Here is a 56131-nt window from a genome sequence, read left to right as displayed (position 1 = left end):
CTGCGCTTTGGCGACAATTTACAGGAGTGGCTAGAGCAGGCCCTCTCAAAACCCGGGGAACAACCATGAAAATCATCAGCGGGCCCTTGCTGGTCGCCGTATTGGGCACTTCTTTGCTGAGCGGCTGCGTGCCGCGTATTGAGGTCGCGACGCCCAAAGACCCGATTACCATCAATATGAACGTGAAGATCGAACATGAAATACACATCAAGGTGGATAAGGACGTCGATAATCTGCTGAAAACCCAAAGCGGTCTGTTCTAGGAGCCAAACCAAAAATGAAAAAACGTTATTTAGGCTTGGTGGGGGTCGCTTGGTTATTCAGCAGTATGGCGATGGCGCTGACGCTGGATGAAGCCAAACAGCAGGGCCGGGTGGGCGAGACGCTCAGCGGCTATATTGCCCCGGTCAAGCAGGACGCCGAAACCCTGGAGCTGGTGAAAAATATTAACGCCGGACGTACCGAAAAATATCAGGAAGTGGCGGACGGCAACCATATTGCCATCGATGAAGTGGCGCGCATGGCCGGGCAGAAGCTGGTGACGCGTGCGCCCGCGGGAGAGTACGTGCGTGGCATTAACGGTCAGTGGTTGAAGAAATAAAAAAGCGCGCCGTTTGGCGCGCAGCGGCAATACAAATCTGGAATTTTTATGAGGGCACTGCAGGTCTGAAAGGTATTAACGCAGATCGGTAGGGTTCGGCAGGGGCACATTGCCCCTGCGAGAAGCATCAGGCGGCGACAACTTGCGCCAGCACGGCTTTGGCATCGGCCTGCGCTTTGGTGGCAACGTCCGGGCCATAGGCGATGCCTTCGGCGAAGACGAACTCAACGTCGGTAATGCCGATGAAGCCCAGGAACAGACGCAGGTAAGGTTCAACCAGATCGGTTGGCGTGCCTTTATGAATGCCGCCGCGGCTGGTCAGGATGATGGCGCGTTTGCCTTTCACCAGACCTTCCGGGCCGTTTTCGGTGTAACGGAAGGTCACGCCGGCACGGGCAATCAGGTCGAAATAGTTTTTCAGCTGAGTCGGGATGTTGAAGTTGTACATCGGCGCCGCCATAACGATGGTGTCATTGGCCTGCAGCTCGGCAATCAGTTCGTCTGACAGCGCCAGCGCTTCTTGCTGACGTGGGGTCAGTGGCGTATCGGAAGGACGCAGTGCGCCAACCAGCTCGCCGTCGAGCACCGGGATGGGCTGTGCGGCCAGATCGCGGACGGTAATGGTGTCGTTGCCGTGGGTGTTGGCCCACTGTTCCACGAAGAAATCGGCCAGTTGGTTGGACTGAGAATAACCCGCCAGGATGCTTGATTTGAGAACCAATACTTTGCTCATCGGTAATTCCTTACGTTATGACAGTGACATCAGGACAACGCGTCCCTTGCATGCAGTACACTCTATTCACATTCTTCCAACAGTGATAGCGCAATATTTCGAGATCTTTGTTCGATTTTATTGAATGACCCAATGCCGCTTAAGCAGATGGATTATGGGGAAAAAGCGGCTTGTGATATTCTGAGCGGCTAAAGCTGAAAACGTGCTTACACATCATTAAACCGTTGCTAAACCTTGATACGGCAGCGATGAGACAAGGAATACCGAACGTGAAATCTCCGCTCGCGGCATCCTCTGCCCAACTGGGCGAACTGATGCTCCGTGATCAACAACGCCTGCAACGTCGGTTGCAGGGCGCACGAAAAATCAAAAATCCCGATGCTCAGCAGGCGGTCGTCGCTGAAGTAGAAAGTGACATTGCGGCTGCGTTGCAGAAAGTGCAGGCGCGCGCCGCCTCTTGCCCGAAAATCACCTATCCGGAAAACCTGCCGGTCAGCCAGAAAAAGCAGGATATCCTGAACGCGATCCGTGACCATCAGGTAGTGATTGTCGCCGGGGAAACCGGTTCGGGGAAAACCACCCAGTTGCCGAAGATCTGCCTGGAGCTGGGGCGTGGGGTGAAGGGGCTGATCGGCCATACCCAGCCACGGCGCCTGGCGGCGCGCACCGTAGCAAACCGCATTGCCGATGAGCTGGAAACGCCGCTCGGCGGCAGCGTCGGTTATAAGGTGCGTTTTAACGATCAGGTCGGGGAAAATACGCTGGTCAAGCTGATGACCGACGGTATTTTGCTGGCGGAAATCCAGCAGGACCGGCTGCTGATGCAGTACGACACGCTGATTATCGATGAAGCGCACGAACGCAGCCTGAATATCGACTTTATCCTCGGTTATCTGCGCGAACTGTTGCCGAAACGCCCGGATCTGAAAGTCATCATTACCTCGGCAACCATCGATCCGCAGCGGTTTTCGCGCCATTTCAATCACGCGCCGATTATCGAAGTTTCCGGCCGCACTTATCCGGTCGAGGTGCGTTATCGCCCGGTGGTGGACGACGCCGAGGATACCGATCGCGATCAACTGCAGGCGATTTTCGACGCGGTGAATGAACTCGGCCGCGAAGGGCCTGGGGATATCCTGATCTTTATGAGCGGCGAGCGTGAAATTCGCGATACCGCCGACGCGTTGAACCGTCTTGATTTACCGCATACCGAAGTATTGCCGCTGTATGCGCGGCTATCGAACAGCGAACAAAACCGGGTGTTCCAGTCGCATCACGGCCGCCGCATCGTGCTGGCGACCAACGTGGCGGAAACCTCTCTGACGGTGCCGGGTATCAAGTACGTCATCGATCCGGGCACCGCACGCATCAGCCGCTACAGTTTCCGCACCAAGGTCCAGCGCCTGCCGATCGAGCCGGTGTCGCAGGCTTCCGCCAACCAGCGTAAAGGCCGCTGCGGCCGCGTGTCGGATGGTATCTGTATCCGCCTGTACTCCGAACAGGATTTCCTGTCGCGGCCGGAGTTTACCGATCCGGAGATCCTGCGCACCAACCTGGCGTCGGTTATCTTGCAGATGACGTCGCTCGGGCTGGGGGATATCGCCGCATTCCCGTTTGTCGAAGCGCCGGACAAGCGCAATATTCTGGACGGCGTGCGCCTTTTGGAGGAGTTGGGCGCGATTAAAACGGCTGAAAACGGCCATTATCAGCTCACCCCGCAGGGCCGCCAACTGGCGCAATTGCCTATCGACCCGCGTCTGGCGCGGATGGTGCTGGAAGCGCAAAAGAGCGGCAGCGTGCGTGAGGTGATGATCATCACTGCCGCGCTGTCGATCCAGGATCCGCGAGAGCGGCCGATGGACAAGCAGCAAGCGTCGGACGAGAAACACCGTCGTTTCGCCGATAAAGACTCGGACTTCCTGGCTTACGTTAACCTGTGGGACTACCTGAAAGAGCAGCAAAAAGAGCACTCCTCCGGCCAGTTCCGCCGGCTGTGCCGCAATGATTTCCTTAACTACCTGCGGGTGCGTGAATGGCAGGATATCTACACCCAACTGCGCCAGGTGGTGAAAGAACTGGGGCTGCCGGTTAACAGCGAGCCTTCCGATTACCGCAGCGTGCATACCGCGTTGCTCACCGGGTTGCTGTCGCACATTGGCCAGAAGGATGCCGACAAGCAAGAGTTCACCGGTGCCCGCAACGCCCGTTTCTCGATCTTCCCAGGCTCCGGCCTGTTCAAGAAGCCGCCGAAGTGGACGATGGTGGCAGAACTGGTGGAAACCAGCCGCCTGTGGGGCCGCATTGCCGCGCGCATCGAGCCTGAGTGGATTGAACCGCTGGCCCAGCATCTGGTGAAGCACAGTTACAGCGAACCGCATTGGTCCAAATCCCAGGGCGCGGTGATGGCCAGCGAAAAAGTGACGCTGTTTGGGTTGCCGATTGTCGCCGCGCGGCCAGTCAATTACAGCACTATTGATCCGCTGCTGTGCCGTGAGCTGTTTATCCGTCATGCACTGGTGGAAGGCGACTGGCAGACGCGGCATGCATTCTTCAGCGCCAACCTGAAGCTGCGCGCCGAGGTGGAAGAGCTGGAACATAAATCGCGCCGCCGTGACATTCTGGTGGATGACGAGACTTTGTTCAGTTTCTACGACCAGCACATTCCGAGCGATGTGGTGTCCGGGCGTCATTTTGACAACTGGTGGAAAACCGCCGGTAAACAAAAGCCGGACCTGCTCAGTTTTGAAAAAGAGATGCTGATCAAGGACGGCGCCAACAAGGTCAGCGCGCTGGACTACCCGAACGCCTGGCACCAGGGCAATCTCAAGCTACGCCTGACTTACCAGTTTGAACCTGGCACCGATGCCGATGGTGTCACGGTCCACATTCCTCTGCCTATTCTCAACCAGATTGAAGATCAGAGTTTCGAATGGCAGATCCCGGGGATTCGCCGTGAGTTGGTGATTGCGTTGATCAAGTCGCTACCGAAACCGGTTCGCCGTAACTTTGTGCCGGCGCCGAACTACGCCGAGGCTTTCCTCGGGCGGGTGACCGCGTTGGAGCTGCCGCTGCTGGATGCGCTGGAACGTGAATTGCGGCGCATGACTGGCGTGACGGTGTCACGAGACGACTGGCACTGGGATCAGGTACCCGATCATCTTAAAATGACGTTCCGGGTGGTGGGTGAAAATCACAAAACCTTGCTCGAAGGCAAAGATCTGACGGCGCTGAAGCTGCAATTGAAGGATAAAGTGCAGGAGACGCTGTCGGCGGTGGCGGATGATGGGCTGGAACAGAGCAATTTGCATATCTGGAGCTTCGGCAAACTGCCCGAGTTTTATGAGCAGAAACGCGGCGGCTACTCGATGAAAGCCTACCCGGCGCTGGTGGATGAAAAAGACAGCGTGGCGATCCGCCTGTTCGACAGCGAGCAAGAGCAGCAACAGGCGATGTGGCAGGGTACGCGCCGCCTGTTGTTGCTGAATATCCCATCGCCAATCAAGTATCTGCATGAAAAACTGCCGAACAAAGCCAAGCTGGGGCTGTATTTTAACCCTTATGGCAAGGTGTTGGATCTGATCGACGATTGCATCTCGTGCGGTATCGACAAGCTGATTGCCGAACATGGCGGGCCGGTATGGCAGGAAGATAACTTCGCACGCTTGCAAGAGTTGGTGCGCGGCGAGCTGAATGAAACTGTGGTGGGGGTAGCCAGGCAGGTCGAGCAGATCCTGACCACGGTATTCAACATCAACAAGCGGCTGAAGGGCCGGGTGGACATGTCGTTGGCGCTGGCGCTGTCGGATATCAAAACCCAGCTTGGTGGCCTGATTTATCGCGGGTTCGTCACCAACAACGGCTGGAAGCGCCTGCCGGATACGCTGCGTTATTTGCAGGCGATTGAACGCCGGCTGGAGAAGCTGGCGATCGATCCGCACCGCGATCGCGCGCAGATGCTGCGGGTGGATCAGGTGCAGCAGGCGTGGCAACAGTGGCTGAACAAGCTGCCGCCGAAACGTCGGCAGGATGACGAGGTGAAAGAAGTGCGCTGGATGATCGAAGAGCTGCGCGTCAGTCTGTTCGCCCAGCAACTCGGCACGCCTTATCCGATTTCGGACAAACGTATCTTGCAGACTATCGAACAGCTCTCGGCCTAGACAAAGAGGGGGGTCAGTATGCTGACCCCCCATCGTTATTTTCCTGCAGCCAGCGCGTCCAGCGCATCGCGTATGCCGGTCACTGCCAACGCGCGGTTATCGGCGCGGTAACGGTCTTTGGCTGCCGGCGCGGAGCTTTGAATGGCGATCAACGACCAACCGTCGTTGGTTTTCAGCAGCAAGGGCGAACCGCTGTCACCAGGCAGGGTATCGCACTGGTGCGACAGCACCCCCTGTTGCGCCCAACCCGTCACTTTACAGTTCTGGTGGCTGTAGAGATCGTCCAGATGATCTCCCGGGTAACCCGCTTGGGTAATCAGCCGTTTTGACTGTTTCATCGCCAGAGTGAGCGCTTTGCTGTCGCCTTGCCACAGAGGCAGAGGTTTAATCGGCAGCGGTTTTTTATCCTTCAGGCGGATCAGCGCAAAGTCATAGGCTGCGGCAGCCGGCGGCACAATCCATCCCTCGCCGTCAGGCTTGAGTTTTTTCCCTAACTTGCGGTCGACCAGCGTTTCGATATTGTCGGTCTGGTATTTCCAGCTCTTATTGCCGGCAACAAAACGCAGGGCGATGGCCTTATCCAATTGGCCTGGCGGCGCCAGTACGCAATGGCCGGCGGTAAGCGCCAGATGGGGGGAAATCAGTGTGGCGGTGCACAAGTTGCCGCTGGCGGTTTCCACCTGGCCAATTGCCTGCCAGGGCCACCCCTCGGTTTCTGTGACTTTTATCCGATCATCCTTACCAAAAAATAAGCGGGTTTGCTCAGCCGTCGACGCGTCGGATGGGCTGTCGGCCCGGGCTGAGAGGGAGAATGCGAGCGGGAATGAGCACAGCAACAGCAAAACGGTTATGCGCATAGATCTCTTGCCTGGCAAATACGAATCATCCATAAACACACGGAATGCTAACTATAGACTGATTTAGCTGTTGTGTGGATGGGCAGTGATTGATTTTTCGATAATTTATAACCGGCGGAAATCTGTGGCTACAAATAAAAGAAGGTGGCGACCAACCCGCACAGGATCAGGGCGACCAGAATGATTTCAAATAAGTAGCGGCGCAGCATTGATGAGAACCCCCGATGAAAAAACACCCGGCGAACCGGGTGTTGGACAAATCAATTCTGGACTGGTGAGGGGAGCCTCACATCAGATTGCTGTTACGCAGCTTTTTTATGGCTGGTTTTTTTGTGGTGTTTTTTTGCTGCCTGAGCTTTCTGAGCCGGGGCTTTTTTAGCGGTGGCTTTGTGATGCTTTTTAGCCGACTGCGCTTTTTGAACTGCTGCTTTTTTTGCGTGATGTTTTTTCACGTGAGTGGTTTTAGCCGGTGCAGCAGTAGTGGTGGTCGCCGTCGCCGCAGGTGCGGTAGTGGTGGTTGCAGCGTCAGCAGCGAAGGCAACAGAAGACAGACCCATTGCAGCGGCAACAACCAGAGCTAATACTTTTTTCATAAAAGAATCCTCAAATTACTCGTCATGTATCAAGCCCACTGCGGGGCCGGTGTTAAGATAGTAGGCAAATGGCGGAATGCTTTCCGTGAGTGATTGGTTTCGGCGTGTAACCTAATGTACAAGCCGCGGGAGGTAGCTTGCAGCGGCGCGCCATAACGCAAAAAGGAACGGCAAATGAACGATATCGCGATCCGTCGCGGGCTCACAGAGCAGGGCGAAGTACCGATAGCCTACGAGGACTGGGGCAATATCGCTCATCCACCGTTGCTGTTGATTATGGGCATTGGCGCGCAGATGCTGCTGTGGCCGGACGATTTCTGCCGCGCGTTGGTGGATAAAGGCTTTCGGGTGATCCGCTTCGATAACCGCGATGTCGGCCTGTCCGGCAAGACGCAGGGCAAGAGGTTGCAGCCCTTGTGGCTATTGATATTGCGCGCTCAACTGGGCTGGCAAACCCAGGTGCCGTATTCGTTAGAAGATATGGCGAAAGACGCGGTGCATTTGCTGGATCACTTGCAAATAGCGCAGGCTCACGTGCTGGGTGCCTCAATGGGCGGCATGATTGCTCAGGTGCTGGCGGCGGAATACCCGCAGCGGGTAAAGTCGCTGACCATCTTGTTTTCCAGTACCAACCAACCGTTATTGCCGCCGCCGGCGCCTTCATTGCTGAAACTGTTGCTGCGGCGCCCGCCGGCAAATGCGACGCCGCAACAGCAATGCCAGTCTTTGAAAGAGGGGTTGCGCGCACTGGGAAGCCCGGCCTATCCGGTCGAGGAGGCGGAGCTTGATATACTGGTTAGGCGCTTATTAAAGCGGGGGATGGATGCCGAAGGCCTGCAACGGCAGTTGTCGGCGCTGCTCGGCAGTGGTGACTTGCGACGTTACAGCCGCCGGATCACGGCACCGACGCTGGTGATCCACGGCAATGCCGATCGCCTGGTGCGCAAAGCCGGTGGCGTTGCCGTCGCTCGAGCGATCGCCCATTCGCAACTGCAGGTCATCCCGAAGATGGGCCATGATCTGCCGCCTCAGTTGCGTTCGCAGTTGATAGAGATGATCAGCGCACACGCCGCGCGGTAGCCTGGCCGGCAGAAATGCGCCGGCCTGCAGGGTTATTTTAGTTACAACATACATATGTGATGCCGCCAACCGCCACTCTGTAGCTAAGGCGTCGTAAGTGAAGACAGTGCTCTATGGAGGGGCGTAGGCAAAGCAGGAGGGAAAAGGCACGGTTTTACCCGTGCCTGGGGCATTACAGATAGCGGTTTTCCAGGTGTTGACGGAAATAGCGTGGGTTGAGCGTTTCACCGGTAGCCTTGGTGATCAGCTCATCAGTAGAGAAACGGCTACCGTGACACCAGATATTCTGTTTCAGCCAATGGAATAACGGCGTCAGGTTACCTTCGGCGATGTCGCTGCTTAGCGAAGGCAGCGCTTCACGAACACTGTGGAACAGTTGCGCAGCGTACATCGCGCCCAACGTATAAGTCGGGAAGTAACCGAAAGCGCCGTCGGTCCAATGAATATCCTGCATGCAGCCATTGCGGTAGTTACCGACCGTATCCAGGCCAAGGTAATCGCGCATTTTTTCGTTCCACAGCGCCGGGATGTCTTCCACTTCAATAGCGCCTTCGACCAGGGCTTTCTCGATTTCATAACGCAGGATCACATGCGCCGGGTAACTCACTTCGTCCGCATCCACGCGGATCAGGCCAGGTTTAACGCGTTGATTCAGGCGGATGAAGTTGCTTTCTTCCAGCGCCGGCTGCTCACCGAACTGCTTGATAATCAACGGGCGCAGAATTTTCAGGAAATCGCCGCCACGCGCCAACTGCATTTCAAACAGCAGGCTTTGCGATTCGTGGATCGCGGTAGAACGCGCCTGCGCCACCGGTTGACCCAGCCAATCACGTGGCAGGTTCTGCTCGTAACGCGCATGGCCGGTTTCGTGGATAATGCCGAGCAATGCGGTATGAAATTCTTTCTCATTGTAGCGGGTGGTGATACGAACATCTTCCGGCACACCGCCGCAGAAGGGGTGTGCGCTGACGTCCACGCGGCCGCCGTCGAAGTTGAAACCGAGCAGTTTCATCACGCTCAGACCCAGTTGACGCTGGGTATCGACCTTGAACGGCCCCTCGGGAATGAGGCAAGGCTCTTGGGCCTGCCTGGTCACCACTTTTTGCAGGAGGTCGGGCAGCCAGGTTTTGAGATCGCCAAAAATACGGTCAATATCGCTGCTGCGCATGCCTGGCTCATACAGGTTGAGCAGGGCGTCATAGCGGCTTGAACCTGCCGCTTCAGCACGGATCTGCGCTTCCTGACGGGTCAGTTTGACCACTTCACGCAGGTTCTCCGAAAACCCTTCCCAGTCGTTGGCGGGGCGCTGGGAGCGCCAGGCGTGTTCACAACGTGCACCAGCCAGCGATTTAGCCTCAACCAGCGACTCCGGCACCAGTACGGCGTTGTCATATTGGCGGCGCATTTCCAGCAAATTGGCCTGGTCAAAACCATCCAGTGTTTCCTGCTGCGCGCGTTCAAAAAGGCGGCCGGTATTTTCCGCCGTCAAAATCTGGTGTTGCAGCACGCTCAGTTCGGCCAGTGCTTCCGAGCGCGCTTTGTTTCCGCCCGGCGGCATCATGGTCTGCATATCCCAGCCGGCAATGGCGGACAGGTGGCCGAATCTTGATAGTCGGGTGAAAATGGCGCGCAGTTCGCGGTAGGCGGATGAAGGCGAATGTGCAGATGTCATTGTTTGGCTCCCTATATTGTGAGCCGGATAACCTGATCGTTCAGACTGTTGTGCTGACGGGGTTACACCGGGTCTGCTTTTAAATTGAAAGTGGGCTTCACTGGCCAGCAGAAGCGGAAGCTGGCGCCGCCGAGTGAGCTGGCGTCTACGTAAACCTGGCCCTGATAGGCGACGGCGATAGAGTGAACAATCGCCAGGCCCAGCCCGCAACCGCCGGTGGCGCGATCGCGGCTGGGATCGAGGCGCACGAAGGGTTCGAACACGCGTTCGCGTTCTTCAGGTGGAATGCCTGGCCCGTCGTCTTCTACCTGCAGGCAGGCTGCGTCGCCGTCAAACCACAGGCCGATGCGCAGGCGTTGTTCGCTGTAGCGCAAGGCATTGTTCACCAGATTATCCAGTACCCGCTCCATCAGCCGTAAATCGACGCCGCCAAAATCGCCGGCATGCGGAATATCCAGCTGGATCTCGCGCTCCGGGTGAATCAGGCGCATATCCTCTACTTTGTCTTCCAGCCAGTTGGGCAGGTCGAGCGGTTCTATATTCAGCGCCACCTGTGGACGATCCAGCCGCGCGTAGGTCAGCAGCTCGTCTATCAGCGATTCCAACTGACCGATATCGCGGTTGAGCGCCTGTTGTTCGCCATCGGAAAGGTTATCGCTCATCGCTAACCGGTAGCGCAGCCGTACCAGAGGGGTGCGCAATTCATGGGCGATACCGTCAATCAACTGTTTTTTACTGGCAATCAGCGTATTGACGTTGTCCGCCATCTGGTTGAATGCCACCCCGAGCCGGTTCAGGCTCGAGGTCGGGTCAAAATGGGTGCGCTCATCCAGATGGCCTGCGCCGAGTCGTTGGGCGGCGTTCTCCAACTTGAGCAAATCTTGCCAGTGCGGACGCATCCATAAAAATACCGGCAACGCCAGCGACATGCCGATAAACACCAGCAGCGCCAGATCCAGCAGCCGCATTTGATGCAGGTAGAACAGGTACGGAATGGGGCCGACCACCAACACGTAATGGCTGCGCGGGATGCGTTGCATAAAGGTGTATTGATCGTCGAGAGCGATAATTTCGCCGAGGCGTAGACGTTTTTTCAGATCTTCACTCAGATCCTGTTTGCCGAGCGGTTCGATATGCAGCTTAAACGACAGATTCAAGTCCAGCGTCGCGATGGTTTTATTCCAGTCTTTCAATGGAATTTCCCGCAGTTCACTGCGCATCAGGTACAGCGAGCTTTTCATCAGGTCGTCCATTGACTGGCGACCGGCGCGTTCGGCTGTGACCTTGTACACCAGGCCCACCAACATCGCCATCACCAGAAAGCAGACGAACAGCAGCAGGAAGAACTGCACGAAAAGCTTTCTCATTGCTGTACGAACTCCCAGGCATTGGGTGCGAACAGGTAACCTTTATTGCGCACGGTTTTGACGCGGAAGGGCTCCAGCGCATTGTCGTACAGCTTGCGGCGCAGACGGGAAATCGCCACGTCGATGCTTCGATCAAGGCCGTCGTAGCTCACGCCGCGCAAATTCTGCAACAGTGCCTCGCGGTCCATGATCTGCCCGGCGTGGGTGGCCAGCTCCCACAACAGATCGAAATCCGAGGTGGAAAGGGTGATCACTTCTTCACCCAGCGTTACCTGGCGGTTAACCGGATCGATGCACAACAACCCGAAGTGCAGCGCATTGTGCTGGGTGATCGGTTGCGTTGACTCTTCCTTGGGGTGATTGCCATGCTGGCGCAGGTGTAAACGCAGCCGTGCCAGCAAAACCGCCGGCGGCGTGGTTTTCAGAATGTAATCGTTGGCACCCATTTCCAATGAAAGGATATGGTTCATATCGCTGTCGAGCGAAGTGAGCAGCACGATCGGCCCGGGGAAGGTCGGGCGCAAATCGCGGCACAGCGTCATGCCGTCTTTCCCGGGCAGCATAATGTCGAGCAGCACCAGGTCCGGCAGTTCTTGCTCTATGCGCGCTTGCGCACTGTCGCCACGTGGCTCAATCAACACTTCTATATCGTGCTTGCCCAAATAGGCGGCAATCAACTTGCCGACCTCAGGATCGTCTTCCACAAAAACAATTTTATGCATATTCAGCGGTTTTATAAGAATAACGGAGTTCAGCATAACGCGGGGGTCAGCGATACGCCATGCACATCTTTGCCTAGCGCAGAGGTCGTCCTCCGTCCACACCATGGGTGCGGCCGGTGACATAACGGCTGTCCAGCAAATAATTGACCAGGTTGACCACTTCGCTTTCGCCCGGGGCGATTTTCATCAGCGATTTTGCCAGAGCCTGCTGACGATAAGGCTCATCATCGCCCGGATTGAAAATAATCAACGCCGGTGCGATGGCGTTGACCTTGACCTCCGGCGCCAGTTTACGGGCGAAAGAGCGTGTCATGTTATCCAGCGCGGCTTTACTGGCAGCATAAGCGATATGCTTGTCGCTGCCTTTCTCCACCACATAATCGGTCAGGTGGATAATATCTGCGCCTGCCTGCCCTTGGCCAAGCAGACAGGGTTCCAGCAACTGATTGAGCAGGTAAGGGGTATAAACGTGGATTTGCAGCATCGCTGCCATAATCTGCTCCGGCGGCACCTCCGCAGATTCGGCCAACCAAGCGCTGGCATTGTGGATCACTGCGCGCAATTTCGGTGCGGCCTGGCGCACCCGATCGGCAAAGCGGTAAATACCGTCGTGAGTCGAAAAGTCGCCCTGAATGCACGTTGCTCCCAGACTTTTCAGCTCGTTCAGTGCCGGGTAATCGCTACGATAGGCAATGATCACGGGGATGTCACGCTGCAAGAATGACCTGGCCAACGCCAGCCCAATCCGGCGTGCGCCGCCGGTGATCAGCACCGGTGCGGAGTTGTGATGTTCCATTGATTAAAGCTCCTGGACAGACTGGCAAACAATAGGGGAATTATGCCATTATACGTCGGAAATTCGTTAAAGCTTCGCATCGATTATCCATTTCAGGATGTAATACACTGGCAATGAGAGGGAGGAAGGGATGAACAGCAGTCACCTTGCATCCGTCGCGCGCAGTGAGAAAATCTGTTTTGATTACATGGATTTTCTGTCCGCATCGTGCAAGAAGCACTGGCGCTTTGTTGATGCAATCTATGGTGTGATGCCATTTTTTGGCATGGTATTGAAATCTCAGGCTTGCGCCTCGCAAACGCGAAAAGAGCAGTTGAAGGAACTGGCGCTGCAGGTGGTATCCACCCAGGTCAGCGACGAAACCAATATCGTGCGCCTGATCGATCTGGCGCAGCAGCAGGGGCTGGCAGTGTTCGACATTAAACTGCCGTATGCGTTGGACCAACAGCAGTTGGCGGCCATTCAGCAAGAGTGCGTTGAGGGGATAATCATCTCTCAGGTAGGGGAACGCATGACCATTACCTTGCGCGCATCCTAAGGTATTGACCGGGTGATTCCACCCGGCCGTCCTTCACTACTGCAGCATAAACCAACCCGCCGGCACCGTAGCCACCAGCAACAGCAAGATGCTGCTTTTCTCCAGCTGATTCAGCAATTTGACATTCTCGTGCCCGCGTCGAGCATAGATAAACACCAGCAACCCCGGCGCATACAGCAACACCGACATCAACAGATGCATCAACCCTGATGCGTACAGCAGCCAAATACCGTACAGGCAGGCACCGGTGGCGGCGAACATCAGCCGTTTGTCCTGACGGCGCAGTGCGACCTTGAACAGGAAGGCGCCGACCAGGAAGTAAGGCACCAGAATCATTTCCGAGGCGATAGTCAGCAACGAGTTATAGTTGCTGCCGGTCAGCCAGATCACCACCAGCGCGAATTGCACCGCAATATTGGTCAGCCACAGCGAAGCCGAAGGCGCGTGATTCTTGTTCTGCTTGCGGAATATTTTAGGAAAAGCGCCGTGCTGGGCGGCCAGCAGCGGCACTTCAGCGGCCATAATCGTCCAGCTCAAATAAGCGCCGCATACGGACACGATCAGGCCGGCGGCGATAATCACATCCCCCCAGGGGCCAATCAGATCGACCATCAACACCGCCATCGAGGGGTTACGCATCCCGGCCACTTCACTGCGCGGCACCACCCCCAGCGACAGCAGCGTCACCATCAGGTAAACCGCCAGCGCGGAGAGCACCGCCAACATGGTTGCACGGCCTACATCTTTTTTATTGCGTGCTCGCGCGGAAACCACCACCGCGCCTTCCACGCCGATAAACACCCACAGAGTAATCAGCATGGTGTTTTTTACCTGTTCCCACACCGGTTTGCCGAGCGCGACGCCGTGGAAATCCAGGGTAAATACGTCCATTTTGAACGCGATAGCCGCCAAGACGGCAAACAGGCCAAGCGGCAAAAGCTTGGCCAATGTTGCCGCCAGGTTGATACTGGCCGCGGTTTGCACCCCACGCAGCACCAGCGCATGGACGATCCACAGCAGCAATGATTCCGCCAATAGCGCCTGCCAGGTATTGCCGTCACCCAAAATGACATCGCCGCCGCGATCGGTAAACAAGCTCAGTGCGGCAAACACGATTACCAGATAGGAGACGTTGGCGATCACCGCACATAGCCAATATCCCCATGCGGAGCAGAAGCCCACCAGCTCGCCAAAGCCTTCTTTCGCATAGGTGAAAATCCCGCCGTCCAGATCGGGCCGCAGGCGGGTGAGCAACAGCATGGCAAAAGCCAGAAACAGGATGCCGACGCCGGTGATCGCCCAACCCAGCAACAGTGCGGCCGGGCTGGCGACTTGCGCCATGTTTTGCGGCAGGCTGAAAACCCCGGCGCCCAGCATGGAACTGAGCACCAATGCGGTTAACGCGGTAAGACCTAGTTTTTTTTCCAATGACGGATCCTGAGCGCAGAATAAACAACTGTTAGGTAACTGATTGGCAGTAACAACGTAATGACAATTACTGAACAAATAGATAATAGCCCTAAAAACAGGCGCAAATTCTACGGATGGATCGTTGCCGATGCAATGATTGAATATGCGGAATTTACAAAAAATTATTCAACCGGCGCGGGTGGCTAATCGGCAAAAAAACGGGCAGCCCAATGGCTGCCCGAGAGTAAACCGCGAAGTGAAACTTATTTGAACAGATCGGCACTTACGGTCAGGTTGCCGCCACTCTTGTTCTGCCACTGACGAGTCACGTGGTAGAACTTGGCACCTTTCGCAGCGGCACGCTTCGCCACTTCGGTGGAAATGTCCGTCATGCTGTTGAAGTGGCCGGTGAAGGTCACGGAATCAAACGGTACCATCTGCGCGGCGGTGACGTTGTTCACTTCCTGGATTTTGGTGCCGTTCGGCAGCGTGACGGTATAGCGTTGGCCGGTAGAAGACTGGGTTTCGAAGAAACGGCCTACGTCACGGCTTGGCGAACCTGAAGAGGCCACGCCTGGGATTTCAACCTGGGCGGCGGCAGCGCCACCGGCGGCTAATGCAGCTTTGCCGGCTTCAGAGTCGGCAGGAATGGCATCCGGGCTCTGGACCACGCGCTTAGGCGCATCGGCTTTATAGATGTAGGCGGTGATGAACTGGTTACCACCCTGGTTAGCATCAACCTGACGGACAATAAAGAATGAGGCAGCGCCTTTCTTTTTCGCTTCTTTGGTGATGGCGTCGTTGATGTCCGGCTGGCTGCGGTAGAAACCGCTGACGGTTACCGTATCGTAAGGCTCAAGCAGGTACGCCTGTTCTTTCGGTAATTCGGTCACGCCGTTAATGACGCGGTACTTCGGCTCTTTGCTCACTTCTGCCGCGTCTTTATGATAAAGATCTGCGGTGACGCGCCAGTTGCCGCCATTGTTGCTGTTATTGCTGTCCTGGATGTAGAAGGAATCTGCGCCCAGTTTGTCTGCACGGCGGGATACGGCCTCAACGGCTTCATTGATGGCATTAAAGCGGCCGGTAATAGTGATGCGATCAAACGGCTTCAGCGCCGCTGCTTTTTCAGGAGTTAACTCAAGTGCCGCATGAGCAGACAGCGCAGTGAGTGATAACAAGGCTGATGCGATGATCGTGTTCTTCAGCTTCATAAAAAATCCTTTCGCCAAGCGCATTAACGTTTATAACGTGCTGAACTGTTTATGGGTAATTCAGCCGCCGATTATTACATGTAATCTCGACAAGTGTCTCAGCATTTTATGTCATCGCATGAGACAAATCCCATGAAGGATTGTTTACGCCATTTGCTGCGTAATCGCCATAAGTTTCAATAATAAAGCCTTTGATGACATAAGTGTTAATTATTCACAATTTTATAACTTTCATTCATTCTGGCCGCGTGGGGCGGATATCTTCAGATAAGCGTTCGTCACAAATCTGCAGCAAAAACGGCGGTGCGCACGGCTTTTTAACTTAAAATTGCGATTTGTCATGTCATTGCCTGAATTTTTATGTAAAAACAGGCATGAATGCGTAAGCAATTATGGATCATCGATCATATTTTCAGTAGGTTATAGATGGTGCCTTAATTCGATGCCGACAAGTCACCCTGTGGCTTTCAAATTGCAGCCAACAATGCACAGTCTTGAAAGACGACGGGGCGAGATGTCAGCCGGCGCTACTGCTATGGGTAGGAAGATAATAAACATCATCAAAGACAGGTGAGAAGGGAACATTATGCGTATTGGTGTACCAAGAGAACGGTTGGCCAATGAAGCCCGGGTTGCAGCAACGCCGAAAACGGTGGAACAACTGCTGAAGCTGGGCTTTACCGTCGCTGTCGAAAGCGACGCGGGTAAACTGGCAAGCTTTGACAATGCGGCTTATGAAACCGCAGGGGCGACGATTACCGATACTGCCGACGTTTGGCAATCGGATCTGATTTTGAAAGTTAACGCGCCACAAGAGGACGAGATCGCGTTAATGCGTGAGGGCAGTACGTTGGTCAGTTTTATCTGGCCGGCGCAAAACCCGGAGCTTATCGAAAAACTGGCTGCGCGCAACGTCACCGCGATAGCGATGGATTCGGTGCCGCGTATTTCCCGCGCGCAGTCGATGGATGCGCTCAGCTCGATGGCCAATATCGCCGGTTACCGCGCGATTGTTGAAGCGGCACACGAGTTTGGCCGTTTCTTCACCGGCCAGATCACCGCAGCCGGTAAGGTTCCACCGGCGAAAGTGATGATCATCGGTGCCGGCGTCGCGGGTTTGGCGGCGATTGGCGCGGCAGGTAGCTTGGGGGCGATCGTACGTGCCTTCGACACCCGCCCGGAAGTAAAAGAGCAAGTGCAAAGCATGGGCGCAGAGTTCCTCGAGTTGGACTTTGAGGAAGAGGCGGGCAGCGGCGACGGTTATGCCAAAGTGATGTCGGAAGCCTTTATCAAGGCTGAGATGGCATTGTTTGCCGCCCAGGCGGCAGAGGTCGACATTATTGTCACCACCGCGCTGATCCCGGGTAAACCTGCGCCAAAGCTTATCACTAAAGAGATGGTGGCTTCGATGAAGCCGGGCAGCGTGATCGTCGATCTGGCGGCGCAAAACGGCGGCAACTGCGAGTTGACCGTGGCCGACCGCGTGACCGTCACTGACAATGGCGTAAAAATCATTGGCTATACCGATCTGCCAAGCCGCTTGCCGACCCAGTCTTCACAGCTTTACGGCACTAACCTGGTTAATTTGCTGAAATTGCTGACGAAAGAGAAAAACGGCGAAATCGATATCGATTTCGAGGACACCGTGATCCGCGGCGTCACCGTAGTGCGCAGCGGCGAGGTGACCTGGCCTGCTCCGCCAATCCAGGTTTCCGCACAGCCGAAGCAGGCGCAAGCGGCGGCGCCGATAGCTAAACCGGCGGCGAAACCGGTTTCACCTTGGCTGAAATACGGGCTGATCGCGCTGGCGATTATTCTGTTCGGCTGGCTGGCTAACGCCGCGCCAAAAGAGTTCCTGTCTCACTTTACCGTGTTTGCGCTGGCCTGCGTGGTGGGTTACTACGTGGTTTGGAACGTCAGCCATGCATTGCATACCCCGTTGATGTCGGTCACCAATGCGATCTCAGGGATTATCGTGGTCGGTGCGTTATTGCAAATTGGTCACGGCGGCTGGGTGAGTTTCCTCTCCTTCATCGCCGTGCTGATTGCCAGCATCAATATTTTTGGTGGATTCACCGTCACTCAGCGCATGCTGAAGATGTTCCGCAAGAACTAAGGGGTAGCACATGTCTGGAGGATTAGTTACAGCTGCATACATTGTTGCCGCTATTTTGTTTATTTGCAGCCTGGCCGGTCTGTCGCGCCATGAAACGTCGAAGCAGGGCAACCTGTTTGGCATCGCCGGGATGGCAATTGCGTTGATTGCCACCATCCTCGGGCCGGATTCCGGCAACGTGGGTTGGATCATCATTGCGATGATTATCGGTGGTTCCATCGGCGTCTATCTGGCGAAAAAAGTCGAAATGACCGAAATGCCGGAGTTGGTGGCGGTGTTGCACAGTTTCGTTGGCCTGGCTGCGGTGTTGGTGGGCCTGAACAGCTACCTGGATCACGGCGCGCCGATGGAGCCGGTGATGGAGAATATCCATCTGACCGAAGTGTTCCTCGGTATCTTTATCGGGGCGGTCACCTTCACCGGTTCGATTGTCGCTTTCGGTAAACTGCGTGGCATCATCTCATCCAAACCGCTGGCATTGCCGAATCGCCACAAGATGAACCTGGCTGCGCTGGTGATCTCCCTCCTGCTGCTGGTCGTTTTCGTTCGTGCCGACAGCGTGGGCTGGCAGGCAGTAGCGTTGGTGTTGATGACCGCGATCGCACTGGCTTTCGGTTGGCATCTGGTGGCCTCTATCGGCGGTGCCGACATGCCGGTAGTCGTGTCGATGCTCAACTCCTATTCGGGCTGGGCGGCCGCTGCTGCGGGCTTTATGTTGAGCAACGATCTGCTGATCGTTACCGGCGCGTTGGTGGGTTCCTCGGGTGCCATCCTGTCTTACATTATGTGTAAGGCGATGAACCGTTCGTTTATCAGCGTGATCGCCGGCGGTTTCGGTACCGATGGTTCCTCGACCGGCAATGCGGAAGAAATGGGCGAATATCGTGAAACCACGGCGGAAGAGGTGGCCGAGCAACTGAAGAATTCCACTTCGGTGATCATCACCCCAGGCTATGGCATGGCGGTCGCGCAGGCACAATATCCGGTGGCGGAAATCACCGAAAAACTGCGCGCGCGCGGCATCAAAGTGCGTTTCGGCATTCACCCGGTTGCCGGGCGTTTACCGGGCCACATGAACGTGCTGCTAGCGGAAGCCAGGGTGCCGTACGACGTGGTGCTGGAGATGGACGAAATCAACGAAGATTTCCCGGATACCGATACCGTGCTGGTGATCGGCGCCAACGACACGGTGAACCCGGCCGCGCTGGAGGATCCGCGCAGCCCGATCGCCGGCATGCCGGTGCTGGAAGTGTGGAAAGCGCAAAACGTGATTGCTTTTAAACGTTCGATGAACACCGGTTACGCCGGCGTGCAGAACCCGCTGTTCTTCAAAGAGAACACCCAGATGCTGTTTGGCGATGCCAAAGAGAGTGTGGAAGCGATACTGAGAGCGTTGCAGAATTAACCGCAACCAATAAAAACACGGGCCTTAATTGGCCCGTGTTTTTTTATGCCTGAAAATCAGTCCTCGTCGTCGTGTTCATCATCTTCATCGATTTCGATCGGGCAGTTGAAGTTATCCGGCTTAATCACCAGCAGATCACATTTCAGATGGTCGATCACATGTTCTGCCGTGTTGCCGATAAACGCCGCCGAAATACCGGTGCGGCCTAATGTCCCCAACACCACCACGCCCGCCTGCAAGTGTTCGGCCAAATCCGGGATCACCTCTTCCGGCAGGCCTTTTTCAACGTGGGTGAACTCTTCGTTAATACAGAACTTCTGCCTTAATGCCTTCATGGCGATCAGATGCTGCCCGCGAATGGCGTCGTTATAGACGCTGGGATCAAAATCAGGCAGTTCAATGGCGATATTGATAGGGGTAACAGGGTAGGCTCCGACCAGATGCACTTCCGTCTGGTTGACGTTTTGCGCCAGTTCGACGGTTTCCTGCACCAGCTTGATGTTCAGCGGATCGTGATAGGGTTCTTCGCTGGCCAGATTGACGGCGACCACCGCCTTGCCGCCTTCCGGCCAGGGTTGATCTTTGACCATCCACACCGGGCACGGACATTTGCGTAACAGATGCCAGTCGGTCGGAGTGAAAATGACCGATTCCAGCCGGTCGTGCTGATGTGCCATTTTCAGCAGCAAATCATGCTTGGCGGTGATCACTTCCTGAATGATCGCCTCAAAAGGGCGGTTATGCCAGACAACTTTGATTTCAATAGGAACGCCTTCGTCGAGGTAAAAACGGCATTGCTCGTTAATCCACGCGGCGCGTTGGCTGATAACGCCTTGCCGCATCGCCGTCCGTTCATTGGGGGAGAGCAGGGTCGTCATCTCGTAAGAGAAGTCATAGATAGGAAGAAAGGCTTTAATACGCCCGCCGTTCCGTTTAACCAGGTAAACCGCCCGACGCAGCGCCGGTTGATCGTCCTGATTGGGGTCAATAGCCACCAGAAGATTCTGATACTTCGCCATAGGGCCTCCTTACAGCTGAAAATCAACAGTCTGTTAATTTACAGAGTAACCCAACATTGAAAATCAGAACAGCGGCAGAGATGAGCCGGGTCAATAATTCTGCGGAATTATTGACCCGGCATGGGATCAGGCGTTTACGGTCACGTTGATGCGAGGCGTGCCGGCCAACACCGACAGGGCGTCGACGTTTTCGATGGTGATGTATTTGCCTTTGACGCTGAGGATTTCGCTTTTCTGGAAGCGGCCCAGCAGGCGGCTGATGGTCTCAACGGTCAGACCAAGATAGTTGCCGATGTCGCCACGGGTCATGGTCAGGCGGAACTCACGCGGTGAGAAGCCCCGTTCCGCAAAGCGGCGCGACAGGTTGTAGACGAACGCCGCCAGGCGCTCTTCGGCATTTTTCTTCGACAGCAGCAGGATCATATCCTGGTCGCCTTTAATCTCGCCGCTCATCAAACGCATAATTTGCTGGCGCAGGTTAGGCATTTTACCGGAAAGGTCGTCCAGGGTTTCAAACGGGATCTCGCAGACCATGGCGGTTTCCAGAGCCTGAGCGAAGCTTGGATGCTTCAGGCCGCCAATGGCGTCAAAACCGACCAGATCGCCTGCCAGATGGAAGCCGGTGATTTGTTCGTCACCTTGTTCGGTAATGGTGTAGCTCTTGATGGTCCCGGAGCGGATAGCGTACAAGGATTTCAGTTCATCGCCGGCCTTAAACAGGGTCTGCCCCTTCTGGATAGGCTTTTTCCTTTCGATAATGTTGTCGAGCTGGTCCAGCTCATGAGCATTAAGAGTAAAAGGAATGCACAGCTGGCTGATGCTGCAGTCCTGACAATGGATCGCACAACCACCAGACTGGATACGACGAATCACGCGTTTTTCCGGGATCATAGATTACGCTCATTCAATAATTGATATGCGTCAATTTTAACATCTTTTGTTGCAGGTGATAAGGGTAGCGTTAACATGAAGAGGGGTGTTGTGTGCGAATTTTGTTCGCTTATGCCGATGATTATCCTGTAGCTGACTGAAATTTTTTGATTTGTTTATAACTTACGTGAATGGCTTGCAGGCGCAGCCGCCCTTTATGCCCCGTCAGAAACCGCAAATTACGCAGGGTTTTCTTGCATAAGGAATCTTTTACTCTCGGCATTTCCAGCCATTGGGTTACGCAGTAGCAGCCGGAACTTGCAATATTGCCTGCTTCGCTCCGGCCGATCTACTTTCCCCAACCACGCCAGAGCGCGCTGGCGCATTAAAGTAAGTCTTTCTGCAAATAGCCTTCGTGCTTCAGCAGCCACTGTTTGCGCTGTACACCGCCGGCGTAACCGGTCAATGCACCCTGCGAACCAATCACCCGGTGGCAAGGCACCACAATGCTGATCGGATTGGAGCCATTGGCCATACCGACCGCACGGGAGGCGGTTGGGCGCCCGATGCGTTTCGCCAGTTCGCCATAGGTAATGATCTCGCCGCAGGGTATCTGGCGCAGTTGCTGCCAGACGGTGCGCTGGAACTCAGTGCCTGCGGTCATCACCGGCAGGTCGTCTATCACCGTCAGCTCACCGGCAAAATACCGTTGCATGACGTCGGTCAGGCCGCCGGGGTTATGCTTTTCCTGCAGTTGGAAACGGTCGGCGCGGTAATGGGTATTCATCAGTTTCATCAGGCGCACTTCGTGCTCGGTCCAGTCGATAGCGCGCAAACGGTCCTGTTCGTCGGCAATCAGCACCAGTTCGCCAACCGGCGTCGCCATACGATCAATAAAAAAGGTCTGCATTTTGATCACTCCTCACGTTTGATGGGGAGATTATTGCACGAAATGCGACGGTGCGATGGCGGATTTCGGACATGAAGATGGATGGGCAATGATGTCTTGCCCATCGCGGGGATGAGAGTAGAGGACCGGGTGAAAGTATCAATGATGCGTTCTAATTTATAACGTTAACTTACAATTTGTACGCGGTTTTTTATTGTTTTCCCTTGGTGGCTATTGATGCTTTTCCAGGGTCAGTTATAACTCAGTGTTACTCTCTGCATGTCAGGATTATTGTTTATTTTTTCGATGGTGGCGTCGGAAATTAATTCCGATGACATTGCGCTTAGCGGCATGGTGATATAACCGAAGCGGCTGTCAGCGGTATTTCGGTAGCAGGATGAAACGAACTGGCCGTCATCCCGTCTAATTTCACAAGTGGGCGCAGCTATTTTACCCGCAAAATAGAGGGTGCCGGATGGGCTGACTTTGCTGGCTTCCTGGGCTGCGTGCAAGGTTACCGGTAACAAGGCGAACAGTACCAGTGCGATTAGAGAATGAGACATGATTAATTCCTCGACTAGAATAAATTATGCCAACCATAAAAAAGTTAAAAAATATAATGGCTGCTATCAAAGAATAAATACTCAGCATCTCAGGCTGGGAAATGGCTTAGGTAGTATTCTTATACTCCATGCCAATTAACTTGATAATAGTGAGAGGGGTGAGGTAATGCCATGATGTAGATCATAGTGAAGCCGGGTTAATGATTTTGTGGTTGGCCGTGCGGGAATAAGGTGAAATATGTCGCATAATAACCCCTCCAGGCTGTCGGAATGTTGCGCATGGAATAGCTTTCCCCCCCGTGGCTCTGCGCTACCGGTTAACCCCGTCTTTGCCGGGGCGTCGTTCCAGTGGCCGATGTTCGGCGCATCCAGGTGCGGGTTTCAGGCGCATAAAATGCTACGCCGGCAGTGATGGAAAAACCGTCGCCGCCATCTCTTCAATAATTTGCTATACCTGATAGGCGAGGGATTTCATTTTTCTGTCATGTAACTGACATGTTAGGGTCATAGCGCTGGCTTAAGTTTGCAGCGACTAAGCCAGGAGATAACGCGATGTTTAGCTTGGATTCTCTGTTGCAAGATGCATTTCCACACCGCAATACCCCTGCCTGGCAGCGTAGCCTGCTCAGAACTTTACTCTTCGAAAAAGAATTCAAACAGTTTGCTGCCGATTATCCGCACCTTAAGGGCCTGGATTTGATCGAGCAAGTGGTCGATTACTTCAACCTCAGCTGTGAGCTGGTGGATGGCGATCTGGAAAATATTCCAAGCCAGGGACCGGTGGTACTGGTCGCGAATCATCCCATCGGCTCGCTGGACGGTTTGGTGTTGCTGCGTGCGGTCGCGGCGGTGCGTCCGGATGTGAAGGTGGTCGCCAGCCAACTGCTGACCTATATTGAACCGCTGCGCAGCCTGTTCGTGCCGGTGGACAACGTGGGTTATAAAACCAGCCGCAAGCAAATTGAAGGCATGCAGGCGCAGCTAGACAAACAGGGTGCGCTGATCTTGTTCCCCGCCGGCGAAGTGTCGCGCATGAGTCCGAAAGGCATTCGCGACGGCCACTGGCATACCGGATTCTTACGCCTGGCGGCCAAGGCGCGGGCGCCTATTGTGCCGATCCACATCAGCGCGCGTAACAGCAACCTGTTTTACTTCACCTCGCTGGTCTACCGCCCGTTATCCACCTTGTTGCTGGTACGTGAAATGTTCCAGCAGCAGGGCGGCCGTATCAAAATCCGCGTTGGTGGCCGCATTCCGTTCGCCAACTGGCACGATGGTCACACCAGCGCCAAAGATTTGGCCGAACGCTTCCGTCGTCACGTTTATCGTTTGGGCCAGGGCAAGGAAGGGCTGTTCGCCAGCGAATCGGCCATCGCCCTGCCTGAAGATCGGCTTGAGCTGAAGAAGGCGTTGGCAAATTGCGAACAACTTGGCGTAACGCCGGACGGCAAAATCATTTACCTGTATCGCCGCCAGGATGAGGCTCGTACGCCTATCCTGCGTGAACTAGGTCGCCTGCGCGAGATCGCTTTCCGCGCGGTGGGCGAAGGTTCTGGCCGCCGGCGCGATCTGGACAGTTATGACGACGATTATTATCACCTGGTGTTATGGGATGCGGACGAACTGGAAATTGTCGGCGCCTACCGTTTTATCCCCACCGCCGAGCAGTTGGAGCGCAAGGGCCTGGAAAGCATATACAGCAACAGCCTATTCCATTATGACCGCGATATGGCACCGATCCTGGCGCAGGGCATCGAACTGGGCCGCAGCTTTATCCAACCGGCCTACTGGGGCAAACGTGGGCTGGATTACCTGTGGTTGGGTATTGGCGCCTACCTGGCAAAATACCCGCAGTATCGCTATCTGTTTGGTCCGGTCTCCATATCCGGCGGTATGCCGGTGGCGGCGCGTGACCTGTTGATCGCCTTCTACCGGTTGTATTTCTCACCGGGAAGCGCGTTGGCGCAGTCTCGGCAGCCTTATCCGGCTTCGCTGCCGCAGGTCTTGGCGCAATTTGCCGGCGATAATTATCAAGAAGATCTGGTGCGGCTGAAAAGCCTGCTGAGCAACATTGGCTGCTCGATCCCGACCTTGTATAAACAATATACCGAGCTGTGTGAGCCGGGCGGGGTGCAGTTTATTGATTTTGGCACCGATCCGGCGTTCAACAACTGTATCGACGGATTGGTGTTGGTTGATCTCACCCGGCTAAAACCGTCGCGCTTCCAGCGTTATATTGCGGTTCATCAGCCGCAGGAAGCCTGCATAGAGTGATCGGCCACGCAATCATGCGTTTTTGATCTAAGCCCCGGCTTGGGGCCAGCGGTGGGATAGCGCTAGGATGAGGCTTTATCCCACCCCGGAGTTTTGCATGCCACAGTCCTTTGTTCCGCAATTGTTATCCGCCGATGAGCCTCACGCCGTTGCGGTTGAAACGCCCAAGGGCACCGCGCCCTTTTTATTGCTGTGCGATCACGCCGGCCAGGCGATACCGCAACGCTTGGGCGATCTGGGGCTGCCGCCCGGTGAAATCGACCGTCATATCGGTTGGGATATTGGCGCGTTGGAGGTTTCACGTCACCTTAGCCGCCATCTGGATGCCACGCTGATTCATCAGCGTTACTCACGTTTGGTGATCGACTGCAACCGGGCTCCGGGCATCGCCAGCTCGATCCCGCATCTGTCGGAGCTGACGCCTATTCCCGGCAATATCGGCATTGATGCCGAGCACGCGCTGGCCCGCGAGCGGGAAATTTTCCTGCCGTATCACCACCGCATCGACGATACGCTGGGCGAGCGGCAGCTGCGCGAAAAACCCACCGCCATTATCGCGATGCACAGTTTTACGCCGGTGTTCAAAGGCCATTCCCGCCCCTGGCAGGTTGGGCTGTTGTTTAATCGCCAACCGGCGTTTGCCCACCTGCTGGCAGAGCTGCTGCGGGAGGAGGGGGATTTGCTGGTGGGGGTCAACGAACCTTATGCGATGACCGACGCGACGGATTACACCCTACCGGTGCATGCGGAACGACGCGGGTTACCTTACGTTGGCATCGAGATCCGCCAGGATCTGATCGCCGATGAACGTGGCCAGCGGGCCTGGGCAAAACGCTTCGCAAGACTGCTCCCACAGGCCTGGCATCGCTGGCAAATTTGACTTTAGGAATATTCCCAGTGATGATAACTGTAAGGAATGTGTAATCGCCATTGGGAAGAGTCAGGAGAGACGTGTGGAGCACAATGATAACGGATTGTTTATCAAACGGGAGCGTTTTGAGGTTCTGGCGATATTGCGTGACATTTGTAAACAACGCACCCCGCTGCGGGTCGTTAACCAGCAGCAGCAGTTTCAGAGCTTATTATTGAGCGTTGGTCCGGACAATATCGTTTTCAGCGGCGACGATGCGGATACGCGGGCGGGTGGCGAATTTACCATCGTGATTGAAAGCAATGATGCGAAGATCGAATTTGCCGTTGGCCAACCAGAATTTACCGACCATCTGGGCGTTCAAGCCTGTTCAACCCGCCTGCCAAAGGAGCTGGTTTACATCCAGCGCCGCCGTCAATTCCGTGTCACCACGCCACACTGGCGTCAGTTTCTCTGCAGCGGAGAATATGCCGACGGTACCGCGTACCAATTAAGGATCCACGATCTCTCTGCCGGCGGTGTGGGCTTGCGCTTCGACGGCCCGCTGCCGGCCAAACTTCAACCGGGCCTCCAGTTCAAAAAGGCGCTGTTGGATCTTGGCAGTTACGGCAGTTTCAAGGTCAATATGGAACTGATGGTGATCAACGAAGATCAGGAGTTGGATGACAATGACAAACCGGTGCATTTCTCGCGTTTGTCGTGCCGCTTTATCAATCTCGGCCTGGCAATGGAAAGAAAAATCCAGAGCGCGGTGTTTGCGTTTGAATTAGATTTCAATAAAAAGAAGAAACGCTGAATCAGACGAACAGGGGCAGCGAGCTGCCCCGCGATGACTCTGTCCTATCTCAAGGCGCGCAGGCTGCCAATCTCCTCCCAACCGAAATGCTCCGCTTCCGCCAACACGTCACACACCTCGCCGCCGGCGGTAACTATGGCGTCGTTGAGGCTTCTGCCGTGCAGCAAATGGCTGACCAGCAGCGCGGTAAACATGTCACCGGTGCCTTTCACCTTCGATTTGATTTTAGGGTGGGTGTAGCTTTGCACCTGATTGTGGCTGACCAGCAATAACCCTAACTCGTCGTCGTTTTCCGCTATGCCCGGTGCGCTGGTCACCAACACCCACTCGGTCGTGTCATTTAACAGCGCCTGCGCAGCGCGCAGCGTCTGTTCCCGCGTAGCCAGGCTGTGCCCGCAAAGCTGCTCCAGTTCAAACCCATTGGGCGTCAGGCCGTTGGCAAGGCTCAGGAACGGCGAGCGATAACAACTGACGATACGCGGGTCCACGTACACGCCTTCACCGTAATCGCCCATCACCGGATCGATATAGATTTTTATCTGCGGATTGATAGCGCGAACCCGTTGCAACCAAGCGTCCAGAATATGACACTGGGCGACATCACCCAGATAGCCGACGATCACCGCCCGCGTGCGTTTCATCACACCGCGAGCGATCAAATCCTCCAGAAAACCGCTAAACCATTCGACGGAAATCACGCCGCCGCTGGGGGCGCCGTAATAGGGCGGACAGCCGAACAGCACGCTGGGCACCTGCAGCGCTTCCAACCCCTTTTTCAGCAGGGTGCGATAGGCGATACCGTTGCCGACGCTGCCATACACTACCTGCGATTGAATGCTGACCACATCAATCAGCGGCGATTGCAATTGAGAAGCTTGTTGCATCTAACGCGTCCTTTGTTCGTTTTTATCCAGCCACCGCGCAAACACCTGGCGGGCGCGTCGTTCCAATTCTGCGCCGTAGCGTGCGGCCTGGTCGCGCAATTGCTGCGGGTCGATACCGGCCAACTCCAGCTCACAGGCGTGGCCAACCAACCAGCGTTCAATATCGCGATGATCGGCTTCCAGGTGGAACTGCAACCCAAGCGCGAAATCCTGATATTCAAACGCCTGATAACGGCAAGCCTCGGTGCTGGCCAGGCAGGTTGCCCCCTCCGGGACGGTAAACATATCCCCGTGCCAGTGCAGCACCGGCGTTGCCGCCAGCGGCGCCAGTACGGAGTCTTCATTTTCCGCCAGCGTCAGCGGCGCGTAACCAATCTCTTTCACGCCCAGCGACACTACACCGGCGCCCAAAGCTTGAGCCATCACCTGCGCGCCCAGGCAAATGCCGATCGTGGGCTGACGTTGCTGTAACCGTTGGGTGACCAGCGCCAGCTCGTCGTTAAGAAACGGATAGTGCTGCTGTCCGGCAAAATGCTGCGCGGCGCTGATCGGCCCGCCGAGCACTACCAGCAAATCGGTATCTTCATTGTTGATGGCGCGGATATCGTCACGGCCTGCATCGTAATAATCAATCTGATAGCCACGCAGTGAAAGCAGTGATCCCAGAATACCGAGGTTTTCAAAATTTACATGCCTGATAGCGACAACTTTTTTCATTGCTCTATCTCCCTCGGGTGGTGATAAGGCACCAGTTCCAACGCATCGCCTAGCACGGTAATACCGCTTGCGCCGCTCTGATAAAGGATCCGCCGCTCTTTGACCTGACTGATGTGCAATTGGTAGCCCTGCTCGGCGGGAAACAGGGCCAGGGCCTGTTGCAGTTGATCGGCAGCCCAGGGCGTGAACATCTGCATGCGGGCGAAGGCTTTGCCGGCGTGCTGAATGTCGAGTACGTAATGTTTTTCCATGTTGACCCCTTAACTTTTGCGTTCGAAACGGGTAAGCTTATTTGAACTAATACAAAAAGGTTTTATGTATGGGTTCATTGTATGCAAAAGGCGGCAGCGCTGTCCAGATTGCTGAACAGATCGGCGCGCAGATAAAACGGGGCGATTTGCAACCGGGTGACCTGTTGCCGCCGGTGCGCCAGTTGGCCGGGGAACTGGGGGTGAACCCCAATACGGTCGCCAGTGCGTACGGCAAGCTGCGGGATGCCGGTTTGGTGGCCACCCGCGGCCGCGCCGGTACCCAGGTGCTTGACCAGCCGTTAAGGGCGGTGCGCAGCGTACGCCAGGTGCCTGAAGGCATGCGCGATTTAGCCAGTGGCAATCTGGATGCGGCGCTGCTACCGGCACTGTCGCTGGGTAAGGATGACGTCTTCCCGCAGCAAAATGGCTATGACGTCAGCGGCGATTTACCGGCATTGTGCACGCTGGGGCGCGAGTGGCTCAGCGAACAAGGTGCCGCGTTGGGCGAACCGGCGGTGTTTTCCGGCGCGCTGGACGCCATTGAAAAGGCGCTGCGCTGCCATGCGGCACCGGGGGCTGCGGTATGGGTGGAAGATCCTTGTTGGCCGCCGCTGCTGACGTTGCTGCGGCACCTTCGCCTGAAACCGCTGCCGCTGGCGGTCGATGATCAAGGGTGCCAACTGCCGGAGAAGGATGCCGCAACCTTGGGTTGCGCGGTGATCCTCACGCCGCGCGCGCAGAACCCGACCGGGATGTCGCTCAGCGCTGCCCGCGCCAAGTGTTGGCGCGAGTTCCTGGCGCAACGGCCCGATTGCCTGGCGATCGTCGATGATTTCTGGGGGCCGCTGTCGCAACAACCACTGCATTTACCCTGCAGTGCCGACAACGGCCTGTATGTGCTGTCGTTGAGCAAGTTCCTCAGCCCGGACCTGCGCATTGCGTTGGCCTGCGGCAAACCGTCGCTATTGCAGGCGATGCGTGCCGATCAATACATCCGCGAGCGTTGGGTCAGCCATATCTTGCAGCAGATTGCCGTCAAATTATGGACGCAGGTGCAGGGCGATGGCTTGCTGTTACGGGCACAGGAAACTTATCAGGCGCGGCGCGATGCGCTGGCAGCGCGAATGGGCGCACTGGCCGGCACGCCATTGCCGTCGGGGGAAGGGGTGCATATCTGGTTGCCGGTGCGCTCAGAAGCCGCCGCCAGCCAAATCATGGCGCAGCGCGGCTGGTTGGTGCAAAGCGGTGAGCCGTTCCGACTGAAAAGTGGCCCGGCTGTCCGTATCAGCCTGGCCAACCTGCTGGAGGAAGAACGGGAGAGGCTGGCGCAGGATTTGGCGGTGGCGATGGTCGCCGGCACCTCGGTTAACTGAATGTGAGGCATCAAATCGGTATGGCCAATGGTCAATGCCGATTTAACGCTTATGGCCCCGTTCCCCGATCAAGCCAACGCCAGACTCTCCTGCGCCAGCAGTTGTAAAGAGGCCAGGCGGGCGGTGGGTTGGCTAACCGGCGTATCAATGACAAACTCCTCCACGCCATATTGCTGGTGCAGTTGGTCCAACTGCCGGCGTACCTGCTGCGCAGTGCCGAGCAGAATATGGCTTTCGCGCGGCTCGATGCGGTAATCGGTCGCGCCGGCCTGCTGAACAAAACTCTCCGCCTGCTCCAGGCTACCAACGGTCACGCTCTGCCCGCCGGCCACGTGCACGCGGTATTGCTGGATCCCGGCCGCCAACTCTTTGGCCTGCGCAGCCGTGTCTGCGACGATCGCCGCTACCGCCAGCAGGGCTTTGCGGCCACCGCTTTGCGCGGAGTAGTGCGTCAGCGCCCGCTGAATATCGTCTGGGTTGCCATTGAGCTGCGCGGCATAAACAAACGCCCAGCCGTGTTCGGCGGCCAGTTGAGCGCTTTCGCTACTGGCACCCAGCAGAAAGCGTTGAGCGGATTGCTCAGGCTGCGGCGTGGCGCTCAGACCAGGTTGTGCATCGTCATTAAGATAAGCATTGAGCTGGGCCAACTGCTGAGGGAAATCCGGTTTATGCTGCTGGTCGTGCGCGGCCTGCAACGCCTGGGTAGAGAGCGGCAGCCCGCCGGGGGCTTTCCCCACGCCCAGATCGACCCGGCCCGGTGCAAGCGTCGCCAGCAGGTTGAAGTTTTCCGCAACTTTATAAGCGCTGTAGTGTTGCAGCATTACGCCACCGGAACCGATGCGAATACGTGAGGTTTGCCCAAGTAAATAGGCGATCAACACCTCGGGTGAAGGGCAGGCGAGCTGCGGGGTATTGTGATGCTCCGCCAACCAGAAACGGCGGTAGCCCCAGATTTCCGCCTGCTGCGCCAGATGCAGCGTACGCGCCAGCGCCTGGGCGGCGCTTTCTCCTTCGGCAATCGGACTTTTATCCAACACGCTCAAGGCATAAGCCATTTTCCTGCTCCTTTATCATCAATTATTTATGACAAATACCATGCAGGGCGCCAAGGGCGTAATACTGATTGTGGATAGGATATTCCATTGATAAAAAACGGATTTAGTTATGCGCAGGACGGTTAAAGGCGCACTGCGCAAGCGCTCAGGACTCCAGCCAGGTTTTCAGGCGCAGCGCATCGTCATAATGGCCGTAGCGCTGTTGCGAACCCAGCAGGATGATCACTACCGGCTGCCCTTTTATCAGGGTTCTCATCACCAGACAGTGGCCGGCCTCGTTGGTATAGCCGGTTTTTTGCAGCTGAATGTTCCAGTTGCGGTTATTGATCAGGCCGTTGGAACTGCGGTACACCAGTTGGCCACGGCCGGGGTAAACAACGTGCTGCTTATCGGTACTGAAACGGCGAATGGTTTGATAGCGATAAGCGTGATTGACCATTTTAAGCAGATCGTTGGCGCTGGCGACATTGCGCGGCGTCAGCCCGGTAGGGTCATAGAAACGGGTGTGTTTCATGCCGATGCTGCGCGCCTTCCTGTTCATTTTCGCCACAAACGCCTTGCGGTCGCCGGGGTAATGACGGCTTAGGGCGGCTGCCGCGCGGTTCTCGGATGACATCAGCGCAATGTGCAACATATCGCGGCGGCTGAGTGACGACCCCAGGGTCAGCCGCGAGTGGGTTTTCTTCAATAAATCGCGATCGGCGGCGGTCACCCTCATTTTATTGCCCAGAGGACGGCGGCTGTCCAGCGCCACCATAGCGGTCATCAGCTTGGTCAGCGAAGCAATGGGTAACGCGCGATTGGCCTGTTTCTGGAACAGCGTTTTGCCGGTACGCTGATTGACGATCAGCACGGCTTTTGAATGCAATACCAGCGGCGCGGTGGCCTGTGCAGGTGCGATAACAAACAGCAGGCTGAGCGTGATAACGGCGTGAAAACGCCGAAGGGAAAAAGGGATAACACAATTCAAGAATGACATGACAAGCGAGGCTCTTACTCTAAGCGACTAAAAAATATCGGTAAGAGTCTGCACAGCAAATGTGGAGAAAATAGGGTGAAAGCGATGAATATGCAGGCAAAAGGCCAGAGTATTCATCATGGTGTCAGGCAGGGGGATGGCAACCCATCCCCCGATTGAAAATCAATACACTTCGGGGACTACCATGTCGTCAGGCACCGGATGGCGGTTATAGTCCGGGCTGCGCTTGCGCGGCGGCAGAGTGATCACGTTGCCTTCGGTCTCTTCGTAAGGCAGTTGCTGGAGCAGGTGGCTGATGCAGTTCAGCCGCGCCTTTTTCTTGTCGACGCCCTGAACTACCCACCAGGGGGCTTCCGGAATGTTAGTGCGCGCTAACATGACTTCTTTGGCTTCGGTATAGTCTTCCCAGCGGCGGCGGCTCTCCAAATCCATCGGGCTGAGCTTCCACTGCTTCAGCGGATCGTGGATGCGGCTGAGGAAGCGCAGTTCCTGCTCGTCATCGGTGATCGAGAACCAGTATTTGATGATTTTGATGCCGCTGCGCGTCAGCATTTTCTCAAATTCCGGCACGCTGCGGAAAAACTCTTCGTATTCCTCGTCGTTGCAAAACCCCATCACTTTTTCCACCCCGGCGCGGTTATACCAGCTACGGTCGAACAGCACGATTTCACCCGCCGCCGGCAGGTGGGCAATGTAGCGCTGGAAATACCACTGGGTGCGCTCGCGGTCGTTCGGTGCAGGCAACGCCGCCACGCGGCAGGTGCGTGGGTTCAGGCGTTGGGTGATGCGTTTGATCACCCCGCCTTTGCCGGCGGCGTCGCGGCCTTCAAACAAGATCACCACGCGGTGGCCGGTGCGCATTACCCAGTCTTGCAGCTTCACCAGTTCGCCTTGCAGGCGCAGCAGCTCGCGGAAATACTGTTTGCGCCAGGCTTTTTTCTGATCGCTGTCCACTTCGGTGTCGTCAAACCGCAGGTCATCGAGCTCCATTTCCAGCTCCTCGTCATAGCTGTCATAAAACTCCTGCAGCAGGCGCTGGTTGAAGGTGTCGTCGCGGTTAAATTCATGCATAGCCATAATTGATTCTCCGTGTTAACCCGGTTTTAGAAATGAGTGAAAACCCAGTACAGCCCGGCGGAAAGCAGTATCGAGGCCGGCAGCGTCAGAACCCAGGCCATCAGCAGGTTGCGCAGGGTCGACATTTGCAGGCCGGAGCGGTTGGCCGCCATGGTGCCGGCGATGCCGGAGGACAGCACGTGGGTGGTCGAAACCGGCAGGCCGAAGGCGTCCGCCGCACCTATGGTGGTCATCGCCACCAGTTCGGCGCTGGCGCCCTGGGCGTAGGTGAGGTGGCTTTTACCGATCTTCTCACCGACGGTAACCACGATGCGCCGCCAGCCGACCATGGTGCCGAGGCCGAGGGCAATCGCCACCACCACCTTGACCCAGAACGGGATAAAGCGGGTGGCGCTGTCCAGATCGCCTTTCAACGCATCCAGATTGCGCTGTGAGTCGGCGGAAAACTGAAGCTGTTTTTCCGCTTTCAGGTGCTTGATGGTTTCCGATGCCAGATACATATCGTTACGGGTGTTGGACACCGCCTGCGCCGGGATCTTGTCGACCGAGCCGTACTGGCGGACTTGATCGCCGATGGCGCCGGTCAGCTGCGCCAGCGCGGGCACTACGTCCGGCGTCAGCTCATTGGAACGCACATAGCCGGTGAGCACCTCGCGCGGCGGCACCTGGCTGACCGCCGGGAATTGGCGCAACAGATCGTTTTTGGTGACTTCCGCCAGTGCCGCCACGCGCGGGATTTGCTCCGGCGACATTGAGCGGTTCAGGGCATAGGCGATCGGCATGGTGCCGACCAGGATCAGCATGATCAGGCCCATGCCTTTTTGCCCGTCGTTGGAGCCGTGGGCGAAGGAGACGCCGGTACAGGTGAGGATCAACAAACCCCGGATCCACAGCGGTGGCGGCGCATCATTTTTGGGTGCGGTGTACAACTGGCGGTTTTTAACGAACACCTTCAACGCCAGCAGCAGCAGGGCGGCAAACACAAAACCGATCACCGGTGAAAGCAGCAACGCATAACCCACTTTAATCGCCTGCCCCCAGTCCACGCCGCTGGTGCCGGTGCGGCCGTGGATCAGGGCGTTAGCCACGCCCACGCCGATGATGGAACCAATCAGCGTATGCGACGAGGAGGCCGGCAGCCCGAGCCACCAGGTACCCAGGTTCCAGATAATCGCCGAGAACAGCAGGGCGTAAACCATGGCAAAGCCGTTACCGGTGCCGGCTTGCAGAATCAATTCAACCGGCAGCAGCGAAATGATGCCGAACGCCACCACGCCGCTGGAGAGCAAAACGCCGAGGAAGTTGAAAAATCCCGACCAGACCACCGCCACCATCGGCGACAGGGAATGGGTGTAAATAACGGTGGCCACAGCATTGGCGGTGTCGTGAAAACCGTTAACGAATTCAAAGCCCAGCGCAATCAGCAGCGCTAACCCCAATAAAAGAAAAGGGAGATAGCTGGTATATACTGCACCAGCGTCGGTCACGTCGTTAAATAGATTTACTCCGGCAAAAGCGATCCCCAGTACTAATAAAAAAACAAAAAAAAGAACAGTGAGTCGACTGTTCTTTTGGTAGATCTTTGGCAGGCTGGACGCAGCTGGAACACCTGCTTGAACGGCGCTGTTATCGCTCATAAAGGACCTTCCCGATAAACTTCATTAGAATACTGACGGTGTTGAACGGCGTTGCCAGGAAAGTATTGGGAATTAATGTGACTTTTTTATGACGGTAATATTAATCATCTGGAAAAGTGAAAATAATTAACGTTGGTATTTAAAGATTGATATAAAGGCTGAGTCTGGTTTATTGATTAATGCGGTTATTCGGGATAAAGATTTATGGTTCAGACGGTTGCGGATAAAATGCACAAACTTGATTTTGATGATGAAGTGACCGGGCTGATTTACGGCCACGTGTTCCGCACGGGAGAAGCGCCGCTGCGGGTTTCTTCGCAGCAGGCCTGCCAGGCTTACCAGGCTCTGTCGCCGGGCGAAGGGTTTATCTGGTTGCACCTTAATCTGAACCATGCGGCGGCAGAGAAATGGCTGAAAAATCACTTCGCGATTTCCGATTTTTTCTTCGACGAAATTCGTCACGGCTCCCATACCACGCGCATTGAACGGCAAGGGGATGATCTGTTTGCGGTGCTCAACGACGTGATTTTCCATCCCAAAGAAAATAACCCGGAAATCGCCACGCTGTGGCTGTATTGCCGCAGCGGGCTGGTGGTTACCGTGCGGCACAAACCACTGCGGTTGATCGAACGGCTGCTGGGGCGTCTGGGGCCATTGCAACTGGCGTCGTCTACCGAGCTGTTGGCGCACTTGCTGGAAGAACAGGAAGAGGTGCTGGAGCAGGTGGTACGGCAGGCCAACCAGTATGTCGACACCATTGAAGATCGCCTGCTGAGCAATCATGTGAAACGCAACCGCACCGAACTGGGGCGCATGCGCCGCATGTTGCTGCGCTTTCAGCGCCTGCTGGCGCCGGAGCCCGCTGCACTGTTTCGCCTGCTGAACCGGCCACCGGCCTGGTTAAGCCGGGACGTGGTGCAGGATCTGCGGCAGTTCACCGAAGAGTTCACCGTGGTGCTGAACGATCTGGCCAGCCTGACCGAGCGCATTCGCCTGCTGCAAGAGGAGATTGGCGCCAAGCAGATGGAGCAGAACAACCGTACGCTGTACACCCTGACGGTGATCACCGTGCTGGCGCTGCCGATTAACATCGTCGCCGGTTTCTTCGGCATGAACGTGGGAGGGATCCCGCTGGCCAGCAATCACCACGGTTTTATTCTGCTGGTGCTGCTGGTCGGCGGTTTTACGCTGATCACCGGCTATCTGGCGTTCAGACGCCGGGATGAAAGCTGATTACAGTCTCGCCCGGTACTCTTCTTCCAGCTTGGCGTGGGTAGTCCAGAACGAGTGTGGCTGACGATCGTGCAGGCGATCGAGCAGGATATCCAGATGGGTATGCCAGCCTGCGGCCACGCTGAGCATGTCGTCACGGTTGGCCAGGCGGCGGTGGGTGACCGTCAGCAACACCGCGTTGTCATGTTCGGTCAGCTCAAAGGTCACTTCGGAAGGGCGGTTCTGATCCTTTTCCTCCCAGGTAAAGCTCAGTAGCCGCGGCGGGAAAAGGCAGGTTATATGGCCGAGGTGTTTGCCGTTGCAGTCGCTTTGTTTGTATTTGGCGGGGGCCTGCTCGTGTTCGCCCGTCAGATCGGAATTGCGAAATACCAACTCCACCGCCGCGCCTTTTTCCAGCGTCATTTCGCCGGCGGCCAGCCAGGTGGCGCGCTTGTCGGATTCCGTCAGGTAGGCCCAGACCCGCTCGATCGGGCCGGGCAGCAGCCGCTGAATGCGCAGCGTGCCGGTTTCAATAATCATACCGTAGTCGTTCATGGTTCACTCCTTGGGAGGATACTGTTCGGGCTGCCGCAGCGCTATTTCCAGCGCGTCCAGCCGTTCTGTCCAGAAATGCTCGTAGGTTTGCAGCCATTGCATGGCCTGTGCCATTGGCCCGGGTTCAAGCCGGCAGATATGGTTTCTTCCCTGCACGGTTCGCTGCACCAGGCCTGCAAGCTCCAGTGCTTTGATATGCTTGGAGGCGCCGGCAAACGACATCTGCAACGGCGCGGCCAGTTCACCAATGCTGTGCTCGCCGTCAGCCAGCGCACGCAAAATAGCGCGGCGCGTCGGGTCGGAAAGCGCGTGGAAAATGGCGTCCAGCTGTGAGGAAGATAATTTAACCATATGGTTGAATATAGAACAGTGCGATGAATATTCAACCAGTTTGTTGAATATTTTTTGCTATTGCCCCGGTCGGCTAACCGGGGGCGAGGAGATCAGCTAGCCGTTTGCGCCAGCAGCGCGTTGAGCAGCACATTGGCGCCGGCGGTGGCCCAGGCGGGCGAAATATCTTCCAGCTCGTTGTGGCTGATGCCGTCCACGCAGGGAATAAAAATCATCGCCGTGGGCGCCACCCGGCTCAGATAACAGGCATCGTGACCCGCGCCGGAAACCATATCCCGGTGCGAGTACCCCAGCACCTGCGCGGCCTGGCGCACGCTGTCGATACAGCCTTGATCAAAGCGTATCGGCTGATACTGGAAGATGCGTTCGGCGCGAGCGCTCAAGGTACCGGCATCCACCTCCGCGACCGCCGCCAGCAACCGCCGTTCCATCTGTTCCAGCACCGCCTCCTGCGGATGACGGAACTCGACGCTGAAAAACACCTTGCCCGGCACCACATTGCGCGAGTTGGGGGTGATTTGCGCCATGCCTACCGTAGCGCGGGCGTCCGGCATGAAATCCAGGCCGATCTGATTGACCGCCGTGACCATAGCGGCAAAGCCGAGCAGGGCGTCGCGGCGCCGTTCCATCGGCGTGGTGCCCGCATGGGCGCTGAAACCGAGGATCTCCAATTCGTACCAGCGCTGGCCCTGCGCGCTGGTCACCACGCCAATCTCGACGTTTTCCGCCTCGAGGATCGGGCCTTGTTCGATATGCAGCTCAAAGGCGGCGTGGATGGGTCTGCCGCCGACCGGGTCTTCACCGTCATAGCCGATTTGCTTCAGCGCTTCACCGATGCTGATGCCCTGCGCATCGCGGCGCGACAGGCCGTATTCTTCATCGAACACACCGGCAAACACGCCGGAGGCGATCATCGCCGGGGCGAAGCGGGCACCTTCCTCGTTAGTCCAGTTAACCACCTCCAGCGCGCGTTCGGTGGCAATCTGACGATCATTCAGGGTGCGGATCACTTCCAACCCGGCCAGTACGCCATAAATGCCGTCAAAGCGCCCGCCGTTGGGTTGGGAATCGACGTGGGAGCCGGTGACGACCGGTGCCAGTTCAGGGCGGGTTCCTTCGCGGCGCAAAAACATGTTGCCCATGCGATCGACCCGCACGCTGCATCCCGCTTCCAGCGCCCAGGCACGCAATTGGTCGCGCGCCTGACGATCTTCCTCGCTCAGCGCCAGCCGGGTGACGCCGTCTTTCGGGATGGCGCCGAACTGCGCCATATCGCGCAGGCTTTGCCACAGACGTTCGCCGTTAACCTGTTGGGTCATTTTTTCTCTCCCGACGGTTTTACGGCATAGCGGAAATCGCAGCAGGGCGCGCCGGACATAATGGTTTGGGTGCGTTGCAGCTCGACGTCCGGCGCATAACCGACGATAAACTGGCTGTCGCGGGCGCAGGACAGCAGATGGCCAATCTCGCCCAGCCCCATCTCGTGATACATCTCGGCATAGCGGCAGCGGGTGACGTTATAGTCGAACTGCTGCTCGTCTTGATGGATCACCTTCACTTGCAGCGCATCGTCTTTTTCCCACAGATACTGCAAGGCGGCGAAACTCTGCAAATCGGCGCCATTCGGCTCCTGTGCGGCAAACTGCTTGCCTGCATCGATGGCGGCGTTTTCAATGGCTTCGCCAATCACCGCCTGCGCGCGCTCCTTGCCGATCTCACGCACCAGAATTTGGTAGATCGGCTTGATGATCTCGGCCTCTATACGCCGGCGGGCCAGAATGCCCAATTCATTTTTTGCACAGCTCATCACCTTGCTCCCCTTGCTTTATTGTTGTGTTTTAGCGCCGCCCAACACGCTCTGCGGCTGCCATTTGCCGTCGACCACCTTGTAGAGGGTGAAGCTTGGCTGTTGCAGGTTGCCCTGCGGATCGAATGCGATGTTGCCGGTGACGCCCTGATAATGAATGGCGCGCAGTTTCGGCAGATAATCGGCCGGATTGGCGGATCCTGCCTGCTCAATGGCGGCAATCAATACCCGGGTGGCGTCATAGGCGAACGGCGCATGCAGTTCGATGTGGGTCTTGTAACGGTCGCGGTAAGCCTGCTCAAAGGCTTTGCCGCCCGGCATCTGCTCCAGCGGCAGGCCCGGTTCCAGCGCCACCACGCCTTCGCCTTCCTTCTGCGCCAGCGTCAGGAAGGTTTGGCTGACGAAGCCGCCGGCGCCCATCAGTTGAGTGTTCATGCCCAGCTGTTTGATGCGGCGGGCCAAGGGTGCCGCCTGTGAATCCACGCCGCCGAAGAAGATCAGATCGGCATTCTTGCTGCGAACGGTAGTCAGCACCGCACTGAAATCGACGGTTTTGTCATCGACGTATTCACGGGCTACCGGCTGTATGCCCTGCGCCGCCAGCGACTTGATAAACTCGTCCGCCAGCCCCTGGCCGAACGCGGTGCGATCGTCGATGACCGCAATGCGTTTGGCTTTCAGCACCTTGACGGCATATTCACCGGCGTAATTACCGCCGTCGTCATCATGGCCCATCACGCGAAAGCTGGTATCAAACCCCTGTTGAGTATAGGCATGGCCTGTAGCGACCGGTGCCACCTGGGCAATGCCGGCATCATGATAAATGCGGGCCGCCGGGATGCTGGTGCCGGTATTCCAGTGGCCGACCACGCCGGCGACGCCTTCGTCCACCAGGCGCTGCGCTACTGCAACGGCGGTGCGCGGGTCGGACTGGTCGTCTTCGGAAAGCAGTTTAAAGGTGACAGGTTTGCCGTTCAGCGTCGGCTTCTGGGCGTTGGCATCGGCGATCGCCAACTGAGCGCCGTTTTCCAGATCCTTGCCGATACGGGCGGAAGGGCCGGTCAGCGGGCCGGCCAGACCGATCAGAATAGTGTCGGCGGCCTGCGCAGGGGCGGCTGTGCCAAGGGTAGCCAGAACGGCGGCGGCCAGGGCCAACGGCTTAAAGCGAGTTATCTTGTTCATGTAAAACTCCCGGTGCGGTTAAAAGTAAAAACGGTTATTCGCCCAGATAGGCTTGTTTGATTTTTTCATCGTCGATCATGCCAGCAGACCGGCCGCTGTGGCTCAGGCTGCCGCTGTCCAGCACGTAGGCGCGATCGGTCGATTCCAGCGCCAACCGGGCATTCTGTTCTACCAGCAATAGCGTGACGCCGTCACTGGCAAGGGTTTTGATCACGTCAAAAATGGCTTCGACCACGATCGGCGCCAGGCCCATTGAGGGTTCATCCAGCACCAGCAGACGTGGCCGGCTGAGCAGTGCACGGCCCATCGCCACCATCTGTTGTTCGCCGCCGGAGAGCAGCCCGGCTTGTTGCCGCAACCGCTCGCGCAGGCGTGGAAAAAGGGCGCAAACTCGCTCCAGATCCTGCTGGATCGCCGGTTTATCGCGGCGGGAGTAGGCGCCAAGCTGCAAATTTTCCAGCACCGTCATGCGGGCGAAAATGCCGCGGCCTTCCGGCACCATCACCAACCCCTGTTGCAGCAACCGATGCGGAGGAACACCGCGGATGGACTGGCCGTCGAACAGGATGTCTCCTTCGAAGGGTTGCAGGCCGGTCAACGCGCGCAGGCTGGAGGTTTTGCCCGCGCCGTTGGCGCCGATCAATGTCACCTGTTCGCCGTGGTTAACCGTAAAATCGATGCCTTTCACTGCATGAATGCCGCCGTAAGACACTTTTAGCCGTTTGACGGACAGTAAGGGTTCAGACATGCGCAGCTCCTCCCAGATAAGCCCGGATCACCGCCGGTTCGCGCCTTACCTGCGAGGGTTCGCCTTCGGCGATGACTTTGCCGTAGTCGAGCACCGTCAGACGGTCGCACAATCCCATCACCAGCTTGACGTCGTGCTCGATCAGCAGCAGGGTTTTGCCGCTTTCGCGGATGCGTTGCAGCAGCTCGCGCAGCGCCACTTTCTCTGCGGCGTTCATGCCGGCGGCCGGTTCATCCAGCGCCAATAACTGCGGGTCGGTTGCCAACGCGCGGGCAATTTCCAGCCGCCGCTGGTGGCCGTAGGAAAGATCGCCGGCGCGGTAGTGGGCAAACTGACTGATGCCGACGTACTCCAGCAGCGCGTGGGACTTCTCGCGCGTTGCCTGTTCTTCCTCGCGGGCGCGGCGGTGGCGTGAAATAGCCGCCCACAGGCCGTTGCGGGTGCGTACATGGCAGCCCACCATCACGTTTTCCAGCACGCTCATCTCGTTGAACAGCCGCAGGTTCTGGAAGGTACGGGCGATGCCGGCCTGCACGACTTTGTCGATCGCCTGCGGTTTGTAGCGACGATCCAACAGGTGGAACTCACCGCTATCCGCGCGGTACAGGCCGGTAATCAGATTGAAACAGGTGGTTTTACCGGCGCCGTTCGGCCCGATCAACCCATAGATTTCCCCCCGGCGGATACTCATGCTGACGTCATCCACGGCGGTCAGCCCGCCAAAGCGTTTACTGACATGGTTTAGGGTGAGCAATGGCGTCATGATGCGGCTCCCGATTGATGACGCGCCGGCCACAGGCCCGCAGGGCGATACAACATCACCAGAATCAGCGCCAGGCCGTAGAACAGTTGGCGGATAATTTCCGGGTCGATCCACACCTGGCCGAACAGGGCCTGTTGCAGCGGCCCCATGGTGCTGCGCAACAGCTCCGGCAGCGCCGCCAGCAGCAACGCGCCGAGGATCACGCCGGGAATGTGCCCCATACCGCCCAGCACCACCATCGCCAGTACGGCTATCGACTCTTGCAAGGTGAAGGATTCCGGTGAGACAAATCCCTGGAATGCCGCGAACAGCGCGCCGGCGATGCCGCCGAACGTGGCGCCGATGGCGAATGCCAGCAGTTTGAAGTTACGGGTGTTGATGCCCATCGCCCGCGCTGCGTCCTCATCTTCGCGGATGGCGGTCCAGGCGCGACCGACCCGTGAATGTTGCAGGCGCAGGCAGATAAACAGGATCGCCAGCAGCAGGGCGGCGAACAGGTAGTAATACAAATACAGCGAGGAAAAACGGATGCCGAACCACTCATGCATGCCGGAAAACTTCAGGCCGAACAGGCTGACCGGATCGATGCCGGAAATGCCCTTTGGCCCGTTGGTGATATTGACCGGGCGATCGAGGTTGCGCATCAGAATACGCACGATTTCGCCGAACCCCAACGTGACGATCGCCAAATAGTCGCCGCGCAGGCGCAGCGTCGGCGCGCCGAGCAGGATGCCGCACAGCGCAGCCAGCACGGCGGACAGCGGTATCAGCAGCAGGATGGACAGATGCAAACCATCCGGGAACCAGTGCAACAGCAACGGAAACTGTTCGGTCAGGTGTGGCGAAGACAGCAGTGCGGTCAGGTAGGCGCCGACTGCGTAAAAGGCGATAAACCCCATGTCCAGCAGGCCGGTCAGGCCGACGACGATATTCAACCCCAGCGCCAGCATCAGGTACAGCAATGCGAAGTCGATCACTCTCACCCAATAGTTGCCGCCGGCGGCCCCGGCCAGCCAGGGGGCCAGCAGCAGACCGAGCATAAACAGCGCGACGCCGAGCCTGGCGCGGCCTGGGGTGGTGGTTTGCAGGGAGGTGGTCAGAACGGTCATTTTATCTCCTCAGGCGCGGGTAGCGACGCGCTCGCCCAACAGCCCGGATGGGCGTAATACCAGCACCGCAATCAGAATCAGGAAGGCGAAAACGTCCTGATAATTGCTGCCGAAGGTGCCGCCGGTCAGTTCACCGAGATAACCGGTACCCAGCGATTCGAATAACCCCAGCAATAGTCCGCCGAGCATGGCGCCGCGCAGGTTGCCGATGCCGCCCAGCACCGCGGCGGTAAAAGCCTTGATGCCCGGCAGGAAGCCCATGGAGAAGCCGGCGTTGCCGTAGTTGCTGGCCATCATGACGCCCGCCACCGCCGCCAGCGCACCGCCGAGGGCGAAGGTCAACACGATCACCCGGTTGGGATCGATGCCCATCAGACCGGCGACCTGCGGGTTTTCCGCCGTGGCACGCATCGCGCGGCCAAAACGCGAGTGTTCGACTAGCAACAGTAGCCCGGCCATCACCAGCACGGCGACAACCAGCGTGGCGATACCGGTGCCGGTGATCACCGCCGGCGCATGTTCGGCGCTGCCCTGGGTCAAGGCGATGGGGGACATGGGCAGCAGTTGCGGGAACATCAACGGATTGCGCGACCAGATCAGCATCGCCAACGTTTGCAGCAGCAGCGAGACGCCAATACCGCTGATCAACGGCGCCAGGCGCGGGGCATTGCGCAGGCGACGATAGGCCAGGCGTTCGATGCTCATCGACACCAGCGCGCAGACCGCCATGGCGATCGTCGTCGCCAGCAACAGCACTGTGTACGGCGACAGAGTGGGGAAATGATGCTGTAACACGCCGATAGCCGACAGGGCGCTCAGCGCGCCGACCATCAGCACATCGCCGTGTGCGAAATTGATAATGCGCAGAATGCCGTACACCATGGTGTAACCCAGAGCGATCAGCGCATAAATACTGCCGAGCATCAGTCCGTTGACGGTCTGCTGTACCAGCGTATCCATAGGGGGAGTCCCGAAAATAATGATTCAGGGGGCTCAGAGTAGAGAATTAAAAAAAATTGTAAAATACGGAAAAATAATTTCTTATATAAAAAATGCGTGTTTTTAATTTATTGATTTATTTGTATATTAATTTTAACTCATGGCCGATTTTTTACCAAAATAGTCAATATATGAAAAAAACAGAAGAGTACGATGCCCTGTTGCCGAACGATCCGCCGCTGCGCGCCGTACGGGCGTTCGAGGCTATCGCCCGCCTGGGCAGCATTACCGCTGCGGCGAAGGAGCTGGCGATATCTCCCTCGGCGGTCAGCCATCAGCTCAAAACGCTGGAGGCTTTTCTGCAAATGCCACTCACCGAACGGCAGGGCCGCAACCTGATCCTGCGCAGCGAAGGGCGCGAGTATTACCGCTCGATCCGTTCGGCGTTTAACGTGCTGCGCCAGGCGACGGAGCATGTGCGTGAGCAATCGGCCTCCCGGCAGGTGACCATCAGCCTGATCCCGCTGTTCGGTATGGGCTGGTTTATTCCGCGTTTGCACGGCTTTTTGCGCGAAAATCCCGATATCGACATCAACGTGGTGTATGCCAACCACCGTAACTATCTCAGCGACGCCGCCGATATTTCGATTCGCTTTGGCGTGGGGCAATGGACCGGCTATCGCAGCGAAAAACTGATGTCCGGCAAAATGGTGCCGGTGTGCAGCCGCAGTTTTATCAGGCTGCATGGGCTGCTGGATACGCCGGATCAGCTTTCGCCGCTGCCGTTGTTGCACGACGAAGAACGCAATACCTGGATGCAGTGGTTCCAGCAGGCCGGCGTCAGGCGGCCGCTGCGCAGCACCGGGCCGATGTTCGAGGATGGCCTGCTGACGTTGGCGGCGGTGCAGTCGGGGCTGGGCTGCGCCCTGATGCGCGAGCCGCTGATCGAGCCCTATCTTAACAGCGGCGAACTGGTTAAGTTGTTTGACCGGCCGATTGACGATGGCCGCGATTATTACCTGTGCGTGCGGGCAGACAGCGAGTTGTCGCAAGAAGGGCAGAATCTGCAGCAGTGGTTGCTGCGCGAGGCCGCAGGTCAATAAACAGACACGCGTTAACTGCCTGAATTGGCTATCCTGAGTAGAGAGCAATGGGTTAACCGGAGTGTTTGATGACTGCAGAAAACGAGCTGGAACAAACGCCAAAAATGAGTCTGCCGCTGCTGGCCGGTGGCGCGTTGGGCGTGGTGTTCGGCGATATCGGTACCAGCCCGCTGTATACCCTGAAAACCGTGCTTTATCTGTCCGGTGATGCGCCGTCTGCGCCGGTGATCCTCGGCCTGTTGTCGCTGATTTTCTGGACGCTGGTGATAGTGACCTCGCTCAAATACGCCATGTTCGCCATGCGGATCGATAACCGCGGCGAGGGCGGTATCATGGCGCTGATGTCGCTGCTGGTCAGCAAGAAGAGCGCCCGACCGATGGTGGTATTTGCCGGCCTGTTCGGGGCTGCGCTGATTTACGGCGACGGCGCGATCACCCCGGCGATTTCAGTGCTTTCGGCGCTGGAAGGCTTGAACATCGTATTGCCCGAATCCAAACCCTATATTTTACCGGCGGCGGTGGTGATCCTGGTCAGCTTGTTCGCCATTCAGCCGCTGGGCACTGCACGAATCGGCAAGGTGTTTGGCCCGATTATGGCGCTGTGGTTTTTTTCCATTGCAGCTTTGGGCATTTGGGGAATTATCCAGCACCCTGCGGTGCTGATGGCGTTGAATCCTTTGTACGGCATTCACTTTCTGTTCTCAAACGGGGTGACCAGTTTTCTGGTACTGGGCGGGGTGTTCCTTTGCGTAACCGGCGCAGAAGCGCTGTATGCCGATATGGGCCACTTTGGCAAAAAACCTATCTGGCTCGCCTGGTTCGGCATCGTGTTCCCCAGTTTGTTGCTGAACTATGCCGGGCAGGCCGCGCTGATCCTCTCCGGCGCTGATGTGACCCAGAATATTTTCTTCCGCCTGTGCCCGCCGATAATGCAAATACCCTTGGTGATCCTGGCTACCCTTGCCACCATCATCGCCAGCCAGGCGATCATCAGCGGGGCCTTTTCCATGACCCGTCAGGCGATCCAGCTTGGCTGGTTGCCGCGCTTGCGGGTGAAGCAAACCACCGAGGAGAGCTACGGCCAGATTTACATCGGTGCCATCAACTGGCTGCTGATGGCGGTGACGGTCTTTCTGACGGTGTTCTTCAAATCCTCCGATAACCTTGCCGCCGCTTACGGCATCGCCGTTTCGCTCACCATGATCATGACCAGCGGCTTGCTGTTTGTGGCGATGCGCGAGGTGTGGCGCTGGGGATTCACCGCCAGCCTGCTGGTTGCCGGCGGATTTTTCATCGTCGATCTCAGCTTTTTGGTGGCTAACCTCAGCAAGGTACTGCAAGGGGGCTATGTGCCGTTGCTGCTGGCCAGCCTGGTTTATGGCGTGATGCTGATCTGGCATCGCGGCGTGGCTGCGGCGTCACGCACGCTGGGTGAAAAGAGCCTGCCGCTGGCGGATTTCCTGGCGCAGATCGAAGCGCAGGCCATTCCTCGGGTGCCGGGTACGGCGATATTTCTTACCCGTAATCTGAATGGCACGCCGCCGGTGATGAAATGGCACGTCAAACGTAACGGCTCGCTGCATGCCGATGTGTTGGCGCTGAACATCATGATTGTGAACGAACCACGGGTGGCTAATGCCGAGCGGTTGGTAATGCGGCAGCAGTCGCCGGGCTTCTGGTGCGGCGTGGCCAGCTACGGTTTTATGGAACGGCCGAACATTCCCCGGTTATTGCACCACGCCGAGGCGCAGAAAACCGGGTTGAATTTTGACGACGCCACCTATTATCTGGGACATGAAACCGTGGTGCGCCGCGAAGAAAACGACAGGTTACCGGCGTGGCAGCGCAGCATCTTTGCGCTGATGGTGCGTAACGGCATGCACGTGACGGATTACTACTATCTCCCCAGCGATCAGGTGGTGGAGATCAGCCGCCGGGTGCCGGTGTGACGGTCTGGCTATAGGTTAAAAGCAACGGTTATTTAGCCGCAGGCATGGCGCACGCTATAGTGCGGTGGCGCGATGTGCGCGGCTTTGCTCTGAGGGTTTATGTCACTGTTCGATCTTGCTGCGCTGGCTGCCGATTTGCCGCAGGCATGGCGTTCCAGCATTCTGGGGCGCGTCGGTTCCGCCAATATCAAAGTGCTGCGAATGGATCAGCGCGCCATTGACGATGAGGTTCACGAATACCATGAGACGCTGCTGGTGATCGAAGGCCAACTGCGCTTGGCGGTGCAGGGCGAGGAAATTACGGTGAACGCCGGGCAACTGTATCAGGCCGCAGCCGGCGTGCCGCATCGCGTGTTGGCGGGCAGCCACGGCACGCTGGTGATTGTTGATTTGCCCGAGAATTAATGCCGGTCGCCCAGCGCGGACAACGCCACGTTAACCGCCGCCAGCAGCCGTTCTTTTGTGACGCCGTCACGCGCTTGTATCGATAAACCGTGCAAAAAGACCGCGAAGTAATCGCCGAGGCTGTCGGCGTCGGTATCCGCCGGTAACTCCCCGTTTTTCACCGCCAGCCGCAGCCGCTCAATAATGCCCTGGGTGCGCAGCAGGCGGTGTTCCGCCAGCCAGATTTTAATGCTGCTGTTTTCAGCGCTGACGCTGACGGCGGAAGAGACCACCATGCAACCCTGTGGCAGGTCGGTACGGCTGTAGAGCGTCACCGCGTCTTCCAACAGGCGCTTTATCGCCGCCCGCACGCCGGTTTCCTCACTGAACGCCCGCTCGGCAAAACCGCCTTCGTGGTTTTCGTAACTGGCGATGGCTTCGCGGAACAGCAATTCCTTCGAACCGAACGCCTTGTATATGCGCGCTGAGGCGATGCCCAGTTCGGCCACCAGATCCGACATCGAAGTGCCTTCGTATCCCTGGCGCCAGAAGAGATCCCGCGCCTTCAGTAATGCCTGTTCGCGGTCGAATTCGCGTGGTCTGCCTGCCATCGGTCGGCTCCTGTTTGCCTGTCATTCAGTGAGATAGGATCGCTTAAATCGCCCCTGACGCCAACGAATTTCTAAAATCTGCTTGCCGCGGGATTCATTTGAGCCTATTGTTTGTCAATCGACAACCAATTGGAGTTTACGATGAAAACCTTGAAAGGTCCAAGCCTGCATCTCGCACAATTCAGTGACGATACCGCCCCCTTTAACAGTCTGCCCGCCATTGCGCAATGGGCGGCGGATACCGGCTTTAAAGCGCTGCAAATCCCCGCGTGGGATCGCCGCCTGTTCGATTTGGCTACTGCAGCGGAAAGCCAGACTTACTGCGATGAACTGATCGGCATGTTGGCAGACAAGGGGCTGGTAGTCAGCGAACTGACCACCCACATTTTTGGTCAGTTGATGGCGGTGCACCCGGCTTATGATGCGTTGTGCGACAGCTTTGCGCCGCCGGCGCTGCACGGCAACCCGCAGGCGCGCGGCGAATGGGCGCGGCAACAGTTGCTGTTGGCGGCCAAAGCCTCCGCGCGGCTGGGGCTGAGCGAGATGGGCACCTTTTCCGGCTCGCTGGCGTGGCCCTACCTGTTTCCGTTCCCGCAGCGCCCAGCCGGGTTGATCGAGACAGCGTTCGATGAACTGGCGAAACGTTGGTTGCCGGTGCTGAATGCCTGCGACGAACAGGGCGTGAACCTGTGTTATGAAATTCACCCCAGTGAAGACCTGCACGACGGCGTGACGTTTGAAATGTTTCATCAGCGCGTCGGTGGCCACCCGCGCTGCCAGATCCTGTTCGATCCGAGTCACTTCGTGCTGCAACAGCTGAACTACCTGGATTACATCGATATTTATAAAGATTTTATCCGCATGTTCCACGTCAAGGATGCCGAGTTCAACCCGACCGGGCGGCAGGGCATTTATGGCGGTTACCAGTCGTGGACCGAACGCGCCGGGCGTTTCCGCTCGCTGGGCGACGGCCAGGTGGATTTCAAAGGCATTTTCTCCCGGCTGACGCAGCACGGCTACGCCGGTTGGGCGACGCTGGAATGGGAATGCTGCCTCAAGCATCCGCAGGACGGCGCCCGCGAAGGGGCGGTTTTTATCCGCGACCATATCATCAACGTCACCGACAAGGTGTTTGATGACTTTGCCGGCGCGCCGGTCGACCAGCAACAGATCAATACCTTGCTCGGCCTGCGCTGAGCCACGCTATTCCACCACGGAGAACACCCATGAAAATGCAAAATAACGGGTCCATGCTGAATGGACCTGAACCCGAACACGTCTATGCACGGGTCAACGGCAACCGCATTCACTGCGTCACCCTCGGCGAAGGCCGGCCGGTATTGCTGATCCCCGGTTGGCCGCAGACCTGGTATACCTGGCGTTATGTGATGCAGGCGCTGGCAGCGGCCGGCTTTAAGGCGATTGCGGTGGATCCGCCGGGTATCGGCGATTCGGATAAACCCACTGGTGGTTACGACACCGGCAGCGTCGCTGCCGTGCTGCACCAGACCATGCTGCAGCTTGGGCACCCGAGTTATGCATTGGTCGGCCACGATATTGGCATGTGGATCGGCTATGCGATGGCCAGCGACTATCCGCAGGCGGTGGAAAGGCTGGTGCTGACCGAGGCGGTGATCCCTGGGCTGGCGCCCGCACCGCCGATTTTTGTGTCGCCGGACCAAAACATCTTCCTGTGGCATTTCATGTTCAACCAACTGGCGGATCTGCCGGAGGCGTTGACGCTGGGCCGCGAGAGGGAATATCTCAGCTACATCTTTAACCGCTGGTCCTATCGCCGCGATCGGGTGGCCGCAGAAACCTATATTGCCGCTTATTCTGCGCCGGGCAGCCTGCGCGCCGGTTTTGATTACTACCGCGCCATTCCCGAGACCGTGCGGCAAAACCAGCGGCGTGCCGAGACCCGGCTCGAAATGCCGGTGATGACCATCGGCGCAGAGCACGCCACTGGCGATGCGCCTTTTGTCACGTTACGGGATAACGCCGTGGATCTGCGGGGTGAGACGGTCGCCGGCTGCGGTCATTTTATTACCGAAGAGTGTCACGAGGCGTTTATCGCCCTGGTGGTGCCATTCCTGTCGGAGGCGCAGACCTATGCCGCTTGATACGCAGATTGCCCGTTTTCTGGCGGATACGGCAGGTGCGGCGGCACCCGGTTCCCTGGCCGAGATGCGCGCCGCCGCCGAGGCCGGGCTGCTGCAACTGCAGGGCGAAGCGGAAGCCAGCGGCGGCGTGAGGGATTTTACGGTCACCGCCAACGACGGCCATGAGATCGCCATTCGCGCTTATCTACCGCTGAGCGCGGGGGAAACCCCCTTGCCGGCCATGCTGTACGCCCACGGCGGCGGCTGGTGCCTGGGGTCGTTGGCGCTGTATGATCGGCCTTGCCAGGCGCTGGCCAATGCCACGGGCCGATTGATCCTGTCGGTCGATTACCGGCTGGCGCCGGAGCATCCGTTCCCGCAGCCGCTGGAGGATTTTTACCAGGCATTGTGCGCAGTGGTTGAGCGGGCGGATGAACTGGGGATTATCTCCGGACGCATCGCGGTCGGCGGCGACAGCGCAGGCGGCAATCTGGCTGCGGCCGTGGCGTTGCTGGCTCGCGACCGCGAAGGGCCGCAAATCGAGCATCAGCTGTTGCTGTATCCGGCGCTGAGCGGTGCAATGAATACCGCCAGTTATAGCGACTACGCGCAGGGGTATTTCTTGACCCGGGAAGTGATGGCGTTTTGCTGGGAGACGTATCGGGGTAAAGAGGGGAAACCGCGTAATCCTTACGCCGAGCCATTGCATGCCGAAACCTTGCGGCAGTTGCCACCGGCGACCATTCTGAGCTGCGAGTACGATCCGTTACGCGATGAGGCCGAGCAGTATGCACAACGGTTGCGTGAAAGTGGGGTGGCGGTGCGCTGCGAACGGTTGCCGGGCATGGTGCATGCCTGTATCCATATGCTGGGGTTAACCTCGGCGGCGCGGCTGCTGTTCGACAAGGCGGTTTAACCTTTGGTAGGGTGCTGCATTCTGCGCCCTCCGTGACAATCAATGCATTAAATCGGGACGAATCGGGGCGTCCCGATTGCCTCGCTACCAATTAGGGGGGTGAGGTCCAATCGTGTAAAAAACCACTCCAAGGAGTTAACTATATATTTTAGTTATCAAAAATAGCCTTCAGTAGTCGGGGATGATCCAGCTTTGCCCGCTATTTTTGTGTATACTTGCTGCTTAAACGGAAAAAGAGTTTTGTAGGATGCATGGGGGAGTATTCAATCAGCTATCGAGCCGAATTATTTTTAGTTCTGCGGCCGACTGTATTCAGGACACCTCCCGTGGGCAAAATGAACGGATGTTATGGTAAATCCTGGTTAGTTTTTTAATTATTGAACGGATTGAATTATCAGATAAGGATGTTGATGCAATGAATTTCAGTAAAAATCACCTTCTGGCGTCAGGTTTTACAGCTAAGGAGTTGCAGATGCTTCAGAACAATATTGATAACTTTGGCGGTACGTTTGAGGAAGTCGTCAGAGATTTAGCTAAAAGATTTAAGGTGTTCATTTCTATTTTTATTTTTACTATTATTTCTTTTTCTCTTGTTTTGTATTTTAAATGGTCTGATTCGTGGTATGTTTTTTCCTGTGCAATATCATTTGTAATGATTGATCTGATAATTTTATTCATTAATCCGCCAGTGATATCCTATAAATCATGGCGGTTTTGCAGAGAAAAGAAAAATTAAATTTAGTTATAGTCTGTGCTGACAAGGTCAAATATCACTTTGGCCTTAACACCGTAACCAGCCATTTTCATAGTCAATTTTGGTTTGCTCATGGTGTTTACTTTCCTGTAAAAGTCTCTTGGCAGGTAGCGAAAAAGCCTCCAGGCTTCCGGCCTTCTTGACAGCCCTACAATGCTGTAAACACTGGCAGTCAATGAAATAGCATTATAGGCTGCCAATCCTGACCCTGGTTTGAACCCCATGAATTTCGCCACTTCCATTGTACCGTCTGCAATAAACCCTTCTGACTTATTTTCATTGCTTTTTAAATTTATAACTTCTTTGGTCACGCCATTTATCCCATCCATTACAAGGATAGCACCAGCCAGCATTCCGATAGCTGGCATAGTTGCGATCATTATACCGCCAGCAATGGCTGTTAATCCAGAAACAACGATTTTAACGGCGCTGATCACATATCCAATAATTTTGTTGTTTTCCCGTACAAGCTCGGCTTGTGCATAAATTTTCGCAGTTTTCGTGTGTAGCATCCGACCCTGCTCTTCAAGATTTTCTGTCTCTACCCTGAGTTTTTTTATGCAGGCTATGCACTCTTCATCAGACTTTGCGCGTCGTGCGGTGGCGAACTGCTGCTCAACAACGTCTTTTATTTCCTGGGCAAACTTCATCCGGGTTAGACCATCCCGAAGATGGAGGGAGGACAGCGTATTGGCTGTATTAACCAGCTTTCTGGCCTCAAGGTTAACCATTGTTTTCGCCCAGCTTTTATTTCTGCCTGAGCGCATCATATCAAGCAATACCACATCCATTTTTGTTCTCCTTGCATATTTATTAAATGCTTATTACATATTTACAGATGGGGACAATAGCGGCCTGTTTTATAATAAATATTTATGATGAAATGAGTATGGTATACCACTAACTAAACAGGATCCCCGCAGAAACTTTTTTTAGGAAAAGTGATTGAGGTTTTATCCTATTTTTACCCGTTCAAGGTCGCAGTGGCCGAGTTATTTTCTCGAGTGTTGCATGTTTCGAATGCGTCAAGTTCTCGTATAGGCCGAGAACTCATCCGGAGATGGCAGCGCCAGAGCGCGTACGGACTACTCAAACGGCGTTGGTTTGACTATCATACAAGCCAGGTTCGGCCTTGATGCAGGGCGGTTGCAGGAGATGGAGGTAGAGTGCAGGGTGTTCCACAGCAGTTCCCCTTCGAAAAAGATTGCGCACAGTTCCGGCAGTTGCCGCAACTGCCGGGCGTAGAGCTTTACCACGCCCATATCGAGCGCTATGTCTTCGAACCGCATACCCACGACGCTTTTGCCATCGGCACCGTCGATGTCGGCGCCGAGCGCTTTCGTTATCGTGGTGCGCAGCATCTGGCGGCACCGGGTTCGCTGGTGTTGATGAACCCGGATGAGCTGCACACCGGCGAGGCGGAAACGGCCGGTGGCTGGAATTATCGGATGCTCTATCTTGAACCTCAGGCGCTGGAGTTGTTGTCCGGCGAGCAGGGGTTTTGGTTTACCGATGCGGTACGCCAGGATCCGCAGGCAGCGCGGCAACTATCGGCGACGCTGGCCGCACTGTGGCAAGCCCGGGATCCGATGACGATTGATGACCTGCTGCTGCAAGTGGTGGCGATTTTCCGCCCCCACGCGCGAATCGCACGGCCGCTGAAAGATGAGCCGGCGCACCGTTTTGACATCGTCAAAACCTACCTGCGCGATAACTTTTCCGCTGCTATTACGCTGGATCAGTTGGCTGCGCTGGTGTCGCTCAGTCCGTATCATTTTTTGCGCAAATTCAAAGCTGAATACCATGTATCGCCTCAGCAGATGCTGATGGCGATCCGCCTTTCGCAGGCCAAGCTGATGCTGGGGCGTGGGATGCCGGCCGCGCAGGTAGCCGCGGCGGCGGGGCTAACCGATCAGGCGCATTTAACCCGCGCTTTCGCCAACCGTTACGGGGTCACACCTGTGCGCTATCAAAAACAGGTCATGGCCCGCTAAGTATCGCCATTAATGCATGCCCAACTTTTCAATACTGGCGGTGTTGCTCATTAGAGCATTAAGACGCATTTGCCAGCGTTACCATTGCGGCGAAAACAGTTGCAACCACTGCCGGGGTAAATGACTCGAGAGCTTTTGTGCCAACACTCGCTGCAGTTTCACGCGCCACGTTCACCAATACACGGCCGGGGGCGCGAAGCACGACCTGACGAAGCCCATTGGTGCTGTCGCGTGCTACGAGGCCAATTTTTTCGAGAACGATCAATTGACGCACTACGGCTGATTGCGGTTTACCAATCTGTTCCCCGAGTACTGATATATTGACCCGATCGCCGTCCGATCGCGCGATAACATTCAGTAGCGTAAAGTCACTGAAGCTGATGCCATGATATGTGCCCAATTCATCGTCAAGCTTAAGTTGCAGACTGGCGTGAGCACGATATAACGCCAAACAAAAATCGAGATTTGTGTTCATCAAGGCTTCTTCCTGGGTTCGTCGTAGCTAAGTTGGTCGGGGCTGCGGATTTCCTGGCGCCACAGGCTCACCAATATTTCTAATTCCCGCGCGGCATCGAAAGCGGGATCTTCACTGGCTTTAACCCTGTCGAGTACCTCAAAGAGAAAGTTACTCTCACCATGCTCAACCCAATCCTGCGCAAGTCTCATGTTCCGATGGTGTGCATATCGCAGTTCAAAAAGATGCCGGTTGAGTGTTCCTTGAACGTTAGCACTGCCTGCAACCAATACTCGCCCCGTAATCTTGTTACGGATCGCATACACCCCCGCTCGGGTTTTCGTGTCCAGGTACTGCCGTTTCAGCGCTTGTTTGTCTGTCATCATTCCTCCTCTTCGTTTCAGGTAAGTCATGGTGTTGTTGTCAGCGGTATGCGTTTTCACGAATAATACCCGGATAATATTCCCTGTCAATAATACCCGGGTAAATATACTTATCGCTATACCGCTGAAAATTTGGGGCTGATGGCGAGAGGGACAAGCAGACTCTGGAAGAGGGTCTCTCATAATCGGAAAATGCAGTTATAGACTGAATTTACTGCTGTTCTGAGTCACCGGTAGTGGCAAGTTTCTCGGATGTCGTCAAAAAGGTGACTAGTCAGAATGAAACTGTCTTCATCATATTTACTATTAATTTTATCCGGGTATATTAAGGCCCCTTAACATCCCATTGAGGTTGAATGCATGTCTGAATACCTGTCGAAGGCTTCGACAGCCTTTGGTGACCAACAGTTGCTGTTCTCAGGTCCGTTGGTTGAGGTTGCACTTGCCGTTAAAAATGAGCTCGAAAAGGGATCGTTAAGAACATTTCTTGTCTTTGATGATATGACAGGCAGCGTGATCGACTTGGACCTGCGAGGGTCCGATGCTGACGTTGTAGAGAGGCTTTCCTGTCCTCCCCAGCAATTCACGGGGCGTTATGCCACCCGTCGGGACAAATCGGCAGAGACGGTGGAAGACGATTCTGCAGAATCGAAAGGACGGGGTAGACCAAAATTAGGTGTCGTTGCTCGTGAGGTAACCTTACTGCCCAGTCAATGGGACTGGTTAACCACCCGACCCGGCAGCGCATCCGCTATACTCAGGCGTCTGGTAGACGAAGCCATGCGCTCGGAGGGGGCGCGTGAACAAAAACGGGCAGCTCATGAGGCGGCTTATCAGTTCATGCAAGCGATCGCCGGAGATTTGCCTGGCTATGAGGAGGGAGTTCGCGCGCTCTTCGCAGACAATCGTACCAAACTTGAACAATGTATTGCGGCATGGCCTGTAGACATTAAGACTCATACTCTACGCCTGGCTTTCGATTCATCAGATTAGCCAACTAAGACCGACTAAAATATCACCATAAAAACAGGCTTAACGTAGTTTCCCTGGTCGCCCCGCTAAAACAGCAACCTGCTACAATATCGCCACCGTGGATTGCGCTACGCTGCTCCTGAAATTCATTCATAGGTTGATGGAGTCACTATGTTTGTTGGCGTGTTATTTGCCCTCTCGGCCGGGCTGATGTGGGGGCTGATTTTTGTCGGCCCGGTATTGATCCCCGAATATCCTGCGGCGTTACAGTCCACCGGGCGTTACCTGGCCTTTGGCCTGATCGCCTTGCCGCTGGCCTGGCTCGATCGCCGCCGGTTGCGAAAGCTGCAGCGTAAAGACTGGCTTGAAGCGCTCAAACTGACGGCGATCGGCAATCTGCTGTATTACCTGTGCCTGGCCAGCGCCATTCAACGCACCGGGGCGCCGGTGTCCACCATGATTATCGGCACGCTGCCGGTGGTGATTTCAGTCACCGCCAACCTGTTCTACAGCCGGCATGACGGGCGGCTTTCCTGGCGAAAGTTAACGCCGGCGCTGGTGTTGATCGCCTGTGGGCTGGCGTTCGTCAACGTCGCCGAACTGAAGGGCAATACGGCACCGCTCGATCTCTGGCGCTATATCAGCGGTTTGGGGCTGGCGCTGTTGGCGGTGGCCTGCTGGACCTGGTTCCCGCTGCGCAATGCCCGCTGGCTGCGGGAAAACCCAGACCAAAGACCGGCCACCTGGGCGACGGCGCAGGGGGTAGTCACCTTGCCGCTGGCGTTGGTAGGTTACCTGTTGGTTTGCGGCCAGTTGGCCCTCACTCAGCCAGCGTTCGCGCTGCCGTTTGGGCCAAGGCCGGGTGTGTTCGTCCCGTTGATGATTGTCATCGGTATATTCTGCTCGTGGATAGGTGCGTTGTGCTGGAATGAGGCGAGCCAGCGCTTGCCGACGGTACTGGTGGGGCCGCTGATTGTCTTCGAAATTCTGGCGGGGCTGGCCTACACCTTTATGCTGCGTCAGACATGGCCGCCGCTGTTGACGCTGTGCGGTATCGCCTGCCTGATGATCGGGGTGGTTTACGCGATGCGCATCAAACCGCAGCCCGTTGTGGTGCGGCTGGCGGAGAAAGAGTGACGCCTGCCGCGTAGGCGGCAGGCGGTGAACCACTTAACGTTTACTGTGGTGAATGATCTCTTCGGCCACGTTGCGCGGCGCTTCGGCGTAGTGGCTGAACTCCATGGTGTAAGTCGCGCGGCCCTGCGACATCGAGCGCAGAGTGGTCGAGTAACCAAACATCTCGGACAGCGGCACCTTGGCGCGGATC

At 56.5% G+C, this 56131-nt stretch carries 57 protein-coding genes (2 of these 57 only partly in view); 22 read left to right on the top strand and 35 right to left on the bottom strand.

Translation table 11 applies throughout. The annotated features are described in order from the left end of the window. The 3 genes in view from SPL01S_RS11180 to SPL01S_RS11170 are tightly spaced (at most 14 nt apart) and all read left to right on the top strand, a layout consistent with a single transcriptional unit that may run on beyond the window. A protein-coding gene (locus SPL01S_RS11180) for a YdbH family protein (RefSeq protein WP_063199746.1) crosses the window boundary here: on the top strand, positions 1-69 show its final stretch. Its footprint begins 2544 nt before the window's first position; only the last 69 of its 2613 coding nucleotides appear in the window; its start codon lies off the left edge, out of view; it ends in the stop codon at positions 67-69. Beyond that, positions 66-263 carry a YnbE family lipoprotein gene (locus tag SPL01S_RS11175; RefSeq protein ID WP_004945033.1) on the top strand — a complete coding sequence of 66 codons (198 nt, stop codon included), beginning with the start codon at positions 66-68 and terminating at the stop codon, positions 261-263. The genes SPL01S_RS11180 and SPL01S_RS11175 overlap by 4 nt, the downstream gene beginning before the upstream one ends. A gap of 14 nt (positions 264-277) precedes the next feature. After that, complete coding sequence (locus SPL01S_RS11170) at positions 278-601, top strand: YdbL family probable chaperone protein (protein WP_063199743.1); 324 nt, start codon at positions 278-280, stop codon at positions 599-601. A gap of 127 nt (positions 602-728) precedes the next feature. On the opposite strand, the gene azoR is transcribed toward SPL01S_RS11170, so the two are convergent. Then, positions 729-1334 carry an FMN-dependent NADH-azoreductase gene (gene azoR, locus SPL01S_RS11165; RefSeq protein ID WP_004945026.1) on the bottom strand — a complete coding sequence of 202 codons (606 nt, stop codon included), beginning with the start codon at positions 1332-1334 and terminating at the stop codon, positions 729-731. A gap of 269 nt (positions 1335-1603) precedes the next feature. Here azoR and hrpA point away from each other — a divergent pair, with 269 nt between their 5' ends. After that, positions 1604-5491, top strand: coding sequence for an ATP-dependent RNA helicase HrpA (gene hrpA, locus SPL01S_RS11160; protein ID WP_073972045.1), 3888 nt, complete (start codon positions 1604-1606; stop codon positions 5489-5491). Between the two features lie 35 nt (positions 5492-5526). On the opposite strand, the gene SPL01S_RS11155 is transcribed toward hrpA, so the two are convergent. The 3 genes from SPL01S_RS11155 to asr all read right to left on the bottom strand — a co-directional run bounded on the left by SPL01S_RS11155 (position 5527) and on the right by asr (position 6941). Then, complete coding sequence (locus SPL01S_RS11155) at positions 5527-6348, bottom strand: trypsin-like serine peptidase (protein WP_013813091.1); 822 nt, start codon at positions 6346-6348, stop codon at positions 5527-5529. 128 nt (positions 6349-6476) lie between these two features. Continuing rightward, positions 6477-6557: a small membrane protein YdgU gene (ydgU, locus tag SPL01S_RS25900; protein ID WP_100220758.1), complete on the bottom strand. Its 81-nt coding sequence runs from the start codon at positions 6555-6557 to the stop codon at positions 6477-6479. A gap of 93 nt (positions 6558-6650) precedes the next feature. Beyond that, positions 6651-6941 carry an acid resistance repetitive basic protein Asr gene (asr, locus tag SPL01S_RS11150; RefSeq protein WP_013813090.1) on the bottom strand — a complete coding sequence of 97 codons (291 nt, stop codon included), beginning with the start codon at positions 6939-6941 and terminating at the stop codon, positions 6651-6653. A 174-nt stretch (positions 6942-7115) separates the two neighbouring features. Between asr and SPL01S_RS11145 the strand changes: the two genes are divergently transcribed. Beyond that, on the top strand, positions 7116-8021 hold the full coding sequence (locus SPL01S_RS11145) for an alpha/beta fold hydrolase (RefSeq protein WP_062870985.1): 906 nt from the start codon (positions 7116-7118) through the stop codon (positions 8019-8021). A 172-nt stretch (positions 8022-8193) separates the two neighbouring features. Here the strand turns inward: SPL01S_RS11145 and SPL01S_RS11140 are convergent, their stop codons facing one another. The 4 genes from SPL01S_RS11140 to folM form a co-directional block, all read right to left on the bottom strand. Beyond that, positions 8194-9693, bottom strand: a complete 1500-nt coding sequence (locus tag SPL01S_RS11140) for a carboxypeptidase M32 (RefSeq protein WP_062870984.1) — start codon at positions 9691-9693, stop codon at positions 8194-8196. A gap of 62 nt (positions 9694-9755) precedes the next feature. Then, on the bottom strand, positions 9756-11060 hold the full coding sequence (gene rstB / locus SPL01S_RS11135) for a two-component system sensor histidine kinase RstB (protein WP_062870983.1): 1305 nt from the start codon (positions 11058-11060) through the stop codon (positions 9756-9758). Beyond that, positions 11057-11782 (bottom strand): two-component system response regulator RstA, encoded by a 726-nt coding sequence (gene rstA, locus SPL01S_RS11130; protein WP_004945009.1) that lies wholly within the window; start codon positions 11780-11782, stop codon positions 11057-11059. The genes rstB and rstA overlap by 4 nt, the downstream gene beginning before the upstream one ends. Before the next feature lie 73 nt (positions 11783-11855). Continuing rightward, entirely contained in the window at positions 11856-12578 is a 723-nt protein-coding gene (gene folM, locus SPL01S_RS11125) for a dihydromonapterin reductase (RefSeq protein WP_062870982.1), read from the bottom strand. Positions 12579-12708: 130 nt separating this feature from the next. Here folM and SPL01S_RS11120 point away from each other — a divergent pair, with 130 nt between their 5' ends. Then, positions 12709-13116, top strand: a complete 408-nt coding sequence (locus SPL01S_RS11120; RefSeq protein ID WP_062790533.1) for a hypothetical protein — start codon at positions 12709-12711, stop codon at positions 13114-13116. A 36-nt stretch (positions 13117-13152) separates the two neighbouring features. Here the strand turns inward: SPL01S_RS11120 and SPL01S_RS11115 are convergent, their stop codons facing one another. Both SPL01S_RS11115 and ydgH read right to left on the bottom strand, forming a co-directional pair. Then, on the bottom strand, positions 13153-14544 hold the full coding sequence (locus tag SPL01S_RS11115; RefSeq protein ID WP_006325624.1) for an amino acid permease: 1392 nt from the start codon (positions 14542-14544) through the stop codon (positions 13153-13155). A gap of 245 nt (positions 14545-14789) precedes the next feature. Continuing rightward, entirely contained in the window at positions 14790-15740 is a 951-nt protein-coding gene (gene ydgH / locus SPL01S_RS11110; RefSeq protein WP_004944994.1) for a DUF1471 family protein YdgH, read from the bottom strand. A gap of 586 nt (positions 15741-16326) precedes the next feature. Here ydgH and pntA point away from each other — a divergent pair. Together pntA and pntB are read left to right on the top strand one after the other, a co-directional pair. Continuing rightward, positions 16327-17856, top strand: a complete 1530-nt coding sequence (pntA, locus tag SPL01S_RS11105) for a Re/Si-specific NAD(P)(+) transhydrogenase subunit alpha (RefSeq protein WP_006325619.1) — start codon at positions 16327-16329, stop codon at positions 17854-17856. 10 nt (positions 17857-17866) lie between these two features. Continuing rightward, positions 17867-19261 carry a Re/Si-specific NAD(P)(+) transhydrogenase subunit beta gene (pntB, locus tag SPL01S_RS11100; protein ID WP_063199740.1) on the top strand — a complete coding sequence of 465 codons (1395 nt, stop codon included), beginning with the start codon at positions 17867-17869 and terminating at the stop codon, positions 19259-19261. Positions 19262-19317: 56 nt separating this feature from the next. On the opposite strand, the gene uspE is transcribed toward pntB, so the two are convergent. The 4 genes from uspE to SPL01S_RS11080 all read right to left on the bottom strand — a co-directional run bounded on the left by uspE (position 19318) and on the right by SPL01S_RS11080 (position 22602). Next, positions 19318-20280 carry a universal stress protein UspE gene (uspE, locus tag SPL01S_RS11095; RefSeq protein WP_063199736.1) on the bottom strand — a complete coding sequence of 321 codons (963 nt, stop codon included), beginning with the start codon at positions 20278-20280 and terminating at the stop codon, positions 19318-19320. 126 nt (positions 20281-20406) lie between these two features. Further along, on the bottom strand, positions 20407-21171 hold the full coding sequence (fnr, locus tag SPL01S_RS11090) for a fumarate/nitrate reduction transcriptional regulator Fnr (RefSeq protein WP_004944979.1): 765 nt from the start codon (positions 21169-21171) through the stop codon (positions 20407-20409). A 364-nt stretch (positions 21172-21535) separates the two neighbouring features. Further along, positions 21536-22060 carry a methylated-DNA--[protein]-cysteine S-methyltransferase gene (ogt, locus tag SPL01S_RS11085; protein WP_062870979.1) on the bottom strand — a complete coding sequence of 175 codons (525 nt, stop codon included), beginning with the start codon at positions 22058-22060 and terminating at the stop codon, positions 21536-21538. Positions 22061-22290: 230 nt separating this feature from the next. Next, on the bottom strand, positions 22291-22602 hold the full coding sequence (locus SPL01S_RS11080; protein WP_063199732.1) for a YmdA family protein: 312 nt from the start codon (positions 22600-22602) through the stop codon (positions 22291-22293). Between the two features lie 552 nt (positions 22603-23154). Here SPL01S_RS11080 and olsF point away from each other — a divergent pair. The 3 genes from olsF (at position 23155) to SPL01S_RS11065 (ending at position 26543) form a co-directional block, all read left to right on the top strand. Beyond that, positions 23155-24876: an ornithine lipid synthase OlsF gene (gene olsF / locus SPL01S_RS11075; RefSeq protein WP_004944970.1), complete on the top strand. Its 1722-nt coding sequence runs from the start codon at positions 23155-23157 to the stop codon at positions 24874-24876. A gap of 97 nt (positions 24877-24973) precedes the next feature. After that, positions 24974-25756 (top strand): N-formylglutamate amidohydrolase, encoded by a 783-nt coding sequence (locus tag SPL01S_RS11070; protein ID WP_062870977.1) that lies wholly within the window; start codon positions 24974-24976, stop codon positions 25754-25756. Positions 25757-25829: 73 nt separating this feature from the next. Beyond that, complete coding sequence (locus SPL01S_RS11065) at positions 25830-26543, top strand: flagellar regulator YcgR PilZN domain-containing protein (RefSeq protein ID WP_063199728.1); 714 nt, start codon at positions 25830-25832, stop codon at positions 26541-26543. A 44-nt stretch (positions 26544-26587) separates the two neighbouring features. Here SPL01S_RS11065 and pdxY read toward each other — a convergent pair whose 3' ends face one another. The 3 genes from pdxY to SPL01S_RS11050 are packed head-to-tail and all read right to left on the bottom strand — an operon-like array spanning position 26588 to position 28395. Beyond that, positions 26588-27427 carry a pyridoxal kinase gene (pdxY, locus tag SPL01S_RS11060; protein ID WP_063199725.1) on the bottom strand — a complete coding sequence of 280 codons (840 nt, stop codon included), beginning with the start codon at positions 27425-27427 and terminating at the stop codon, positions 26588-26590. Next, complete coding sequence (locus tag SPL01S_RS11055; RefSeq protein ID WP_063199722.1) at positions 27428-28144, bottom strand: glutamine amidotransferase; 717 nt, start codon at positions 28142-28144, stop codon at positions 27428-27430. Then, on the bottom strand, positions 28141-28395 hold the full coding sequence (locus tag SPL01S_RS11050; RefSeq protein ID WP_063199719.1) for a hypothetical protein: 255 nt from the start codon (positions 28393-28395) through the stop codon (positions 28141-28143). The genes SPL01S_RS11055 and SPL01S_RS11050 overlap by 4 nt, the downstream gene beginning before the upstream one ends. A gap of 68 nt (positions 28396-28463) precedes the next feature. On the opposite strand from SPL01S_RS11050, the gene SPL01S_RS11045 reads away from it, so the two are divergent. Then, the gene (locus SPL01S_RS11045) at positions 28464-29768 is read left to right on the top strand and encodes an aminotransferase class I/II-fold pyridoxal phosphate-dependent enzyme (protein WP_063199716.1); all 1305 of its coding nucleotides are present in this window, start codon (positions 28464-28466) and stop codon (positions 29766-29768) included. A 68-nt stretch (positions 29769-29836) separates the two neighbouring features. Here the strand turns inward: SPL01S_RS11045 and SPL01S_RS11040 are convergent, their stop codons facing one another. The 4 genes from SPL01S_RS11040 to SPL01S_RS11025 all read right to left on the bottom strand — a co-directional run bounded on the left by SPL01S_RS11040 (position 29837) and on the right by SPL01S_RS11025 (position 34516). After that, positions 29837-30823: an LLM class flavin-dependent oxidoreductase gene (locus tag SPL01S_RS11040; RefSeq protein ID WP_006325605.1), complete on the bottom strand. Its 987-nt coding sequence runs from the start codon at positions 30821-30823 to the stop codon at positions 29837-29839. 145 nt (positions 30824-30968) lie between these two features. After that, the gene (gene pbpG / locus SPL01S_RS11035) at positions 30969-31802 is read right to left on the bottom strand and encodes a D-alanyl-D-alanine endopeptidase (RefSeq protein WP_063199713.1); all 834 of its coding nucleotides are present in this window, start codon (positions 31800-31802) and stop codon (positions 30969-30971) included. 162 nt (positions 31803-31964) lie between these two features. Next, complete coding sequence (gene ppk2 / locus SPL01S_RS11030) at positions 31965-32879, bottom strand: polyphosphate kinase 2 (protein ID WP_004944949.1); 915 nt, start codon at positions 32877-32879, stop codon at positions 31965-31967. 26 nt (positions 32880-32905) lie between these two features. Then, positions 32906-34516 carry an inorganic phosphate transporter gene (locus tag SPL01S_RS11025; protein ID WP_063199710.1) on the bottom strand — a complete coding sequence of 537 codons (1611 nt, stop codon included), beginning with the start codon at positions 34514-34516 and terminating at the stop codon, positions 32906-32908. Positions 34517-34720: 204 nt separating this feature from the next. Between SPL01S_RS11025 and SPL01S_RS11020 the strand changes: the two genes are divergently transcribed. After that, positions 34721-35749 (top strand): transporter, encoded by a 1029-nt coding sequence (locus SPL01S_RS11020; protein WP_063199707.1) that lies wholly within the window; start codon positions 34721-34723, stop codon positions 35747-35749. On the opposite strand, the gene SPL01S_RS11015 is transcribed toward SPL01S_RS11020, so the two are convergent. From SPL01S_RS11015 to SPL01S_RS10975, 9 genes are all read right to left on the bottom strand, one after another. Continuing rightward, a complete protein-coding gene (locus SPL01S_RS11015) occupies positions 35750-36283 on the bottom strand; it encodes an SRPBCC family protein (protein ID WP_063199704.1) in 534 nt (177 codons plus the stop codon). 3 nt (positions 36284-36286) lie between these two features. Further along, positions 36287-36634, bottom strand: coding sequence for an ArsR/SmtB family transcription factor (locus SPL01S_RS11010; protein ID WP_004944937.1), 348 nt, complete (start codon positions 36632-36634; stop codon positions 36287-36289). A 92-nt stretch (positions 36635-36726) separates the two neighbouring features. Then, positions 36727-37953 carry a Zn-dependent hydrolase gene (locus SPL01S_RS11005; protein WP_063199701.1) on the bottom strand — a complete coding sequence of 409 codons (1227 nt, stop codon included), beginning with the start codon at positions 37951-37953 and terminating at the stop codon, positions 36727-36729. Then, a complete protein-coding gene (locus SPL01S_RS11000; RefSeq protein WP_020439122.1) occupies positions 37950-38441 on the bottom strand; it encodes an L-2-amino-thiazoline-4-carboxylic acid hydrolase in 492 nt (163 codons plus the stop codon). The genes SPL01S_RS11005 and SPL01S_RS11000 overlap by 4 nt, the downstream gene beginning before the upstream one ends. Positions 38442-38459: 18 nt before the next feature. Beyond that, positions 38460-39623 carry a branched-chain amino acid ABC transporter substrate-binding protein gene (locus tag SPL01S_RS10995; protein ID WP_062870965.1) on the bottom strand — a complete coding sequence of 388 codons (1164 nt, stop codon included), beginning with the start codon at positions 39621-39623 and terminating at the stop codon, positions 38460-38462. Between the two features lie 34 nt (positions 39624-39657). Continuing rightward, on the bottom strand, positions 39658-40371 hold the full coding sequence (locus SPL01S_RS10990; RefSeq protein ID WP_063199698.1) for an ABC transporter ATP-binding protein: 714 nt from the start codon (positions 40369-40371) through the stop codon (positions 39658-39660). Then, a complete protein-coding gene (locus tag SPL01S_RS10985) occupies positions 40364-41134 on the bottom strand; it encodes an ABC transporter ATP-binding protein (protein WP_063199695.1) in 771 nt (256 codons plus the stop codon). The genes SPL01S_RS10990 and SPL01S_RS10985 overlap by 8 nt, the downstream gene beginning before the upstream one ends. After that, entirely contained in the window at positions 41131-42243 is a 1113-nt protein-coding gene (locus tag SPL01S_RS10980; RefSeq protein WP_063199692.1) for an ABC transporter permease subunit, read from the bottom strand. The genes SPL01S_RS10985 and SPL01S_RS10980 overlap by 4 nt, the downstream gene beginning before the upstream one ends. 9 nt (positions 42244-42252) lie before the next feature. Then, positions 42253-43203, bottom strand: a complete 951-nt coding sequence (locus tag SPL01S_RS10975; protein WP_063199689.1) for a branched-chain amino acid ABC transporter permease — start codon at positions 43201-43203, stop codon at positions 42253-42255. Positions 43204-43373: 170 nt separating this feature from the next. On the opposite strand from SPL01S_RS10975, the gene SPL01S_RS10970 reads away from it, so the two are divergent. From SPL01S_RS10970 to SPL01S_RS10960, 3 genes are all read left to right on the top strand, one after another. Beyond that, on the top strand, positions 43374-44285 hold the full coding sequence (locus SPL01S_RS10970) for a LysR substrate-binding domain-containing protein (protein ID WP_172458731.1): 912 nt from the start codon (positions 43374-43376) through the stop codon (positions 44283-44285). Positions 44286-44353: 68 nt separating this feature from the next. After that, positions 44354-46234 carry a potassium transporter Kup gene (locus tag SPL01S_RS10965; RefSeq protein ID WP_063199684.1) on the top strand — a complete coding sequence of 627 codons (1881 nt, stop codon included), beginning with the start codon at positions 44354-44356 and terminating at the stop codon, positions 46232-46234. Between the two features lie 99 nt (positions 46235-46333). Next, a complete protein-coding gene (locus SPL01S_RS10960; RefSeq protein ID WP_063199681.1) occupies positions 46334-46639 on the top strand; it encodes a cupin domain-containing protein in 306 nt (101 codons plus the stop codon). Here SPL01S_RS10960 and SPL01S_RS10955 read toward each other — a convergent pair. Continuing rightward, entirely contained in the window at positions 46636-47229 is a 594-nt protein-coding gene (locus SPL01S_RS10955) for a TetR/AcrR family transcriptional regulator (RefSeq protein WP_063199678.1), read from the bottom strand. The two genes, SPL01S_RS10960 and SPL01S_RS10955, sit on opposite strands and share 4 nt — an antisense overlap. A gap of 141 nt (positions 47230-47370) precedes the next feature. Between SPL01S_RS10955 and SPL01S_RS10950 the strand changes: the two genes are divergently transcribed. From SPL01S_RS10950 to SPL01S_RS10940, 3 genes are read left to right on the top strand one after another with little or no spacing between them, the layout of a single operon-like run. Next, complete coding sequence (locus tag SPL01S_RS10950) at positions 47371-48426, top strand: sugar phosphate isomerase/epimerase family protein (RefSeq protein WP_063199675.1); 1056 nt, start codon at positions 47371-47373, stop codon at positions 48424-48426. Positions 48427-48455: 29 nt separating this feature from the next. Further along, positions 48456-49352 carry an alpha/beta fold hydrolase gene (locus SPL01S_RS10945; protein ID WP_063199672.1) on the top strand — a complete coding sequence of 299 codons (897 nt, stop codon included), beginning with the start codon at positions 48456-48458 and terminating at the stop codon, positions 49350-49352. After that, positions 49342-50247 (top strand): alpha/beta hydrolase, encoded by a 906-nt coding sequence (locus tag SPL01S_RS10940; RefSeq protein WP_062870955.1) that lies wholly within the window; start codon positions 49342-49344, stop codon positions 50245-50247. The genes SPL01S_RS10945 and SPL01S_RS10940 overlap by 11 nt, the downstream gene beginning before the upstream one ends. 738 nt (positions 50248-50985) lie before the next feature. Here SPL01S_RS10940 and SPL01S_RS10930 read toward each other — a convergent pair. Then, positions 50986-51792, bottom strand: coding sequence for a DUF4225 domain-containing protein (locus SPL01S_RS10930; protein ID WP_063199666.1), 807 nt, complete (start codon positions 51790-51792; stop codon positions 50986-50988). Between the two features lie 375 nt (positions 51793-52167). Between SPL01S_RS10930 and SPL01S_RS10925 the strand changes: the two genes are divergently transcribed. After that, a complete protein-coding gene (locus tag SPL01S_RS10925; protein WP_063199664.1) occupies positions 52168-52995 on the top strand; it encodes an AraC family transcriptional regulator in 828 nt (275 codons plus the stop codon). Between the two features lie 58 nt (positions 52996-53053). Here SPL01S_RS10925 and SPL01S_RS10920 read toward each other — a convergent pair whose 3' ends face one another. After that, entirely contained in the window at positions 53054-53470 is a 417-nt protein-coding gene (locus SPL01S_RS10920) for a MarR family winged helix-turn-helix transcriptional regulator (protein WP_063199661.1), read from the bottom strand. Next, positions 53470-53892, bottom strand: a complete 423-nt coding sequence (locus SPL01S_RS10915) for a GIY-YIG nuclease family protein (protein ID WP_232245999.1) — start codon at positions 53890-53892, stop codon at positions 53470-53472. The genes SPL01S_RS10920 and SPL01S_RS10915 overlap by 1 nt, the downstream gene beginning before the upstream one ends. A 300-nt stretch (positions 53893-54192) precedes the next feature. Between SPL01S_RS10915 and SPL01S_RS10910 the strand changes: the two genes are divergently transcribed. Together SPL01S_RS10910 and SPL01S_RS10905 are read left to right on the top strand one after the other, a co-directional pair. Further along, a complete protein-coding gene (locus tag SPL01S_RS10910) occupies positions 54193-54825 on the top strand; it encodes a DUF2239 family protein (protein ID WP_063199655.1) in 633 nt (210 codons plus the stop codon). A 150-nt stretch (positions 54826-54975) separates the two neighbouring features. Further along, positions 54976-55941 carry a DMT family transporter gene (locus SPL01S_RS10905; protein WP_062870950.1) on the top strand — a complete coding sequence of 322 codons (966 nt, stop codon included), beginning with the start codon at positions 54976-54978 and terminating at the stop codon, positions 55939-55941. 33 nt (positions 55942-55974) lie between these two features. Here SPL01S_RS10905 and fusA read toward each other — a convergent pair whose 3' ends face one another. Continuing rightward, on the bottom strand, positions 55975-56131 hold the 3' portion of the coding sequence (gene fusA, locus SPL01S_RS10900; protein WP_063199651.1) for an elongation factor G. Its footprint extends 1949 nt past the window's final position; 157 of the gene's 2106 nt are visible here — the last part of the coding sequence; the start codon falls outside the window, past its right edge; it ends in the stop codon at positions 55975-55977.

The sequence above is a fragment of the Serratia plymuthica NBRC 102599 genome (genome assembly GCF_001590925.1).
GTDB classification, from domain to species: Bacteria; Pseudomonadota; Gammaproteobacteria; order Enterobacterales; family Enterobacteriaceae; genus Serratia; species Serratia plymuthica.
Note: the sequence above shows the minus strand (reverse complement) of the source record. Positions and strands in the feature narration are given on the sequence as shown.

Excerpts from the sequence above, each read along its gene's own strand:
- SPL01S_RS11175 (WP_004945033.1), top strand. The coding sequence starts at position 66 with ATGAAAATCATCAGCGGGCCCTTGCTGGTCGCCGTATTGGGCACTTCT.
- SPL01S_RS11170 (WP_063199743.1), top strand. The coding sequence starts at position 278 with ATGAAAAAACGTTATTTAGGCTTGGTGGGGGTCGCTTGGTTATTCAGC.
- azoR (WP_004945026.1), bottom strand. The coding sequence starts at position 1,334 with ATGAGCAAAGTATTGGTTCTCAAATCAAGCATCCTGGCGGGTTATTCT.
- SPL01S_RS11155 (WP_013813091.1), bottom strand. The coding sequence starts at position 6,348 with ATGCGCATAACCGTTTTGCTGTTGCTGTGCTCATTCCCGCTCGCATTC.
- ydgU (WP_100220758.1), bottom strand. The coding sequence starts at position 6,557 with ATGCTGCGCCGCTACTTATTTGAAATCATTCTGGTCGCCCTGATCCTG.
- asr (WP_013813090.1), bottom strand. The coding sequence starts at position 6,941 with ATGAAAAAAGTATTAGCTCTGGTTGTTGCCGCTGCAATGGGTCTGTCT.
- SPL01S_RS11145 (WP_062870985.1), top strand. The coding sequence starts at position 7,116 with ATGAACGATATCGCGATCCGTCGCGGGCTCACAGAGCAGGGCGAAGTA.
- SPL01S_RS11140 (WP_062870984.1), bottom strand. The coding sequence starts at position 9,693 with ATGACATCTGCACATTCGCCTTCATCCGCCTACCGCGAACTGCGCGCC.
- rstB (WP_062870983.1), bottom strand. The coding sequence starts at position 11,060 with ATGAGAAAGCTTTTCGTGCAGTTCTTCCTGCTGCTGTTCGTCTGCTTT.
- rstA (WP_004945009.1), bottom strand. The coding sequence starts at position 11,782 with ATGCATAAAATTGTTTTTGTGGAAGACGATCCTGAGGTCGGCAAGTTG.
- folM (WP_062870982.1), bottom strand. The coding sequence starts at position 12,578 with ATGGAACATCACAACTCCGCACCGGTGCTGATCACCGGCGGCGCACGC.
- SPL01S_RS11120 (WP_062790533.1), top strand. The coding sequence starts at position 12,709 with ATGAACAGCAGTCACCTTGCATCCGTCGCGCGCAGTGAGAAAATCTGT.
- ydgH (WP_004944994.1), bottom strand. The coding sequence starts at position 15,740 with ATGAAGCTGAAGAACACGATCATCGCATCAGCCTTGTTATCACTCACT.
- pntA (WP_006325619.1), top strand. The coding sequence starts at position 16,327 with ATGCGTATTGGTGTACCAAGAGAACGGTTGGCCAATGAAGCCCGGGTT.
- pntB (WP_063199740.1), top strand. The coding sequence starts at position 17,867 with ATGTCTGGAGGATTAGTTACAGCTGCATACATTGTTGCCGCTATTTTG.
- uspE (WP_063199736.1), bottom strand. The coding sequence starts at position 20,280 with ATGGCGAAGTATCAGAATCTTCTGGTGGCTATTGACCCCAATCAGGAC.
- fnr (WP_004944979.1), bottom strand. The coding sequence starts at position 21,171 with ATGATCCCGGAAAAACGCGTGATTCGTCGTATCCAGTCTGGTGGTTGT.
- ogt (WP_062870979.1), bottom strand. The coding sequence starts at position 22,060 with ATGCAGACCTTTTTTATTGATCGTATGGCGACGCCGGTTGGCGAACTG.
- SPL01S_RS11080 (WP_063199732.1), bottom strand. The coding sequence starts at position 22,602 with ATGTCTCATTCTCTAATCGCACTGGTACTGTTCGCCTTGTTACCGGTA.
- olsF (WP_004944970.1), top strand. The coding sequence starts at position 23,155 with ATGTTTAGCTTGGATTCTCTGTTGCAAGATGCATTTCCACACCGCAAT.
- SPL01S_RS11070 (WP_062870977.1), top strand. The coding sequence starts at position 24,974 with ATGCCACAGTCCTTTGTTCCGCAATTGTTATCCGCCGATGAGCCTCAC.
- pdxY (WP_063199725.1), bottom strand. The coding sequence starts at position 27,427 with ATGCAACAAGCTTCTCAATTGCAATCGCCGCTGATTGATGTGGTCAGC.
- SPL01S_RS11055 (WP_063199722.1), bottom strand. The coding sequence starts at position 28,144 with ATGAAAAAAGTTGTCGCTATCAGGCATGTAAATTTTGAAAACCTCGGT.
- SPL01S_RS11050 (WP_063199719.1), bottom strand. The coding sequence starts at position 28,395 with ATGGAAAAACATTACGTACTCGACATTCAGCACGCCGGCAAAGCCTTC.
- SPL01S_RS11045 (WP_063199716.1), top strand. The coding sequence starts at position 28,464 with ATGGGTTCATTGTATGCAAAAGGCGGCAGCGCTGTCCAGATTGCTGAA.
- SPL01S_RS11040 (WP_006325605.1), bottom strand. The coding sequence starts at position 30,823 with ATGGCTTATGCCTTGAGCGTGTTGGATAAAAGTCCGATTGCCGAAGGA.
- pbpG (WP_063199713.1), bottom strand. The coding sequence starts at position 31,802 with ATGTCATTCTTGAATTGTGTTATCCCTTTTTCCCTTCGGCGTTTTCAC.
- ppk2 (WP_004944949.1), bottom strand. The coding sequence starts at position 32,879 with ATGGCTATGCATGAATTTAACCGCGACGACACCTTCAACCAGCGCCTG.
- SPL01S_RS11025 (WP_063199710.1), bottom strand. The coding sequence starts at position 34,516 with ATGAGCGATAACAGCGCCGTTCAAGCAGGTGTTCCAGCTGCGTCCAGC.
- SPL01S_RS11020 (WP_063199707.1), top strand. The coding sequence starts at position 34,721 with ATGGTTCAGACGGTTGCGGATAAAATGCACAAACTTGATTTTGATGAT.
- SPL01S_RS11015 (WP_063199704.1), bottom strand. The coding sequence starts at position 36,283 with ATGAACGACTACGGTATGATTATTGAAACCGGCACGCTGCGCATTCAG.
- SPL01S_RS11010 (WP_004944937.1), bottom strand. The coding sequence starts at position 36,634 with ATGGTTAAATTATCTTCCTCACAGCTGGACGCCATTTTCCACGCGCTT.
- SPL01S_RS11005 (WP_063199701.1), bottom strand. The coding sequence starts at position 37,953 with ATGACCCAACAGGTTAACGGCGAACGTCTGTGGCAAAGCCTGCGCGAT.
- SPL01S_RS11000 (WP_020439122.1), bottom strand. The coding sequence starts at position 38,441 with ATGAGCTGTGCAAAAAATGAATTGGGCATTCTGGCCCGCCGGCGTATA.
- SPL01S_RS10995 (WP_062870965.1), bottom strand. The coding sequence starts at position 39,623 with ATGAACAAGATAACTCGCTTTAAGCCGTTGGCCCTGGCCGCCGCCGTT.
- SPL01S_RS10990 (WP_063199698.1), bottom strand. The coding sequence starts at position 40,371 with ATGTCTGAACCCTTACTGTCCGTCAAACGGCTAAAAGTGTCTTACGGC.
- SPL01S_RS10985 (WP_063199695.1), bottom strand. The coding sequence starts at position 41,134 with ATGACGCCATTGCTCACCCTAAACCATGTCAGTAAACGCTTTGGCGGG.
- SPL01S_RS10980 (WP_063199692.1), bottom strand. The coding sequence starts at position 42,243 with ATGACCGTTCTGACCACCTCCCTGCAAACCACCACCCCAGGCCGCGCC.
- SPL01S_RS10975 (WP_063199689.1), bottom strand. The coding sequence starts at position 43,203 with ATGGATACGCTGGTACAGCAGACCGTCAACGGACTGATGCTCGGCAGT.
- SPL01S_RS10970 (WP_172458731.1), top strand. The coding sequence starts at position 43,374 with ATGAAAAAAACAGAAGAGTACGATGCCCTGTTGCCGAACGATCCGCCG.
- SPL01S_RS10965 (WP_063199684.1), top strand. The coding sequence starts at position 44,354 with ATGACTGCAGAAAACGAGCTGGAACAAACGCCAAAAATGAGTCTGCCG.
- SPL01S_RS10960 (WP_063199681.1), top strand. The coding sequence starts at position 46,334 with ATGTCACTGTTCGATCTTGCTGCGCTGGCTGCCGATTTGCCGCAGGCA.
- SPL01S_RS10955 (WP_063199678.1), bottom strand. The coding sequence starts at position 47,229 with ATGGCAGGCAGACCACGCGAATTCGACCGCGAACAGGCATTACTGAAG.
- SPL01S_RS10950 (WP_063199675.1), top strand. The coding sequence starts at position 47,371 with ATGAAAACCTTGAAAGGTCCAAGCCTGCATCTCGCACAATTCAGTGAC.
- SPL01S_RS10945 (WP_063199672.1), top strand. The coding sequence starts at position 48,456 with ATGAAAATGCAAAATAACGGGTCCATGCTGAATGGACCTGAACCCGAA.
- SPL01S_RS10940 (WP_062870955.1), top strand. The coding sequence starts at position 49,342 with ATGCCGCTTGATACGCAGATTGCCCGTTTTCTGGCGGATACGGCAGGT.
- SPL01S_RS10930 (WP_063199666.1), bottom strand. The coding sequence starts at position 51,792 with ATGGATGTGGTATTGCTTGATATGATGCGCTCAGGCAGAAATAAAAGC.
- SPL01S_RS10920 (WP_063199661.1), bottom strand. The coding sequence starts at position 53,470 with ATGAACACAAATCTCGATTTTTGTTTGGCGTTATATCGTGCTCACGCC.
- SPL01S_RS10910 (WP_063199655.1), top strand. The coding sequence starts at position 54,193 with ATGTCTGAATACCTGTCGAAGGCTTCGACAGCCTTTGGTGACCAACAG.
- SPL01S_RS10905 (WP_062870950.1), top strand. The coding sequence starts at position 54,976 with ATGTTTGTTGGCGTGTTATTTGCCCTCTCGGCCGGGCTGATGTGGGGG.